55 protein-coding genes, 1 tRNA gene and 2 rRNA genes (2 of these 58 only partly in view) are annotated in these 55,535 nt (G+C 62.8%); 38 read left to right on the top strand and 20 right to left on the bottom strand.

What is annotated here, in order from left to right:
- The 6 genes from AC1RZR_RS10065 to AC1RZR_RS10040 form a co-directional block, all read left to right on the top strand.
- On the top strand, window positions 1-1,455 hold the 3' portion of the coding sequence (locus AC1RZR_RS10065; protein ID WP_481828404.1) for a UxaA family hydrolase. 51 nt of this gene lie to the left of the window's left edge; 1,455 of the gene's 1,506 nt are visible here — the last part of the coding sequence; the start codon falls outside the window, past its left edge; it ends in the stop codon at window positions 1,453-1,455.
- A 125-nt stretch (window positions 1,456-1,580) separates the two neighbouring features.
- Entirely contained in the window at window positions 1,581-2,579 is a 999-nt protein-coding gene (locus AC1RZR_RS10060; protein ID WP_481828403.1) for an aldo/keto reductase, read from the top strand.
- Between the two features lie 335 nt (window positions 2,580-2,914).
- Window positions 2,915-3,907 (top strand): ABC transporter substrate-binding protein, encoded by a 993-nt coding sequence (locus tag AC1RZR_RS10055; RefSeq protein WP_379103096.1) that lies wholly within the window; start codon window positions 2,915-2,917, stop codon window positions 3,905-3,907.
- Between the two features lie 158 nt (window positions 3,908-4,065).
- On the top strand, window positions 4,066-5,619 hold the full coding sequence (locus tag AC1RZR_RS10050; protein ID WP_477278048.1) for a sugar ABC transporter ATP-binding protein: 1,554 nt from the start codon (window positions 4,066-4,068) through the stop codon (window positions 5,617-5,619).
- Window positions 5,616-6,581, top strand: a complete 966-nt coding sequence (locus AC1RZR_RS10045) for an ABC transporter permease (RefSeq protein WP_481828402.1) — start codon at window positions 5,616-5,618, stop codon at window positions 6,579-6,581. The genes AC1RZR_RS10050 and AC1RZR_RS10045 overlap by 4 nt, the downstream gene beginning before the upstream one ends.
- A 70-nt stretch (window positions 6,582-6,651) precedes the next feature.
- On the top strand, window positions 6,652-7,668 hold the full coding sequence (locus AC1RZR_RS10040; protein ID WP_481828401.1) for a zinc-binding alcohol dehydrogenase family protein: 1,017 nt from the start codon (window positions 6,652-6,654) through the stop codon (window positions 7,666-7,668).
- A gap of 99 nt (window positions 7,669-7,767) precedes the next feature.
- On the opposite strand, the gene phnF is transcribed toward AC1RZR_RS10040, so the two are convergent.
- Window positions 7,768-8,517, bottom strand: coding sequence for a phosphonate metabolism transcriptional regulator PhnF (gene phnF / locus AC1RZR_RS10035; protein ID WP_481829050.1), 750 nt, complete (start codon window positions 8,515-8,517; stop codon window positions 7,768-7,770).
- Between the two features lie 121 nt (window positions 8,518-8,638).
- Between phnF and phnG the strand changes: the two genes are divergently transcribed.
- The 13 genes from phnG to phnE (AC1RZR_RS09970) all read left to right on the top strand — a co-directional run bounded on the left by phnG (window position 8,639) and on the right by phnE (AC1RZR_RS09970) (window position 19,058).
- Window positions 8,639-9,100: a phosphonate C-P lyase system protein PhnG gene (gene phnG, locus AC1RZR_RS10030; protein WP_481828400.1), complete on the top strand. Its 462-nt coding sequence runs from the start codon at window positions 8,639-8,641 to the stop codon at window positions 9,098-9,100.
- Complete coding sequence (gene phnH / locus AC1RZR_RS10025; RefSeq protein ID WP_481828399.1) at window positions 9,100-9,711, top strand: phosphonate C-P lyase system protein PhnH; 612 nt, start codon at window positions 9,100-9,102, stop codon at window positions 9,709-9,711. The genes phnG and phnH overlap by 1 nt, the downstream gene beginning before the upstream one ends.
- A 1-nt stretch (window position 9,712) precedes the next feature.
- Window positions 9,713-10,825, top strand: a complete 1,113-nt coding sequence (locus tag AC1RZR_RS10020) for a carbon-phosphorus lyase complex subunit (RefSeq protein ID WP_481828398.1) — start codon at window positions 9,713-9,715, stop codon at window positions 10,823-10,825.
- The gene (gene fosX, locus AC1RZR_RS10015) at window positions 10,822-11,241 is read left to right on the top strand and encodes a FosX/FosE/FosI family fosfomycin resistance hydrolase (protein ID WP_481828397.1); all 420 of its coding nucleotides are present in this window, start codon (window positions 10,822-10,824) and stop codon (window positions 11,239-11,241) included. Before AC1RZR_RS10020 ends, fosX begins: the two co-directional genes overlap by 4 nt.
- The gene (locus AC1RZR_RS10010) at window positions 11,238-12,137 is read left to right on the top strand and encodes an alpha-D-ribose 1-methylphosphonate 5-phosphate C-P-lyase PhnJ (protein ID WP_481828396.1); all 900 of its coding nucleotides are present in this window, start codon (window positions 11,238-11,240) and stop codon (window positions 12,135-12,137) included. Before fosX ends, AC1RZR_RS10010 begins: the two co-directional genes overlap by 4 nt.
- Window positions 12,134-12,910 carry a phosphonate C-P lyase system protein PhnK gene (phnK, locus tag AC1RZR_RS10005; RefSeq protein WP_023760811.1) on the top strand — a complete coding sequence of 259 codons (777 nt, stop codon included), beginning with the start codon at window positions 12,134-12,136 and terminating at the stop codon, window positions 12,908-12,910. The genes AC1RZR_RS10010 and phnK overlap by 4 nt, the downstream gene beginning before the upstream one ends.
- A gap of 68 nt (window positions 12,911-12,978) precedes the next feature.
- On the top strand, window positions 12,979-13,686 hold the full coding sequence (phnL, locus tag AC1RZR_RS10000) for a phosphonate C-P lyase system protein PhnL (RefSeq protein ID WP_481828395.1): 708 nt from the start codon (window positions 12,979-12,981) through the stop codon (window positions 13,684-13,686).
- The gene (locus AC1RZR_RS09995) at window positions 13,683-14,300 is read left to right on the top strand and encodes a DapH/DapD/GlmU-related protein (protein ID WP_481828394.1); all 618 of its coding nucleotides are present in this window, start codon (window positions 13,683-13,685) and stop codon (window positions 14,298-14,300) included. Before phnL ends, AC1RZR_RS09995 begins: the two co-directional genes overlap by 4 nt.
- A 74-nt stretch (window positions 14,301-14,374) precedes the next feature.
- The gene (locus AC1RZR_RS09990) at window positions 14,375-14,692 is read left to right on the top strand and encodes a hypothetical protein (protein WP_481828393.1); all 318 of its coding nucleotides are present in this window, start codon (window positions 14,375-14,377) and stop codon (window positions 14,690-14,692) included.
- Between the two features lie 133 nt (window positions 14,693-14,825).
- Window positions 14,826-15,674, top strand: a complete 849-nt coding sequence (phnC, locus tag AC1RZR_RS09985) for a phosphonate ABC transporter ATP-binding protein (RefSeq protein ID WP_477278070.1) — start codon at window positions 14,826-14,828, stop codon at window positions 15,672-15,674.
- 91 nt (window positions 15,675-15,765) lie between these two features.
- Window positions 15,766-16,674 (top strand): phosphonate ABC transporter substrate-binding protein, encoded by a 909-nt coding sequence (phnD, locus tag AC1RZR_RS09980; protein ID WP_477278073.1) that lies wholly within the window; start codon window positions 15,766-15,768, stop codon window positions 16,672-16,674.
- 56 nt (window positions 16,675-16,730) lie between these two features.
- A complete protein-coding gene (gene phnE / locus AC1RZR_RS09975; RefSeq protein ID WP_481828392.1) occupies window positions 16,731-17,687 on the top strand; it encodes a phosphonate ABC transporter, permease protein PhnE in 957 nt (318 codons plus the stop codon).
- 3 nt (window positions 17,688-17,690) lie between these two features.
- Window positions 17,691-19,058 carry a phosphonate ABC transporter, permease protein PhnE gene (phnE, locus tag AC1RZR_RS09970; protein WP_481828391.1) on the top strand — a complete coding sequence of 456 codons (1,368 nt, stop codon included), beginning with the start codon at window positions 17,691-17,693 and terminating at the stop codon, window positions 19,056-19,058.
- A gap of 156 nt (window positions 19,059-19,214) precedes the next feature.
- On the opposite strand, the gene AC1RZR_RS09965 is transcribed toward phnE (AC1RZR_RS09970), so the two are convergent.
- The 3 genes from AC1RZR_RS09965 to AC1RZR_RS09955 all read right to left on the bottom strand — a co-directional run bounded on the left by AC1RZR_RS09965 (window position 19,215) and on the right by AC1RZR_RS09955 (window position 22,470).
- Window positions 19,215-20,066, bottom strand: a complete 852-nt coding sequence (locus tag AC1RZR_RS09965; protein WP_477278079.1) for a sugar phosphate isomerase/epimerase family protein — start codon at window positions 20,064-20,066, stop codon at window positions 19,215-19,217.
- 37 nt (window positions 20,067-20,103) lie between these two features.
- On the bottom strand, window positions 20,104-21,291 hold the full coding sequence (locus tag AC1RZR_RS09960) for a Gfo/Idh/MocA family protein (protein ID WP_477278080.1): 1,188 nt from the start codon (window positions 21,289-21,291) through the stop codon (window positions 20,104-20,106).
- Between the two features lie 123 nt (window positions 21,292-21,414).
- On the bottom strand, window positions 21,415-22,470 hold the full coding sequence (locus tag AC1RZR_RS09955; RefSeq protein WP_379103138.1) for a sugar phosphate isomerase/epimerase family protein: 1,056 nt from the start codon (window positions 22,468-22,470) through the stop codon (window positions 21,415-21,417).
- A gap of 402 nt (window positions 22,471-22,872) precedes the next feature.
- Between AC1RZR_RS09955 and AC1RZR_RS09950 the strand changes: the two genes are divergently transcribed.
- Genes AC1RZR_RS09950 through AC1RZR_RS09930 form a run of 5 tightly spaced genes read left to right on the top strand, consistent with a single transcriptional unit; the run spans window position 22,873 to window position 27,112 of the window.
- Entirely contained in the window at window positions 22,873-23,760 is an 888-nt protein-coding gene (locus tag AC1RZR_RS09950) for a sugar phosphate isomerase/epimerase family protein (protein ID WP_095084784.1), read from the top strand.
- A gap of 60 nt (window positions 23,761-23,820) precedes the next feature.
- Complete coding sequence (locus tag AC1RZR_RS09945; RefSeq protein WP_477278083.1) at window positions 23,821-24,990, top strand: mandelate racemase/muconate lactonizing enzyme family protein; 1,170 nt, start codon at window positions 23,821-23,823, stop codon at window positions 24,988-24,990.
- A 2-nt stretch (window positions 24,991-24,992) separates the two neighbouring features.
- On the top strand, window positions 24,993-25,709 hold the full coding sequence (locus AC1RZR_RS09940) for a FadR/GntR family transcriptional regulator (protein ID WP_477278085.1): 717 nt from the start codon (window positions 24,993-24,995) through the stop codon (window positions 25,707-25,709).
- A gap of 5 nt (window positions 25,710-25,714) precedes the next feature.
- Window positions 25,715-26,695 (top strand): hydroxyacid dehydrogenase, encoded by a 981-nt coding sequence (locus AC1RZR_RS09935; protein ID WP_477278154.1) that lies wholly within the window; start codon window positions 25,715-25,717, stop codon window positions 26,693-26,695.
- Window positions 26,696-26,734: 39 nt separating this feature from the next.
- The gene (locus tag AC1RZR_RS09930; protein WP_477278087.1) at window positions 26,735-27,112 is read left to right on the top strand and encodes a hypothetical protein; all 378 of its coding nucleotides are present in this window, start codon (window positions 26,735-26,737) and stop codon (window positions 27,110-27,112) included.
- A 23-nt stretch (window positions 27,113-27,135) separates the two neighbouring features.
- Here the strand turns inward: AC1RZR_RS09930 and AC1RZR_RS09925 are convergent, their stop codons facing one another.
- Window positions 27,136-28,428: an amidase gene (locus AC1RZR_RS09925; RefSeq protein ID WP_477278089.1), complete on the bottom strand. Its 1,293-nt coding sequence runs from the start codon at window positions 28,426-28,428 to the stop codon at window positions 27,136-27,138.
- A 119-nt stretch (window positions 28,429-28,547) separates the two neighbouring features.
- Here AC1RZR_RS09925 and AC1RZR_RS09920 point away from each other — a divergent pair, with 119 nt between their 5' ends.
- On the top strand, window positions 28,548-28,895 hold the full coding sequence (locus AC1RZR_RS09920; RefSeq protein WP_477278091.1) for a GFA family protein: 348 nt from the start codon (window positions 28,548-28,550) through the stop codon (window positions 28,893-28,895).
- Between the two features lie 141 nt (window positions 28,896-29,036).
- Here AC1RZR_RS09920 and AC1RZR_RS09915 read toward each other — a convergent pair whose 3' ends face one another.
- Window positions 29,037-30,251, bottom strand: a complete 1,215-nt coding sequence (locus tag AC1RZR_RS09915; protein WP_477278093.1) for an MFS transporter — start codon at window positions 30,249-30,251, stop codon at window positions 29,037-29,039.
- A 184-nt stretch (window positions 30,252-30,435) separates the two neighbouring features.
- Here AC1RZR_RS09915 and AC1RZR_RS09910 point away from each other — a divergent pair, with 184 nt between their 5' ends.
- Entirely contained in the window at window positions 30,436-31,422 is a 987-nt protein-coding gene (locus tag AC1RZR_RS09910) for an AraC family transcriptional regulator (protein ID WP_379103155.1), read from the top strand.
- 224 nt (window positions 31,423-31,646) lie between these two features.
- Window positions 31,647-32,078: a DUF4437 domain-containing protein gene (locus AC1RZR_RS09905; RefSeq protein ID WP_481828390.1), complete on the top strand. Its 432-nt coding sequence runs from the start codon at window positions 31,647-31,649 to the stop codon at window positions 32,076-32,078.
- 13 nt (window positions 32,079-32,091) lie between these two features.
- Here AC1RZR_RS09905 and AC1RZR_RS09900 read toward each other — a convergent pair whose 3' ends face one another.
- From AC1RZR_RS09900 to AC1RZR_RS09870, 7 genes are all read right to left on the bottom strand, one after another.
- On the bottom strand, window positions 32,092-33,195 hold the full coding sequence (locus AC1RZR_RS09900) for an ABC transporter ATP-binding protein (protein ID WP_481828389.1): 1,104 nt from the start codon (window positions 33,193-33,195) through the stop codon (window positions 32,092-32,094).
- Window positions 33,195-34,298, bottom strand: a complete 1,104-nt coding sequence (locus AC1RZR_RS09895; protein WP_477278099.1) for an ABC transporter ATP-binding protein — start codon at window positions 34,296-34,298, stop codon at window positions 33,195-33,197. Before AC1RZR_RS09895 ends, AC1RZR_RS09900 begins: the two co-directional genes overlap by 1 nt.
- The gene (locus AC1RZR_RS09890; RefSeq protein ID WP_379103164.1) at window positions 34,295-34,516 is read right to left on the bottom strand and encodes a hypothetical protein; all 222 of its coding nucleotides are present in this window, start codon (window positions 34,514-34,516) and stop codon (window positions 34,295-34,297) included. The genes AC1RZR_RS09895 and AC1RZR_RS09890 overlap by 4 nt, the downstream gene beginning before the upstream one ends.
- Window positions 34,513-35,472 (bottom strand): carbohydrate ABC transporter permease, encoded by a 960-nt coding sequence (locus AC1RZR_RS09885; protein ID WP_477278101.1) that lies wholly within the window; start codon window positions 35,470-35,472, stop codon window positions 34,513-34,515. The genes AC1RZR_RS09890 and AC1RZR_RS09885 overlap by 4 nt, the downstream gene beginning before the upstream one ends.
- A 1-nt stretch (window position 35,473) precedes the next feature.
- Complete coding sequence (locus AC1RZR_RS09880) at window positions 35,474-36,379, bottom strand: carbohydrate ABC transporter permease (protein ID WP_027043351.1); 906 nt, start codon at window positions 36,377-36,379, stop codon at window positions 35,474-35,476.
- Between the two features lie 68 nt (window positions 36,380-36,447).
- Window positions 36,448-37,764 carry an ABC transporter substrate-binding protein gene (locus AC1RZR_RS09875; protein ID WP_379103168.1) on the bottom strand — a complete coding sequence of 439 codons (1,317 nt, stop codon included), beginning with the start codon at window positions 37,762-37,764 and terminating at the stop codon, window positions 36,448-36,450.
- A 359-nt stretch (window positions 37,765-38,123) separates the two neighbouring features.
- Entirely contained in the window at window positions 38,124-38,819 is a 696-nt protein-coding gene (locus AC1RZR_RS09870; protein ID WP_481829049.1) for a TetR/AcrR family transcriptional regulator, read from the bottom strand.
- A gap of 110 nt (window positions 38,820-38,929) precedes the next feature.
- On the opposite strand from AC1RZR_RS09870, the gene AC1RZR_RS09865 reads away from it, so the two are divergent.
- From AC1RZR_RS09865 to AC1RZR_RS09855, 3 genes are read left to right on the top strand one after another with little or no spacing between them, the layout of a single operon-like run.
- Window positions 38,930-40,126, top strand: a complete 1,197-nt coding sequence (locus tag AC1RZR_RS09865) for a Tm-1-like ATP-binding domain-containing protein (RefSeq protein ID WP_481828388.1) — start codon at window positions 38,930-38,932, stop codon at window positions 40,124-40,126.
- An 11-nt stretch (window positions 40,127-40,137) separates the two neighbouring features.
- Complete coding sequence (locus AC1RZR_RS09860) at window positions 40,138-41,004, top strand: phosphoenolpyruvate hydrolase family protein (protein WP_477278106.1); 867 nt, start codon at window positions 40,138-40,140, stop codon at window positions 41,002-41,004.
- A 3-nt stretch (window positions 41,005-41,007) separates the two neighbouring features.
- Window positions 41,008-41,427 carry a cupin domain-containing protein gene (locus tag AC1RZR_RS09855; RefSeq protein WP_481828387.1) on the top strand — a complete coding sequence of 140 codons (420 nt, stop codon included), beginning with the start codon at window positions 41,008-41,010 and terminating at the stop codon, window positions 41,425-41,427.
- 27 nt (window positions 41,428-41,454) lie between these two features.
- Here the strand turns inward: AC1RZR_RS09855 and AC1RZR_RS09850 are convergent, their stop codons facing one another.
- Window positions 41,455-42,645, bottom strand: a complete 1,191-nt coding sequence (locus tag AC1RZR_RS09850; RefSeq protein ID WP_481828386.1) for a M24 family metallopeptidase — start codon at window positions 42,643-42,645, stop codon at window positions 41,455-41,457.
- A gap of 380 nt (window positions 42,646-43,025) precedes the next feature.
- On the opposite strand from AC1RZR_RS09850, the gene AC1RZR_RS09845 reads away from it, so the two are divergent.
- From AC1RZR_RS09845 to AC1RZR_RS09825, 5 genes are all read left to right on the top strand, one after another.
- Entirely contained in the window at window positions 43,026-44,636 is a 1,611-nt protein-coding gene (locus AC1RZR_RS09845; RefSeq protein ID WP_481828385.1) for an ABC transporter substrate-binding protein, read from the top strand.
- Between the two features lie 278 nt (window positions 44,637-44,914).
- On the top strand, window positions 44,915-45,901 hold the full coding sequence (locus AC1RZR_RS09840) for an ABC transporter permease (protein WP_481828384.1): 987 nt from the start codon (window positions 44,915-44,917) through the stop codon (window positions 45,899-45,901).
- The gene (locus AC1RZR_RS09835) at window positions 45,898-46,728 is read left to right on the top strand and encodes an ABC transporter permease (RefSeq protein ID WP_481828383.1); all 831 of its coding nucleotides are present in this window, start codon (window positions 45,898-45,900) and stop codon (window positions 46,726-46,728) included. Before AC1RZR_RS09840 ends, AC1RZR_RS09835 begins: the two co-directional genes overlap by 4 nt.
- On the top strand, window positions 46,725-47,564 hold the full coding sequence (locus tag AC1RZR_RS09830; protein ID WP_481828382.1) for an ABC transporter ATP-binding protein: 840 nt from the start codon (window positions 46,725-46,727) through the stop codon (window positions 47,562-47,564). The genes AC1RZR_RS09835 and AC1RZR_RS09830 overlap by 4 nt, the downstream gene beginning before the upstream one ends.
- Window positions 47,561-48,337, top strand: a complete 777-nt coding sequence (locus tag AC1RZR_RS09825) for an ATP-binding cassette domain-containing protein (protein ID WP_481828381.1) — start codon at window positions 47,561-47,563, stop codon at window positions 48,335-48,337. Before AC1RZR_RS09830 ends, AC1RZR_RS09825 begins: the two co-directional genes overlap by 4 nt.
- Window positions 48,338-48,419: 82 nt before the next feature.
- On the opposite strand, the gene AC1RZR_RS09820 is transcribed toward AC1RZR_RS09825, so the two are convergent.
- The gene (locus tag AC1RZR_RS09820) at window positions 48,420-48,560 is read right to left on the bottom strand and encodes a hypothetical protein (protein WP_481828380.1); all 141 of its coding nucleotides are present in this window, start codon (window positions 48,558-48,560) and stop codon (window positions 48,420-48,422) included.
- On the opposite strand from AC1RZR_RS09820, the gene AC1RZR_RS09815 reads away from it, so the two are divergent.
- Window positions 48,559-49,017, top strand: a complete 459-nt coding sequence (locus AC1RZR_RS09815) for an L-2-amino-thiazoline-4-carboxylic acid hydrolase (protein WP_481828379.1) — start codon at window positions 48,559-48,561, stop codon at window positions 49,015-49,017. The two genes, AC1RZR_RS09820 and AC1RZR_RS09815, sit on opposite strands and share 2 nt — an antisense overlap.
- A gap of 71 nt (window positions 49,018-49,088) precedes the next feature.
- Window positions 49,089-49,871, top strand: a complete 783-nt coding sequence (locus AC1RZR_RS09810) for a hypothetical protein (RefSeq protein WP_481828378.1) — start codon at window positions 49,089-49,091, stop codon at window positions 49,869-49,871.
- 24 nt (window positions 49,872-49,895) lie between these two features.
- Here AC1RZR_RS09810 and AC1RZR_RS09805 read toward each other — a convergent pair whose 3' ends face one another.
- Window positions 49,896-50,507, bottom strand: coding sequence for an NAD(P)-dependent oxidoreductase (locus tag AC1RZR_RS09805; protein WP_481828377.1), 612 nt, complete (start codon window positions 50,505-50,507; stop codon window positions 49,896-49,898).
- Window positions 50,508-50,549: 42 nt separating this feature from the next.
- The gene (locus AC1RZR_RS09800; protein WP_481828376.1) at window positions 50,550-51,188 is read right to left on the bottom strand and encodes a DsbA family protein; all 639 of its coding nucleotides are present in this window, start codon (window positions 51,186-51,188) and stop codon (window positions 50,550-50,552) included.
- Window positions 51,189-51,327: 139 nt separating this feature from the next.
- Here AC1RZR_RS09800 and AC1RZR_RS09795 point away from each other — a divergent pair, with 139 nt between their 5' ends.
- Window positions 51,328-52,272, top strand: a complete 945-nt coding sequence (locus AC1RZR_RS09795) for a LysR family transcriptional regulator (protein ID WP_481828375.1) — start codon at window positions 51,328-51,330, stop codon at window positions 52,270-52,272.
- Window positions 52,273-52,379: 107 nt separating this feature from the next.
- On the opposite strand, the gene AC1RZR_RS09790 is transcribed toward AC1RZR_RS09795, so the two are convergent.
- The 3 genes from AC1RZR_RS09790 to AC1RZR_RS09780 all read right to left on the bottom strand — a co-directional run.
- Window positions 52,380-52,456: transfer RNA gene (locus AC1RZR_RS09790), tRNA-Met, on the bottom strand.
- A gap of 185 nt (window positions 52,457-52,641) precedes the next feature.
- Window positions 52,642-52,756: ribosomal RNA gene (gene rrf / locus AC1RZR_RS09785) — 5S ribosomal RNA — on the bottom strand.
- A 173-nt stretch (window positions 52,757-52,929) separates the two neighbouring features.
- Window positions 52,930-55,535, bottom strand: a 23S ribosomal RNA gene (locus AC1RZR_RS09780); it runs 200 nt beyond the window's last position.

The raw sequence follows: 55,535 nt of genomic DNA, 5'->3' as shown, positions 1-55,535 counted from the left end.
GCCAACGGCCGCATCGAGATCGGCACCACACTGCCGGGCGGCGCCGTCGCCACCGCTCTGATCGAGCCTGGCCACAAGGTCGCGATCAAGCCGATCGCCGCCGGCGAGGCCGTGGTGAAATACGCCCAGGCAATCGGTCGCGCGACGCAGGACATCGCACCGGGCGAGCACGTTCATTCGCACAATCTGGTTTTCGAATCCGGCCGCTTGCCGGTCGTGCCGCCGAGCGAGGCCGAGCACGCGACGGAAGCCGACCGCGCCCGCACCTTCATGGGCTATCGCCGCGCCGATGGCCGTGCGGGGACGCGCAATTTCATCGGCATCGTCGCCAGCGTCAACTGCTCGGCCACCGTCTGCCATGCCATTGCCGACCAGGCCAACCGCACGCTGCTGCCCAAATATCCCGGCATCGACGGCTTCGTCCCGATCGTCCACGGCCAGGGCTGCGGCATGAGCGGCACCGGCGACGGCATGATGGTTCTGCACCGCACGCTCGCCGGCTATGCCCGCCATCCGAATTTCGGCGGCGTGCTGATGGTCGGGCTCGGCTGCGAGGTCAACCAGCTCACCCTCTATGGCCAGAAGGGTGTCGCTGCCGGCAAACGTCATTTCAACATCCAGGATGCCGGCGGTTCGCGCAAATCGGTGGAAAAGGCGATGCTGGTGCTGGCGGAAATCGCCGAGGAAGTCGGCCAGCTGCAGCGTGAGCCGATCCCGGTCAGCGAGATCGTCGTCGGCCTGCAATGCGGCGGCTCCGACGGCATGTCGGGCATTACGGCCAATCCGGCGCTCGGCGCCGCCGTCGATATCCTGGCCGGCGTCGGCGGCATCGGCATCCTTTCCGAAACGACGGAAATCTATGGCGCCGAACACCTGCTCGCCTATCGCGCGGCAACGCCGGAGATCGCCCAGAAGCTCGACGGTTTCGTCAAGTGGTGGGAGGATCATGTCGCCAAGCATGGCGCTTCGATCGACAACAACCCGTCGCCCGGCAACAAGCGCGGCGGCCTCACCACCATCCTGGAGAAGTCGCTGGGCGCGGTCGCCAAGGGCGGCCAGACGCCGCTTAACGGCGTCTTCGGCTATGCAGAAAAAGTCACCGGCAGCGGATTGGTGTTCATGGACACCCCCGGCTACGACCCGGTCTCTGCCACCGGCCAGGTGGCGGGCGGCGCCAATGTCATCGTCTTCACAACCGGCCGCGGCTCATGCTTCGGCTGCCGGCCGACGCCGTCAATCAAGGTCGCCAGCAACTCGACCATGTATCACACCATGGAAGAGGATATGGACGTCAACTGCGGCGTCATCGCCTCTGGCGAGAAAACCATCGCCGGCATGGGCCGCGAGATCTTCGAACTGATCGTCGAGACGGCTTCCGGCCGCAAGACCAAGAGCGAGGATTTTGGCTACGGCGACAACGAGTTCGTGCCCTGGCATCTTGGTGCAACGCTCTAACTCTTTGTTTTTACGCAATTCCCGGGGAAAAGCGCTATGCGCTTTCCCTTGGAATTGCTCTAGATTGAACTGATATCTGGTAGACGGCCGGGCCGGACAAGGGTCGGCAACGGGGAGGTTTTCGCATGAACAAGCGCCGCATCGGTCAGACCGCGCTCGAGGTCACCGAGATCAGCTTTGGCGGCGCCGCGATCGGGGGGCTCTATCGCGCCTGTTCGCGCGAGGCGGCGATGGAGACGCTGCAAGGCGCCTGGGAGGCCGGCTTGCGTTATTTCGACACCGCGCCCTTCTACGGCTTCGGCCTGTCGGAACGCCGTTTCGGCGACTTCCTGCGCTACAAGCCGCGCGATTCCTATGTGCTGTCGACCAAGGTCGGCCGCCTGTTCCGCCCGGTGCCGGACGACCAGGTTCCCGATCACTCCTATGTCGATCCGCTGCCCTTCGCGCTGGACTATGATTATTCCTATGACGGGATCATGCGTTCGGTCGAATTCAGCTATGCGCGGCTTGGCCTGAACAAGATCGACATCCTGTTCGTCCATGACATCGGCGCCTACACGCACGGTGTCGAGAGGACCAAGCTGCATTTTCGCGAGTTGATGGATGGCGGCCTCAAGGCACTCGAGGAGCTGAAGCGAGCCGGCGTCATTTCCGCCTACGGACTTGGCGTCAACGAGGTCCAGATCTGCCTCGACGTGATGCGCCGGGCACCACTCGATTGCATCCTTCTCGCCAGCCGCTATTCCTTGCTCGACCGCAGTGCCGAAGCGGAACTGCTGCCGCTGTGCCGGGCGCAACAGACGTCGCTGGTCATCGGCGGCGTGTTCAACTCCGGCATCCTCGCGACCGGCCCGGTGCAAGGCGCGCATTTCGACTACCTGCCCGCCAGCCACGATGTGCTCGACCGCGTCGGTGCGATGGAAAGGATCGCCACTGAGGCCGGCTATCCCCTGGCCGCTGCCGCATTCCAGTTTCCCTTGCATGAGCCGGCGGTCGCCACTGTGCTGACCGGCACCGCCAAGCTGGCAAACCTGACCCGCAATCTCGAACTGCTCGACGTCGACGTGCTGGAGGCGGAATACGCCAGATATCGCCCCTATACGCTGGTGCAGGAGCTGGCGTGAACCCGCAACCACCGGCGGAGTACGGGTGACCCGGGCTTCACATTCTTGCGATCCCATGAAAGAATGAACATTCCATATTGACGAATTAATGGAATTAATATTCCATGCGTTGACGGGACGGAGACGGGAGCGTTTGACGGCGGCAAGGGAAGAGCAGCGCGGTGGATCTGGCTTTGCCAAGCCCGCGAGGACTGGTCAAACACCGCTTGCATCGGCCGGGTCGATGCACTATCAAAACATGGCAACTGTTTTTTATTGATAAAGTTCTGTTTGGGCCACGCCTATCCGGACGGAGCTTCCGTAACGTTCACCGGGCGACTTAGGGAGGATTCCTAATGAAATTCGTGACCAGCATTCTCAACCGCCGCGCCGTCATGGCACTGGCAGCAGCGTCGATGCTCGCCGGCGTCATGCATTCGGCGCCGGTTTCGGCGGCGGACGTGACCATTCCGATCATCGTCAAGGACACCACGTCCTTCTACTGGCAGATCGTTCTGGCCGGCGCCCGCAAGGCCGGCAAGGATCTCGGCGTCAACGTGCCGGAGCTCGGCGCCCAGGCTGAAACCGACGTCAATGGCCAGGTCTCGATCCTCGAGAACGCTGTTGCCAGCAACCCGGCGGCCATCGTGATCGCCCCCACCGAGTTCAAGGCACTTGGCAAGCCGATCGATGAAGCCGCTGCCAAGGTCAAGGTTATCGGCATCGACTCCGGCGCCGACTCCAAGGCCTTCACCTCGTTCCTGACCACCGACAACGTGCAGGGCGGCCGCGTCGCCGCCGACGGTCTCGCAGCCGCCATTGGCGCCGCCAACGGCGGCAAGGTCGAGGGCGACGTCGCCTTGATCACAAACGCACCGGGCGCCGGCTCGCTCGAACAGCGCAAGCAGGGCTTCACCGAACAGCTCAAGGCAAAATATCCGGGCCTCAAGCTGGTCGCCGACAAGTATGCCGACGGCCAGGCCACCACCGGCCTCAACATCGCCACCGACCTGATCACCGCCAACCCGAACCTCAAGGGTATCTTCGCCTCCAACCTGATCATGGCGCAGGGCGTCGGTCAGGCTGTCGCCGAAAACAACCTTGGCGGCAAGCTGGCGCTGGTCGGTTTCGACAGCGACGAGAAGCTGATCAAGTTCCTCAATGACGGCGTCATTTCCGCCCTCGTCGTCCAGGACCCGTACCGGATGGGCTATGACGGCATCAAGACCGCGCTCGCCGCCTCGAAGGGCGAGAAGGTCGAGGCCAATGTCGACACCGGCGCCAATCTGGTGACCAAGGACAACATGAAAGACCCGAAGATCGACGCACTGCTCAACCCGAAGCTCTGAGCCGTCATATTCAAATCGTTTCCGGGGCCTCGCGCCCCGGAAACATCCATTGCCGGCACAAACGGCTTGGCAATCCACAAGCTTAAGCTAGGCTGTTTTCCGGGGCATATCCTTGCCTCGCCGCGTGCCAATCGTGAGACCAATCTGGGAGGATTGTCATGACGTCGACGGCGCAGGAACTGCATCCGGCTCCCGTGCTGGAGCCAGGGCGGACCATCCTCGAATTGCGCGGGCTGGAGAAGCGCTATCCCGGCACCCACGCGCTGAAGCCTGTCAACCTCGCCTTCAAATCCGGCGAGATCCACGCCATCGTCGGCGAGAACGGCGCCGGCAAATCGACACTCATCAAGCTTCTGACCGGCGTCATGCCGCGCACCTCCGGAGAGGTGATCTGGGAGGGCCAGCCGGCAGCCTTGGCAACGCCGCATGAGGCAATGGCGCTCGGCATCAATGCCGTGCACCAGGAGGTCGTGCTCTGCCGTCATCTGACGGTCGCCGCCAATATGTTCCTCGGCGAGGAGAATTCGCGCTTCGGCATCCTGCAGCAGCGGGCCATGGTCAAGGAGGCGCAGAAGATCATCGATGATCTCGGCTTCGACCTGCCGGCGCACGTCACGCTGGGTGATCTCACCATCGGCCAGCAGCAGCTGATTGCAGCGGCCCGCGCCACCGTGCGCGGCACCAAATTCCTGATCTTCGACGAGCCGACCGCCTACCTGACTCGCAAGGAGGCCGACCAGCTTTTCACCCTGATCCGCCGGCTGAAGACCGAGGGCGTGACGATCATCTACATCAGCCACCGCATGGAGGAAGTCTTCGAGCTTGCCGACCGTGTATCCGTGCTGCGCGACGGCACGCTGGTCGGCACCCGCAACATTGCCGAGACCAACGACGCCGAGTTGGTCAAGATGATGATCAACCGCTCCATCGAGCAGGTCTACCACAAGGAGCATTTCACCCCAGGTGCGCCGATCATCGAAGCACGGAACCTGTCCGGCAAGGGGTTTGAAAATGTCTCGATGACGGTTCGCGCCGGCGAGATCGTCGGACTCTACGGCCTCATCGGCGCCGGGCGCAGCGAATTCGTCACCACGCTCTACGGCCGCCACCGCAAATCGGCCGGCCAGGTCCTTTGGGAAGGCAAGGACGTCCAGATCAATTCCGAGCACGACGCGATCAAGCTCGGCATGGCATTGGCGCCGGAAAGCCGCCGCGACCAGGGTCTCTGCCTCAACCTGCCGGTCGGCCTCAATCTCAACCTGCCGATCTACAAGCGCATCTCGAACAATCTGCTGATTTCGAGCGCGCAGGAGAAGACGCAAGCCGACCGCCAGATCGCCGACCTCCGCATCAAGACGCCAACGCGGAACGCACTGGCTTCCAGCCTGTCGGGCGGCAACCAGCAAAAGATCGTCATCGGCAAATGGCTGGCGCACGGCGCCAAGCTATTCATCTTCGACGAGCCGACGGTTGGCGTCGATGTCGGCACCAAGGCCGAGATCTACCGCCTTTTCGGTGCGCTGTTGTCGAAGGGCGCCGGCATCATCCTGATCTCGTCCTATCTGCCGGAAGTCTATGAGCTCGCCGACACGCTGCATGTGTTCCGGCGCGGCAAACTGGTGGCAAGCCATGGCTTTCGCGCCGCCAGCCACGAAGACGTGCTGACGCAGGCGCTCGCCGAGAAACAAGAAAAGCTGGGAGGACAGATATGAGCACCGAGGCGATTGCTGTCGAAAAACCGAAGCGCAACTACAACGTCCTGTTTGGACTGACGCTTCTGGCGCTGCTGGTTCTGCTGTGGATCGTGCTTTCCGTGGCGACGCCGAGTTTCGCCTCGGGCAACAACATCGCCAATCTTTTGCGCCAGGGTTCGATGATCGCCATCATGGCGGTCGGCCAGACATTCGTCATCATCACCGGCGGCATCGACCTGTCGGTCGGCGCCGTGGTCGGCTTCGCCACCGTCGTCGTCGCCATGATGATCAATGCCGGCTTCCCTATCTGGCTCGCGATTCTGGTGACGCTGCTGGTCGGTGTTGCCATCGGCATGTTCCACGGCTTCGGCATCGTCAAGATGGGCTTGCCGCCCTTCATCATCACGCTGGCGACGCTGACCTCGCTGCGCGGCATCGGCCTTTTGATGACCAACGGCAACTCGATCAACATCAACAGCGACACCTTCACGGCGTTCTCACGCAATTCCTTTATCGGCGTGCCCAACCTGTTCTGGATGGTCATCCTGGTCGGTATTCCGGCCTATATTTTCCTGCATCACAGCCGCTGGGGCCGGTATTTGTTCTCGGTCGGCTCCAACGCCGAGGCCTCGCGCCTGTCCGGCGTCAACGTCCAGCGCACCATCTACATGGCCTACACGCTGTCCGGATTGTGCGCGGCTTTCGTCGGCGTGCTGCTCGCCGCCCGCATCGGCATCGGCAACCCGACCCAGGCCGAGGGCTGGGAGCTGCAGGCGATCGCCTCCTCGGTGATCGGCGGCACCTCGCTGTTCGGCGCCGTCGGCTCGGTGCACGGGCCGCTGCTTGGCGCCTTCATCCTGGCCACCATCAACAACGGCGCCAATCTGCTCAACGTCAACTCGTTCTGGCAGCGCATCATCACCGGCGCGCTGATCATCATCATCGTCTACTTCGACGGGCTGCGCCGCCGGGGCAAGTAAGTCGACCTCAACTGACCGCCGGCCCTCCACACATGACGGGCCGGCGATTTCATGACAGATGGATTGAAGCATGAAAGCCGTCGTCTGCCGCTCGCCCGACGATCTTGTCCTGGAAGACCGGCCCGCGCCGGACGCGCCCGCTCCCGGCTGGGCGCTGGTGGCTGTCAGCCATGTCGGCATCTGCGGCACCGACTATCATATCTTCGAAGGCAAGCACCCGTTCCTCGCCTATCCCCGCATCATGGGCCATGAAGTGTCGGGAACCGTGATCGAGACTGGCGACGGCGTCGATCTTGCCATCGGCGAACCGGTCGTCATCAACCCCTATCTGTCTTGCGGCAAATGCATTGCCTGCCGGCACGGCAAACCGAATTGCTGCGTCAGGATCGAGGTGCTCGGCGTCCATCGCGACGGAGCAATGTGCGAACGGATCCTGGTGCCGGCACAGAATCTCTATCCGGCAAACGGCCTGTCGCTGGCTGACGCCGCCGCCGTCGAGTTCCTGGCAATCGGCGCGCACGCCGTGCGGCGCGCGCAGGGTCGGCCCGGCGCCCGCACACTGGTCATCGGCGCCGGCCCGATCGGGCTCGGCACCGCCATCTTCGCCCGCATCGCCGGGCTTGACGTGACGTTGCTCGACATGAGCAGCGAAAGGCTCGACTTTGCCGTGAACGAACTTGGTTTCCAGACCCTCGACGGTTCGCGTGGCGCGGTGCCCGATCTGGTCAAGCAAGCAACCGCCGGCGAAGGCTTCGATGTGGTTTTCGATGCGACCGGCAACACCCAGTCGGTGCAGGCGGCCTTCGCCCATGTCGCGCATGGCGGGACACTGGTGCTGGTCAGCGTCGTCAAGGACGACATCGCTTTTTCCGATCCGGAATTTCACAAGCGCGAGATGACACTGATTGGCAGCCGCAATGCCTTGCGCGCCGACTTCGACCACGTCGCCGCCTCGATCCGCAACGGCGCCGTGCCATTGGCCAAGCTCGTCACCCACCGCACCACGCTGGCCGGCACGCCGCGCGATCTCGCCCGCTGGGCGCACGAGAAATCCGGCCTGATCAAGGCGGTGATTGAGGTCGGATAGGAGCAATTCCAGGAAAAGTGTGAAGCGGTTTTCCCGGGAAAAGCGCGTGGCGCTTTCCCTTGGGGACGTCAGACAATTTAGCCAAGCGGCGGTGTCGGCTCACAGTGCCGATAGTTTGAGCTCGACCCGCTCGGCCGGGAAGCGCGACTCCGAAAACTGGATCGGCTGGCCGTCGGGCGTGACGTTGACGGCGACCGTGACCAGCACGATGGCACCGGGCTGCAGGTCGAGGTCGGCAAGGTCGGCGCCATCGGCATGGCGCGCCGACAGGATGGTCGATTGCCTGAGATAATCGTCGATGCCGAAACGTGCCAGCGATGCGGTGATCGAGCCGGTTTCCACCATGGCGGCATCGATGCCGGCAAAGCGCCTGGCCTCGAACCAGCCGGCAGCCCGCGACACCGGGCGGCCATCGGCTTCGCCGCGCGTTTCCAGCCGGATCACGTCAGTCCCCCTGGCAAGGCCAAGCCCCTCGGCGACGCGCTGGCTGGCCGGCTCGACCGACGAGGCAAGCAGCACTGTATGCCGTTCCGACGCCTGCCCTTGCAGGCCTGCCGAAAAGCGTGTGCGCGCGCCGATCGGATAGGACAGCCGTTTGCGCGACAAGACGAAAGTGCCCCGCCCTTGCTCGGCCCGCAGCACTCCTTCCTGTACGAGGGCTGATATGGCGCTGCGCACTGTATGGCGGTTGACACCATAACGTTCGGCCAGCGCAACCTCCGGCGGCAGCGCTGCGTTCTCGGCGAAATCTCCGATCGCGATCGCATGCAGGATCTTGTCGGCAATCTGCCGCCACACCGAGACACCACTACGCCGCTCGATGCTGTCAGCCGCCCGCTGCCCGACCATCAATTGCCCCCAGCCTTCTATCCCTGTCATCCACACGTCATGGACTCGCGATAGATAAAAGGTATAATTTGTATAGTTGTCTATATCAATAGACAAATTTTAGACAAGTGGAATGTTGCTCATGCGAGGACAGGAAGCTCATGACCAGGCCGAGCGCAAGGCCGCCATGGCAACGCTGGCGCAATCCAGCGGCGATGACATTGTCCGGCTCTGGAATGAAGCCGGATTGCCTTCCGAAGCCGAACTGCTGCGTGGTCCCGAGACCGGCCTGATCACCGTGCGGGGCCGCATCGGCGGTGGCGGCTCGCCCTTCAATGTCGGTGAGGCGACCGTTACCCGCGCCACAGTTCGTTTGCCGTCCGGACAGGTCGGCCATTGCTATGCGCTTGGCCGCGACAAGCAAAAGGCGAGGCTGGCGGCCATCGCCGACGCGCTGTGGCAGGACCCGGCCCGCCGCACCGAGGTCGAGACCGGGATCATAGCGCCGCTGCGGTCGGCCCTGATCGCGGCGCATGAACGGCGCCGCGCCGAGACGGCGGCAACGAAGGTGGATTTCTTCACCATGGTTCGCGGAGAAGACTGATGGACATCGCAGCGCAATCGATCGAGGGCGGCTTTGCCGATCCGGTCTTCAACGCGCAGACCGTGTTCCGCGCGGTCATGGACGCGATGGCGCGGCCGGGCAGCGTGCAGCCCCTGCCCGCCTTCGCCCGCCCGCCGGCGCCGCTCTCGGCAACCGCCGGCGCCGTGGCACTGGCACTTTGCGACAACGACACGCCGCTCTGGCTCGACCCGGCTTTGCAAGCCTCTACCGCGATCAAATCCTGGCTTGGGTTTCACACCGGCGCACCGCTGGCCAACACGCCGGCCGATGCGCATTTCGCTTTGATCGCCACGCCGGCAGAGATGATGGCTCTGGACGGCTTTTCGCAAGGCACGCAGGACTATCCCGACCGCTCCACCACGCTGATCCTGCTGGTGAGTGATCTCGTCTCCGGCGCCCCGCTGCTGCTCGAAGGTCCCGGCATCGAAACCAGTGCCACGATCGCGCCGGCGCAGATGCCGCGTCATTTCGTCGAGCAGTGGAAGCAGAACAACCAGCGCTTTCCGCGCGGCGTCGACATCATCCTCGCCACATCAGACGGCGTCGCCTGCCTGCCGCGCACCACGCGCATCAAGACGATGGAGGCCTAGGATGTATGTCGCGGTAAAAGGTGGCGAGGCGGCCATTGCCAACGCCCACAGCCTGCTTGCCGACCGCCGGCGCGGCGACCGTTCGGTGCCGGCGCTTCGCCTCGACCAGATCGTCGAGCAGCTGGCGCTCGGCGTCGACCGGGTGATGAGCGAAGGTTCGCTCTATGACCGGGAGTTGGCCGCCCTTGCCATCGTCCAGGCGCGCGGCGACCTGATCGAAGCGATCTTCCTGGTGCGCGCCTATCGCACCACGTTGCCGCGCTTCGGCTACTCCAAGGCGATCGACACCGCCACCATGCTGGTCGAGCGGCGCGTTTCAGCGACCTACAAGGACCTGCCCGGCGGCCAGTTGCTCGGCCCGACCTTCGACTACACGCACCGGCTGCTCGATCCCGAGCTTGCCGCTGGCGGCGATGTCGCCGAGCCGCTGCGGCGTGAGACGGAAGCGCAAGCCATGCCGCGCGTCTCCGCCATCCTCTCCCGCGAAGGCCTGATCGAGCCGGATGGGGAGATGCCGCAGGACCATGTCCCCGGCGACATCACCCGCGAGCCGCTGGAATTCCCGATGGCGCGCGACATCCGCCTGCAGGCGCTGTCACGCGGCGACGAGGGTTTTCTGCTGGCGCTCGGCTATTCCACGCAGCGCGGCTATGCCCGCAACCATCCCTTCGTGGGCGAGATCCGCATCGGCGAGGTCGAGTTGGAGCTCGACGTGCCCGAACTACCCTTCGCTGTCCCGCTCGGCAGCGTGCGGGTCACCGAATGCCAGATGGTCAACCAGTTCAAGGGGTCTGCCAAGGCGCCGCCGCAGTTCACCCGCGGCTACGGGCTCGTTTTTGGCCAGAGCGAGCGCAAGGCGATGGCGATGGCGCTCTGCGACCGGGCGCTGCGCGCCAGCGAGTTGGGCGAGGATGTCGTCGCCGCAGCGCAGGACGAGGAGTTCGTCATCTCGCATTCCGACAATGTTCAGGCGACCGGCTTCGTCGAGCATCTGAAGCTGCCGCACTATGTCGACTTCCAGGCCGAACTCGACCTCGTGCGCCGCATGCGCGCCGAGTACGATGCCCGCGAGAATCCCGCGAAGGTCGAAGAGAAGCGGGAGGCCGCGGAATGATTCTAGGCCTGTCCCACATGACCTTCATCGTCCGCGATCTCGACCGGATGACCGCGATCCTGACCGGGATTTTCGACGCGCGCGAGGTCTATGACAGCGGCGCCAGGCGATTGTCGCTGTCGCGTGAAAAATTCTTTCTGATCGGCGACATCTGGATCGCCATCATGGAGGGCGAGAAGCTGCCGGAGCGCAGCTACAATCACATCGCATTCAAAATCGATGACGCCGATTTCGACCGCTACGCCGAGCGCATCGGCAAGCTAGGGCTCGACATGCGTCCGCCGCGCCCACGCGTCGAGGGCGAAGGCCGCTCGATCTATTTCTACGACGACGACAACCACATGTTCGAATTGCACACCGGCACGCTCACTGAGCGGCTGGCACGCTACGCCAAAGAATTGGAAGTCGCGCCATGACCGACATCGCCACCTACAACTTCGCCTATCTCGACGAGCAGACCAAGCGAATGATCCGCCGCGCGATCCTCAAGGGCATCGCCATCCCCGGCTATCAGGTGCCGTTCGCCTCGCGCGAGATGCCGATGCCCTATGGCTGGGGCACTGGCGGCGTCCAGGTCACCGCTTCGATCATCGGCCCCGACGATGTCTTGAAGGTCATCGACCAGGGCGCCGACGACACCACCAACGCGGTCTCGATCCGCGCCTTCTTCAAGAAGGTCGCCAATGTCGCCGTCACCACCGAGACGGCGAAGGCTACCATCATCCAGACCCGCCACCGCATTCCCGAGCATCCGCTGACGGAGGGCCAGGTGCTGGTCTACCAGGTGCCGATACCGGAACCCCTGCGCTTCCTCGAACCGCGCGAGACCGAGACGCGCAAGATGCACGCGCTGGAGGAATACGGCCTGATGCATGTGAAGCTCTATGAGGACATCGCCAGGCACGGCCGCATCGCCACCACCTACGCCTATCCGGTCAAGGTCGAGGGCCACTACGTGATGGACCCGTCGCCGACGCCGAAATTCGACAATCCCAAGATGCACCGCTCGCCGGCCTTGCAGCTGTTCGGCGCCGGCCGCGAAAAGCGCATCTATGCGGTGCCGCCGTTCACCGAAGTCGTCAGCCTCGACTTCGACGATCATCCGTTCGAGGTGCAGACCTTCGACCAGCCTTGCGCGCTCTGCGCGGCCGATAACGTCTATCTCGACGAAGTCATCCTCGACGACCATGGCGGCCACATGTTCGTCTGCTCCGACACCGATCACTGCGAGAATCGGCGTGAAGAGGGTCATCGCGGCCATCTTGCCCCCGATACCCATCTTGCCCGAGGAAACAGGGAGCCGGCGCAATGACCGACGAACCGCTACTGCGCGTTTCGGCGCTGTCCAAATTCTATGGCTCGCGCGTCGGCTGCGACAATGTCTCCTTCGACCTGTGGCCGGGCGAAGTTCTGGCGGTCGTCGGCGAGTCGGGCTCCGGCAAGACGACGCTGCTCAACTGCCTGTCGACCCGGCTGCTGCCGAGCTCCGGCACCGCCAGTTATCGCATGCGCGACGGCCAGTTTCGCGAGCTCTACCGCATGAGCGAGGCCGAGCGCCGCTTCCTCATGCGCACCGACTGGGGTTTTGTTCACCAGAACCCGGCGGATGGGCTGCGCATGACTGTCTCGGCCGGCGCCAATGTCGGCGAGCGGCTGATGGCGGTTGGCGACCGTCACTACGGCAAGATCCGCGCCACGGCCGTCGACTGGCTGTCGCGCGTCGAGATCGACGAGGATCGCATCGACGACGAGCCGCGCGCCTTTTCCGGCGGCATGCGCCAGCGCCTGCAGATCGCCCGCAACCTCGTTACCGGGCCACGGCTGGTGTTCATGGATGAGCCGACAGGCGGCCTCGACGTCTCGGTCCAGGCCCGCCTGCTCGACCTGTTGCGCGGCCTGGTTACGGACCTTGGCCTCGCGGCCATCGTCGTCACCCACGACCTAGCTGTCGCGCGGCTTTTGTCGCAGCGCATGATGGTGATGAAGGACGGCCGCGTCGTCGAAAGCGGTCTCACCGACCGCGTGCTCGACGACCCCCGTGCGCCCTACACGCAGCTCCTCGTTTCCTCGATATTGCAGGTCTAGCTGCATGATCCCGAAAAGTGGAAGCCGGTTTTCGGACCGGATCATGCGGCAAAACAAGGGACACTGACATGCCGACGCCTCTCGTTGTTTCCGACGTCGCCAAGAGCTTCACCATGCATCTGCGCGACGGCATCAAACTGCCTGTCGTCACCGGTGTCTCGTTCTCGATCAGGGCCGGTGAGTGCACCGTGCTCGGCGGCCCGTCCGGTGTCGGCAAGAGCTCGATCCTTAAGATGCTCTACGGCAACTATGCCGTCGACGAAGGCCAGATCATCGTCAAGCACGATGACGAACTGATCGACCTCGCTACCGCCAGCCCGCGCACCGTGCTTGCCATACGCCGCCAGACCATCGGCTATGTCAGCCAGTTCCTGCGCACCGTGCCGCGCGTCTCGGCGCTGGATGTCGTCGCCGAACCGCTGGTCGAGCGCGGCGAGGACCGCGAGAGCGCGCGCGGCAAGGCACGCGCCTTGCTGGCGCAACTCAACCTGCCGGAAAAACTCTGGGCATTGCCGCCGGCAACCTTCTCTGGTGGCGAGCAACAGCGCGTCAACATCGCGCGCGGCTTCATCACCGAGCACCCGATCCTTCTGCTCGACGAGCCGACCGCATCGCTCGATGCCAGAAACCGCGACGTGGTGATCGACCTCATCGCTGCCAAGAAGGCGGCGGGCGTCGCCCTGCTCGGCATCTTCCACGACCACGATGTGCGCGAGGCGGTCGCCGACCGCATCATCGACGTCACCGCTTTCGCTCCCGGAAAAATCGCCGCATGACCAGGAAATTGTCGGAGACGCCGCTGGTCCACCAGACGGCGGACGTGCAGAACTCGACGCTCGGCCGCTGGACCGAGATCGCCGACCGCAGCCGGGTTTCCGAAAGCACCCTCGGTGACTATTCCTACATGATGCAGGACTGCGCCGTCTGGTGCGCGACGATCGGCAAGTTTTCCAACATTGCAGCAAGCGTGCGCATCAACGCCACCAACCACCCGACATGGCGGCCGACGCTGCACCATTTCACCTATCGCGCTTCAGACTATTGGGACGACGCCGAGCACGAGAGCGAGTTCTTCGCCCAGCGCCGCGCCAAGCGCGTCACCATCGGCCACGACACCTGGCTCGGCCACGGCTCGACCATCCTGCCCGGCGTCACCGTCGGCGATGGTGCCGCGGTCGGTGCCGGGGCCGTCGTGTCGAAGGATGTTGCGCCCTACACCGTCGTCGGCGGCGTGCCGGCCAGACCGATCCGCGAGCGCTTCGACCGCCGCACCGCGGAACGCTACCAGGCGCTCGCCTGGTGGGACTGGGACCATGCCAAGCTGCGGACAGCGCTAGATGATTTCCGGGAACTGTCGGCCGAGGCCTTTCTGGAAAAATATGGCGGATAAGCCATCACATCATTGTCATGGGTGAGCCTGTTTCATATCCCTGACACATCGCCGGGGCAGGACGCGCCATCAAGGTGATCGAGATCGTGCCGACCGGCCTCACCGTTGCCGGCGCAACGGACGACGACGTGCGCATCATGCGCGCCTGGCGCGATGCACTGGCAGTGCCGTTGGGTTGCCGCCACCCCGACCACGACAGCTATGTCTTCCACATCACCTTCGCCTATCAGATCCAGCGTCTTGCGGATGACAGGGCAGCAGCATGGCAGGACCTGTTCGATGACTCTCTCGCGCTTTTCGAGCAGCAGGCCTCCGTGATCGAGATCCGGGCTCCGGCCTTCTGCAGCTTCAAGGACATGGAGCATTTCGAGGAATTGCTGGTGCTCGGCTGATCGACGGCAACAGGCGCCTGACGCAGCGCCTGTAGGCGGTAACAAAACTGACATCAATCCGACACCGCAGGTTCATGGCGCTGCGCTAGCCAAGGCTGACAGACCTTCAACCGCGACTGGACTGGAAACCATCATGTCAGCCACGCTCGAAATCCGCGGCGTCACCCGACGATTTGGCAAGAACACTGCCGTAAGCGACATCAACATCTCGATCCCGCAGGGTGAGATGGTCGGCATTATCGGCCGTTCGGGTGCTGGCAAGTCGACCCTTCTACGCATGATCAACCGTCTCATCGATCCCAGCCAGGGGTCGATTTTTTTTGACGGCGCCGAGGTCTCCCAATTGCGCGGTTCACCGCTGCGGCGCTGGCAGCGCGATTGCGCCATGATCTTCCAACAGTTCAACCTGGTGCCGCGCCTCGACGTGCTGACCAATGTGCTGCTCGGCAAGCTGAACCACCGTTCGACCCTCACCAATATGTTCGGAATGTTCTCCCGCGCCGAATGCGCCGAGGCAGTCGCCGCACTGGAGCGGCTCGACATCGCCCGCACCGCATTGCAGCCCGCCGGCACCTTGTCGGGTGGCCAGCAACAGCGCGTCGCCATTGCTCGCGCCATGATGCAGCAGCCCAAGGTGATCCTCGCCGACGAGCCGATCGCCTCGCTCGACCCGCTCAATGCCAAGGTGGTGATGGATTCACTGCAGGACATCAATCTGCGCGAAGGCATCACCGTCGTCACCAATCTTCACACGCTGGACACCGCCCGCACCTACTGCAACCGCATTATTGGCATGGCTGCCGGCAAGGTCGTCTTCGACGGCACGCCGGAAGAGCTCAACCGCGAGGCCGTGCGTCTCGTCTATGGCGCCGACAGCAATGGCGGCGAAATCTCCGAGGCCATCACCTCGACCAGCGTTGCCTTCAAGCAAAAGATCGCCGCATCCGCCGGACCGCTCGAGCCCGCTTTCCCGGGATATTGAGAGCGGCCTGGATCGCCAGCCCGCGTCAAGGGCACCTGTCAAAATTACGAACGCTGCCGGCGCGGGGCTGGAACCTACAGGAGAGATATCCATGTTCAGGAAGAAGGTTTTCAGCGCCGTTTCGGTGCTCGCCATGGCGACCAGCATGGCTCACGCCGCCGATATGAAGGAATTCCGCGTCGGCATTCTCGGCGGTGAAAACGAGACCGACCGGCTGCGCAACTACCAGTGCCTCGCCGACCATCTGAAGGCCGAATTCGGCTTCGAAAAGGTCTCGCTGTTCCCCGCCGCCGACTATGACGGCGTCATCCAGGGCCTGCTCGGCGGTACGCTCGACTTCGCCGAACTCGGCGCTTCCGGCTACGCCAGCGTCGTTCTCAAGGACCCGAAGGCGGTCACCCCGATCCTCACCACCCAGCAGACCGACGGCGCGACCGGCTACTATTCGATCGGCCTGGCGCTGAAGTCCTCCGGCATCACCGACATCAAGTCGGCCAAGGGCAAGAAACTCGGCTACGCCGATCCGGATTCGACCTCCGGCTATCTGATCCCGCTGACCCAGATCCCGAAGGACACCGGCGCTTCGAACGAAAAATTCTTCGCTTCGACCCAGTTCAACGGCGGCCACGAGAACAATGTTCTGGCCGTGCGTGACGGCAAGGTTGACGTGGCGGTGGACGATTCCTCCGGCATCGGCGACTTCAAGGACGGCTACACCTCCGGCACCTTCCACAAGGAAGTCGCCAAGGGCGCCGTCGACGCCAACGACTTCATCGAAGTCTGGCGCTCGGGCCTGATCCCGAACGGCCCGCTGGTCGTGCGCACCGCGCTCGGCGACGAAATGACTGCCAAGCTTGCCGACTTCTTCACGCAACTGCCCAAGAAGGACAAGGCTTGCTTCGAAGGCGTCGAAGGCGGCGATTTTACCGGCTACGTCCCGGTGAAGCCGGACTTCTACAACGTCATCGTCGAAGCCCGTAAGGCAGCCATCGGCGGCTAACGGCAAATCAGCAAGGGCGGCGTTGAGAAAACGCCGCCCTTTCTGCATGCCCGATCATGACCCTTTCCGTGACAGTCCATTCAGACGCGACGCACCGGGCAGCCGACGCCTGGCGTCGCCAGACGTCCTTGCGCCGGCTCTACACCGCCATCGGTGTCGGCCTGCTGCTTGTCGCGCTCGGCAGCACCATGTGGTTCGCCGACGAGGCCAATGCCGGGCATTTCTTCGACCGCCTGCCGCACATACTGGATTTCCTGAGCTGGCTCGTCCCCAAGGACTGGAACGATGTCTGGCGGGCGATGTTCGACATCGCCTCCCCCCATGACACCGGCACCCAGGAATTCAACTTTCCGCTCGGCCGGTCCTACATCTGGGGCAGCTTCTACATTCCCGAGTATTTCGAACTGATGCTGACCACGCTGAACGTGGCGCTGGTCTCGACCTTCATCGGCTTCGTCTTTGCCGTACCGTTTTCCTTCATCGCGGCGCGCAATCTGACGCCGCATCCGGTGTTGAGGCTTGTCGTCAAGCGCTTCATGGAACTGCTGCGCGCCTTTCCCGAGATCGTCATCGCCGGGCTGTTCGCGGCCATCGTCTCGATCGGCCCGATTGCCGCCATCATCGCCATCGGCCTGCATTCGATCGGCGCATTGGGCAAGCTCTTCTACGAGATCAACGAGAACATCGACATGCGCGCCGAGGAAGGCCTGAGGGCCGTCGGCGCCAACTGGTTCGAGCGGGTGCGCTTTGCCGGCCTGCCGCAGGTGCTGCCCAATTTCATGTCCTACACGCTGCTCCGCGTCGAGATAAACGTCCGCATCTCCACCATCATGGGCGCGGTCGGCGGCGGCGGCATAGGCGAGGAGTTGAAGCTGTCCATTTCGCGCGGCTTCGGCGCCAAGACGCTGGCGCTGGTGCTGCTCCTGTTCACGACGATCTTCATCGTCGATCAGTTCTCCGCCTGGCTGCGCCGCAAGCTGGTCGGCGAGCAGGCATTCGTGATGGGAGCTTAACCAATGGCTGCCATGACTGCCGATGAAATCCAGTCGATCGAGGAGCGCTTCCCGCAAGTGTTCCGGCGACCGTTCTACAAGCGCTTCGGGCCGCTGCTGCTGCTTGGCGGCACCTTTCTCTACCTGCTCTATGCCCTGTGGTTCTTCAATCTGCCGCAGGTGATGCGGGAATCGCACTGGGAGCGCCTGCCGCTGTTCCTGACCCAGTGGATCAGTTACGACGTACAGCCGATCTTCCGCCTCGACGAGCCGCAGATCACCGCCAAATATCCGCGCTTCTCCGCGCTTGGCGACAATCCGCATCCGGACTGGGAGAAGACCAATGCCGACGGTTCCGTGACGATCTTGATCGACGGTGCCGCCAATTCGGTCACCTTCGACAAGATGCAAGCCACTGTCATTGCCAATGGTGAGACCTTGGCGGTCTCGCTGGGTACCGGCAAGCCGCTGATCTCGGGCCCGGTTCCCGACTGGATCACCGCGCATGAGGACGAGGTCGTCGCCGACATGGGCTTTGCCGGCGAGGTCCGCGTCGCCGTCGACCGCGTCAAGATACGCAAGCGCTTTCTCGGCTGGGCGAATTTCGTCTTCGACACGCGCTCGCCCTTCTTCGGCAAGTCGGCGAGCGAAGTCGCCTCGCTGATCGTGTCCGGGCCCGAGCTCAAGTCGGGCACATCCAATCTGGCGCTGGCCGGCGACAACATCTGGAACAACGCCCAGTGGCAGCATGGCGACGTCTGGACCAAGCTTTTGCAGACCATCGTCATGGCCTTTCTCGGTACCATGCTCGGCGGCATCGTCGCCTTCCCGCTGGCCTTCTTCGCCGCCCGCAACATCACGCCGAGCCGCCTGGTCAACCAGGTGCTCAAGCGCTTCTTCGACTTCATGCGCTCCATAGACATGCTGATCTGGGCGCTGTTCTTCACCCGCGCCTTCGGCCCGGGACCGCTGGCGGGCAGTGCCGCTATCTTCTTCACCGAGATCGGCACGCTCGGCAAAACCTATTCCGAGGCGCTGGAGAACATCGACGACAAGCCGCGCGAGGGTGTCATCTCGACCGGTGCCAACGGCCTTCTGGTGCAGCGCTACGGCGTGTTGCCAGAAGTGGTGCCGGTGTTGATCAGCCAGACGCTCTACCAGTGGGAATCCAACACAAGGGGTGCGACCATCATCGGTGCCGTCGGCGCCGGCGGCATCGGCCTGAAATTGTGGGAAGCAATGCGCACCAACTCCAACTGGGCCAATGTCTTCTACATGGTGCTGCTGATCCTGGTCGTGGTCTTCATCTTCGACAGCATTTCCAATTTCCTGCGCCGCCGCCTGAGCCAGACCATCCACGACTACAACAGGATCCAGGCCGAGCAGGGTTAGCCATCCCGGCGCTTCAGGGCGCGTTGAGATTCAGGTCAGGCCGAGTCGAAAATGCTGGTTCCGAGAACCGGAACGGAGCGTACTTTTGGGTACGTAAGTACCGGAAGCGCACGAACCCGGCATTTACAGACCGGCTCACCTGAATATCGACACGCCCTATGCCGCTTTCTTCCACCCGTCCCTGATATGCTTGTAGCCGTCGCGGTAGACGGCTTCGGGACTCTCGGAAAAATCGCGCCACACCTTGGTTGCCGCTGCCAGGTCCTTCAGCGAGCGGCCGAAGGCCTCGATCGTCAGCCAGTCGTCATAGCCGCTCTTGCGGATGGCGGAGAAGGTTTCCTTCCACGGGATGTTGCCGCGCCCCGGCACGCCGCGGTCGTTCTCCGAGATGTGGATATGCACGACATTCCTGCGGTGTTTTGTATAGGCGCCGATCGGGTCGGCCTCCTCGATGTTGGCGTGGAAAGTGTCATACATCGCCTTGATGTGCGGCCGGTCGATGGCATCGATATGCTCCGACAGATCCGCCATCGTGTTGAGAAGATAGCATTCGAAGCGGTTCAGCGCCTCGAGCCCGATGGTGACGTTCCTGTTGCCGGCATGGTCGCCGATGGCACGTTGCGAGGCGACCGAGCGCTTCTTCTCGGCGGCTGTCGGCCCGGAGCCGGAAAAGCCGCCGAGGGTCGAATGCAGCGGCCCGCTCAGCGTCCTGGCGCCGAGCGCATCGGCACAGTCGATTGCCCATTTCATGTAGTCGATGCCGGCCTTGCGCGTCGCAGCGTCGGCCGCGATCAGGTTCATCGCCGGATCGCCCATCGCCGAGACAGCGGTGCGCCCGAGCCCGATGCGATCAAGCAGATCACCCAACTTCTTGTAGTCGTCGGGGGTGCCGGCGAAGATCGGTATCTCGACGCCATCGAAACCGGTAGCCTTGATATCGCGGAGCAACGGCTCGTGTTTCTTCGATACCGCCGTCGTCCACAAGAACATGCACATGCCGATTTTCATCGACGCCCTCCCCTTGATCCCCCCAGATCCATTCAGCCTAAAGCTTCGTCCAGGCTCCATTCTTCTTCGACGACTTCACGCAGGCCTCGATGAAGGCCATGCCCTCGACGCCGTCCTGAATGGTCGGGAAGACGACATCCTTTGCCGGCTTGCCGCCCTTCTTGCGGGCTGCGCGGATGGCACGCGCGGCCTCCTGGTAGATGTTGGCGAAACCTTCGAGATAGCCTTCGGGATGGCCCGACGGCACGCGGCTGACACGCCCCGCCACCGGCAGCGCGCCGGCGCCATTGCGGGTGATCAACTGCTTCGGTTGGCCGAACGGCGTGTACCAGAGATAGTTCGGGTCGGCCTGCACCCATTCCAGCCCGCCCTTCGAGCCATAGATGCGCAGCTTCAGCCCGTTCTCATGGCCCGGCGCCACCTGGCTTGCCCAGATCATGCCCTTGGCCGGGTGCGTCTTGCCGGCTGGCTTGAAGCGCAGCATGACGTTGACATTGTCGTCGAGCAAACGACCCGGCACGAAGGCGTCGAGATCGGCCGACAGGGAGTCGAGCTCCAGACCCGAGACGAAGCGCGCCAGATTGTAGGCATGCGTGCCGATGTCGCCCAGCGCGCCGCCGGCGCCTGCCTGTTTGGGATCGCCGCGCCATGACGCCTGCTTCTGGCCGGTGGCGGCGAGGTCCTCGGTCAGCCAGTCCTGCGGATACTCCGACTGCACGATGCGGATGTCGCCGAGCACGCCCTTGGCCACCATCTCGCGCGCCTGCCGGATCATCGGATAGGCGGTGTAGTTATGGGTGAGCACGAACACCTTGCCGGTCTTCTCGACCACAGCGGCGAGCTTCTTGGCCTCGGCTAGCGTCGTTGCCAGCGGCTTGTCGCAAATGACGTGGATGCCGGCCTCCAGGAAAGCCTTTGCCGCCGGCACATGGACATTGTTGGGGGTGACGATGGCTACTGCCTCGATACCGTCGGGGCGTTTCGCTTCGGCCTTGGCCATCTCCGCGTAGGAAGCGTAGCTGCGGTCCGGGTCGAGGCCGAGTTCGGCGGCCGATGCCTTGGCGCGTGCCGGATCGGAGGACAGCGCACCGGCGACCAGCACGAAGTCATTGTCAATGCGCGCCGCGATCCGGTGCACCGCACCGATGAAGGCGCCTTGCCCGCCGCCTACCATGCCGTAGCGGATCGGGCCGCCTCCCGTTTCCGACTTCGATGCGCCGACCATGTTTCTTCTCCTCGTGTCTGAGATAGCCCTCCGCCTTGAAGGAGGGGCGATCCGCGCAGCGGATCGGGGTGGGTCGTAGAGGTACCCTTCGGGCCAGCCTCCCTCGAGGGGAGGAAAGCTGCATTAAATTCCCATCATGCCGCGCAGCACTTTCTTGTCTGTGGCGCCGCCGGCGAAGTCGTCGAATGCCTTTTCCGTGACCCGGATGATATGATGCTGGATGAACGGCGCGCCCTCTGCCGCACCGTCTTCAGGATGTTTCAGGCAGCATTCCCATTCCAGCACCGCCCAGGAATCATAATCGTACTGCGTCAGCTTGGAAAAGATGCCGCCGAAATCCACCTGTCCGTCGCCGAGCGAGCGGAAGCGGCCGGCCCGGTTGGTCCAGCTCTGATAGCCGGAATAAACGCCCTGTCGGCCGGTTGGATTGAACTCGGCGTCCTTGACGTGGAACGCCTTGATGCGCTCGTGATAGATGTCGATGAATTCGAGATAGTCGAGCTGCTGCAGCAGGAAGTGCGACGGATCGTAGTTGATGTTGCAGCGTCTGTGGCCACCGACCGCGTCGAGGAACATCTCGAAGGTGGCGCCGTCGAACACGTCCTCGCCGGGATGGATTTCGTAGCCGACGTCGACGCCATTGTCCTCATAGACGTCGAGGATCGGCTTCCAGCGCTTGCCGAGCTCGGCGAATGCCTCCTCGATCAGTCCGGCCGGCCGCTGTGGCCAGGGATAGAGGTAAGGGAAGGCCAGCGCTCCGGAGAAGCTCACCGAGGCCTTGAGGCCAAGGTTCTTCGAGGCCTTGGCGCCGAACTTCATCTGTTCGACCGCCCATTTCTGCCGCGCCTTGGGATTGTTGTGCACCGAAGCCGGCGCAAAGCCGTCGAACTGCGCATCATAGGCCGGATGCACCGCCACCAATTGCCCCTGCAGGTGCGTCGACAATTCGGTGATCTCGACACCGGCGTCAGCGCAGATGCCCTTCACCTCGTCGCAATAGGTCTTTGACGACGCCGCCTTCTTGAGATCGAACAGCCGCGCGTCCCAGGTCGGGATCTGCACGCCCTTGTAGCCGAGACCGGCCGCCCATTTGGTGATCGACGCCAGTGAATTGAACGGCGCGGCATCGCCCGCGAACTGCGCCAGAAACAGTCCAGGGCCCTTCATTGTCGTCGGCATCGGCATCCTCCTCATTTTTTCTCGCGACCGAGCATAGCGCCGATTGGAAGCAGGGCCAGCCACTTTGGTCTTTTCGCACCGGACGCTTGTGCGCGTCGCCATTCTGGTATTACCAAATGCGAGGATTTGGTCAAGCCTCGCCATGCACTAGCTGAGCCCTCCAGGTTTGCGAAAGAAGGATATATATCTCAATATAATCAATGGAATGATCCGGGCGAAAAGTAGCATTACCGCACTTCTTGCCGTTCAGAACAAATTGCTGTAGACCTCGCTTCAGGCCCAATTGGTCGAACCAGTTTGCGAGGAAAAGGCTGGGGATGCCTTGGGGAGGAACCCTTGCGTCGCCTTTTGGCGATGCATGTCGCAGGCGAACCATAAAGGCGAATTTGGGAAGGACAGACCATGCATCTTTCGACGCACAACTGGATGCGCGCGGAGCCGTTGGAGACGACGCTCAAGCGCATCAAGAAATTCGGCTATGAGTCGATCGAGATCTCCGGCGAGCCCGAGCAGTACAAGACCAAGGAGACCCGAGCCCTGCTGAAGGAGCATGGCATCCGCTGCTGGGGCGCGGTGACCTTGATGTTGGGCGAGCGCAACCTCGCCGCCAAGGACCAGGGCCAGCGCGAGCGTTCGGTACAGTATGTCAAGGACGTGCTGACCATGATCAGCGAACTCGATGGCGAGATCATCACGCTGGTTCCGGCAACCGTCGGCAAGGTGGTGCCCGATGGCACCGAGGAAGAGGAATGGAAGTGGGTTGTCGACGCAACCCGTGAATGCTTCACCCACGCCAAGAAGGTTGGCGTGAAGATTGCCGTTGAGCCGCTCAATCGCTTCGAAACCTATCTTTTCAATCGCGGCGCCCAGGCCCTGGCGCTGGCTGACGCTGTCAGCCCCGAATGCGGCGTCTGCCTCGACGCCTATCATATCCACATGGAGGAATTTAACGTCCATGACGCGATCCGGCAGGTCGGCAAGCGCCTGTTCGACTTCCATGTCGCCGACAACAACCGCTTCGCCGCCGGCCTCGGCCAGATCGACTGGCCGAAGATCGTCGCCACGCTGAAGGAGGTCGGCTACGACGGCGCGCTGACCAACGAGTTCGTGGCACCCGTCGACCGCACGCCGGCCGCACCCTATCCCGACATGGTCGAGCGCCACCCGGTCGACATCTCGCCCGAACAGCTGAAGTTCATCCAGGATCACGGCTCCAGCGTGCTGACGGAGAAATTCTACACCGACCAGATGCGCATCACCGCCGAAACGTTGCTGCCGCTGATCAAGTAGTCGACCGCCTGTTGGGAATTTGCCCTTCCGCCCTGACCGGCGGCGGGGCTGGGGAAGACCATGCGCATCAAGACCATCCAAGCCTGGTGGGTCCGCATCCCGATCGAAGCCGCTCGGCAACACCGCAGCGACTTTGGTCAGGTGACGACCTTTGACGCCGCCATCCTGCGCATCGAGACGGATGACGGGCTGGTCGGCTGGGGTGAAGGCAAGAACGCCGCCGGCAGCGCCGGCACCTACGGGGCGCTTGTCCACATGCTGAACCACGAGGTCGGGCCGCAACTGATCGGCCGCGATCCGGCCGACATCGGCGTCATCTGGGAGATGCTCTACAACGGCGTGCGCCACGACAGCGCCGCCCGCGCCGGCCACGCCATGCCGCAGCTGGCACGGCGCGGCATGAGCATAGCTGCCATCAGCGCTGTCGACATCGCGCTCTGGGATATTTTGGGCAAATCGCTTGGGGTTCCGGTGTGGCGGCTCCTCGGCGGCCGCAAGCTCGACCGCATGCCGGCCTATGCGTCCGGCGGCTGGGCAGCCGCCGACGCCATCGGCGAGCAGTTGAAGTCCTATATCGCCAAGGGCGGCTTCAAAGCGCTGAAGATGCGGATTGGCGCCATGGATGGCGCCGCGCATGTTTCCGCTGCCCGCGTCCGTGCTGCACGGCAGGCGCTTGGCCCCGATGTCGAATTGATGGTCGACGCCCATGGCACCTACACGGTGGCCGAAGCCAAGCGCTTCATCCACCTCGTCAACGATCTGGACCTCGCCTGGTTCGAGGAGCCGATCGTCGCCGACGACAAGCCGGGCATGGCCGAGGTGCGGGCAAGCGGCGCCGTCCCGATCGCCACCGGCGAAAGCGAGGCGACGCGCTATGCCTTCCGCGACCTCGCCGTGCTCAAGGCCGCCGATATCTTCCAGCCCGATCCGGCCTTCTGCGGCGGTATCAGCGAGGCGATGAAGATCGGCACCATCGCCAGCGCCTTCAACCTGCGCTTTGCGCCCCATCTATGGGCCGGCGCGCCCTGCTTCTTCGCCGGGCTGCATGTCTGCGCTGCTTCGCCGGCTAGTTTCACCGTCGAATATTCGCTCGGCGCCAACCCGATGATCCATGATCTGATCGAAGAGACTGTCGAAGCCGAGGACGGTATGATAGCGATCCCGGAAAAGCCGGGTCTGGGATTCACCATTTCGGAGCGGTTCCTGGAGGCGCACGCGCAACGCGGTTGACGATGAAAGAAAAGAACCTTCTCGCGGAACTCGCCGCCTACCTGTTCTCCCATTCGGACAAGGAGACCGGCCGAACGCCGTCGGAACGCGAGTTGGCCGAGCATTTCGGCGTCAGCCGCGGCCAGATCCGCGAAGCGCTCGCCATCCTCGAAGCCATGCGCATCGTCGAGCGCCGGGCCAAGTCCGGCATCTACATCGACACCAAGCAGGCCAGCGTCGAGGCAATGGCGCTGTTCGCGCGCGCCGGTCTGCCGCTCGACCCGATCCAGATCTACGAGACGGTCGAGTTGCGCAAGATCCACGAGATCAAGGCGGCCGAGCTCGCCTGTTCGCGCGCCACCGAGGAGAATTTCGAGCGGCTGCGCGAAATCCTGAAAGCGTCGGAAGAGCGCATCGCCGCAGGCGAAGGCCTTGCCAGGGAGGATCGCGAATTCCACCTCGAGATCGTACGCGCGACCAAGAACAGCGTCTTCCACAATGTCTGCAGCGTCTACTACATGATGGGCGAGCAGCGCCTGCCGATCTATTTCAACGACCCCGAGCGCAGCGTGCGTTCGCATGCTGAGCACATCCAGATCTATGAGGCGCTGCTGCGCCGCGACGGCAATCTCGCCCAGGCGCTGATGAGCGCTCATCTGCAGGGCGCCGAGAGCTACTGGAAGGGCCTGATCGAGGGCCATGGAGAGGAATCCCAAAGCCCGACGCTCGAAAGAGCATGAACGAGATGGCCCGCATCCTCACCACACACCCGCTGCATCCGCGCGCCTCGGCCATGCTCGCCGGCGCCGGTGAGCTTGTCGTCGCCTCCGCCCTCGATCCGGCAACGCTGACAGCCGAGGCAAAGAACGCCGATGTCGTCATCGTGCGTGCGCCTCTGCCGCCGCAGCTTTTCGAGGGTGCGGCGAAGCTGAGGGCAGCGATCCGCCATGGCGCCGGGCTCGACATGATCCCGATGGAAGCAGCTTTCGACGCCGGTGTGCTGGTGGCGAATGTGCCGGCGGTCAATGCCCGCTCGGTTGCCGAACATGTCATGTTTGCAGCCCTTGCCCTGCTTCGCAGCTTCCGCATCGTCGACCGTGACCTGCGCGCGAAGGGCTGGCTCGCCGGCCGCGAGCACGCCAACTCCAACAGCGAACTGGCCGGCAAGACCATCGGCATCGTCGGCCTCGGTGCCGTTGGCCAGGCCGTCGGCCACATTGCGGCGCATGGCTTCGATCTGAACGTGGTGGCAACGACGCGCAGCATGCAGCCGGCACCGGAGAAGGTCGGTTTCCTGTCGATCGACGCCTTGGTCGAGCAGAGCGACGTCATCGTTCTGTGCTGTCCGTTGACGCCCGAGACGCGCGGCCTGATCAACCGTGAGCGCATCGCCCGCATGAAGCCCAACGCGCTGCTGATCAACGTATCGCGCGGACCGGTCGTCGATGACGACGCGCTGATCGAGGCTTTGCAGAAACGCCGAATCGGCGGAGCAGCGCTCGATGTGTTTTCGACGCAGCCGCTGCCGCCAAATCATCCCTATTTCAGCTTCGACAACGTCATCATCACCCCGCACATGGCCGGCATCACCGAGGAATCGATGATGCGCATGGGCGTCGGCGCGGCGGGGGAAGCCTTGCTGGTTCTGGCCAACAAACTGCCGGTCAACCTGCGCAACCCTGAAGTGGTCGATCACTACCGGCGACGGTTTTCGGGCGATCTCTGACAATCGCGCTTTCGCCCCAATTCGCCGCGAAGTTGAACCATGTCCGGTCTTCGCCTCACCTTCCTCGCTATCGCCACGTCTTCAATCGCGGCATCGCCGTCGCTCGCGGCGGCCGAGAGCAGCAGTTATGTCTACTGCCACAATGGGATAGCCTGCTTTATGCAGCCCTGCCCGTCGGGCGACGTGCTCGACCTCGTTACCGGGAAGGTCGTCGAGGGCGTGGAACTCAACACCACCCCATTGCCGCTGCAAGACAGAGCCTCACCCGATGTCTCGGAAAAACTTGTCACGGGAAAGATCGTCGTCAGAGGGTCGATCCAGCATCGCGGCGACGAACATGATCCGCCCATGCTGGTCGTCACCAGCATCGAACGCGCCGCGAAGCAGAGTGAGCGCAGGCACTGTTCGGCGCACTGATTGCCGATCTGCGATTCTGCCTCTCAGAGCAAGCGCTCGACTTCAGCCGCGATGCGCAGCAGATGGTGGTCATGGCCGTTGCGCGCCACCAGCATCAGCCCGGCAGGCAATTTCATATCAGGCATCGGCAGCGAAATCGCACAGAGGTCGAACTGGTTGGCAACTTGCGTGTTGCGCAGCAGCAGGCCCTCGGTGCGGTCGCGCAACTCGGCATCCTCGATCATCGAAACGATGGTCGGCGCCGTCACCGGTGTGGTTGGCAGGGCCAGCACATCGACCGATGCAAGCCGCTCGTCCATGGCGGCGGCAAGTGCTGCGCGACGACGCATTGCCCTGATGTAGACCGGGGTCGGCAGCATTGCCGCCCGCGACAAAGGCCCGCTGACATGTGGGTCGACCGGCACCGGTGCCCCTGTCGCCAGCCAGTCGGCATGGATTTCCGCCCCTTCCATCGCAGCGATCGAGCCACGCTTGGTGGCCGCGCGCATATCGGCAAGCAGGTCGTCGATCGATATGTCAGCCAGGCGCGCGCCTGTCTGTTCGATCTTGCGGAGGCTGCGATCGAACGCTGCCGCGACCGCATTTTCGGTGTCTTCGAAAAGCAGGCCGCGCGGAATAAAGACGCGAAGCCCGGCAAGCGGGAGCGGCTGGTGCAGTGCCGGCAGCTCCTCGCCGGCCATCGCGGCGTCGGCGACCGCGCAAGCAGCGACGCTCAGCGCCAGCGGTCCGATCGAATCCAGAGTCGCGGACAATGGATAGGCACCCGCCAAGGGCACACGCCGCGCCGTCGGCTTGAAGCCGACGACCCCGTTGAGCGATGCCGGTATGCGCACCGAGCCGCCAGTGTCCGAGCCGATAGCAATGTCGCAGGTGCCTTCACGGACGGAAACGCCGGCACCCGAAGACGAGCCGCCTGGGATGCGGCTGGCATCCGTCGCATTGCCGGGGGTGCCATAGTGTTGGTTGTCGCCGATCGCGGTGAAGGCGAATTCGGTCATGTTGGTCTTGCCGATGATCACCGCACCGGCCTGCCGCAACCGGTAGACAATGGCGGCGTCGCGCAGGGCCGGTGCAGCGGTCTTGAGCATCAGCGAGCCGGCCGTGGTCGCCTCGCCGGCGACATTGAACAGGTCCTTGATCGAGACAATGGTGCCATCGAGCGGCCCAAGGGTCACGCCCGCGCGTTTGCGGGCATCGCTGGCGTCAGCCGCGGCCCGTGCGGCTTCGGCATAGAGCTTCGTAAACACGCGTTCTTCGCCGGCACGGGCGGCAAGCCGCGCGAGGATGGTTTCGAGATGATCGCGGACTGATTGCATTTCGGTGTCGGACTCCGGACGCCTTGAACGTCTTATTGGATAGCGGCCAGCGCATGGCCTGCCGAGACTTAACCCGGCACAGTCGGTTTTGCACCCTGCCGAACACGAGGAAGAACCCGATGCTCTACAAAGGCAGCTGTCACTGCGGCAAGGTCGCCTTCGAGTTCGAAGCCGAACTGACCGGCGCCGTGCGATGCAACTGCTCGATCTGCTCGCGCAAGGGTGCCCTGCTGTGTGCCATCCCGCACGAGACCTTGCAGGTTCTGGCCTGGGGCGATGATCTCGGCACCTACACATTCGGCAACCATGGCATCGCGCACCGCTTTTGCCGAGCCTGCGGGATCCACCCCTTCGCGGAGGATGTCAGCGATGACAGCAAGCGTAGCGCCTACATCAACATGCATTGCGTTGCGGATTTTGACCCATCCACCTTGCCGGTCTTCGAGTTCGACGGGCGCTCGGTCTGAGCCTGTCGGTACCCCACCGTATCAGCTGCGTTGGCAAGGTTTGTTTGTCACCGCCATCACATGGCATCGGCTCGAAAACCATGATGGTTCTCGGGCCGGGCCTGGCGTCAGGAAGCTATCGGGAGATGGTGAGTACGACGACTAATCGGCCTGCTTCGGGCCGCGCAGGAACACCACGATAGCCGCCAGCAATGTCGCCGTGCCGCAATAGGCGAAGGCGCTGGCCACGCCAGCATGGTCGACCAGCAGGCCACCGAAGACGGCACCAAGGGCGATCGCCACCTGGAACGTCGACACCATCAGCCCGCCGGCGCTTTCGGCCTGATCGGGCGCGGCGCGCACCAGCCAGCTCTGCAGCCCAACCGGCACGGCGCCGAAGGCAAAGCCCCAGACCGCAACTGCGGCGGCGGCGATCGTGGGCGAGGCGCCGAAGACCAGCATCGAGGCGGCCGCCGCCGCGATCAGCAAGGGAGCCAGCGCAACGGCTGCCTTGAGGTTGCGTTCGGCCAGGATGCCGCCGGCGACATTGCCGAAGAAGCCGCCTACGCCATAGGCCAACAGCACCAGCGAAATCGTCTCGATGTCGAGCACGGGGACCTTCTCGAGGAAGGGGCGGACATAGGTGAAGCCGGCAAAGTGGCCCGAAGCGACGAGCAGCACGACCAGCAGCGCCACCCTGATAGAGGGACGCTCCAGCACATCGAGCAAGGTGCGGAAGCTTGCCACACCCACCGGAGGCAATTTCGGGATGGTGGCCACCTGCACCAGCAGCGCCAGGGCGCCGACGACGGTGGCGATCATGAAAGCCGTGCGCCAGCCCCAGATGTCGCCGACATAGGCGCCGACCGGTGCGGCGCAGACGGTCGCCAGTGAAACGCCGGTAAGGATGATCGACATGGCGCGCGGCATCAGCCGCATCGGCACCAGCCTCAGCGCCATGGCCGCCGACATCGCCCAGAAGCCGCCGAGCGCGACGCCGAGCACGACGCGGGCAAGCAGAAGCACGGTAAGCGATGAGGCAAACGTGGCCAAAAGGTTGGAGAGGATCAGGAACATTGTCAGCATCCACATCACCAGCCTGCGGTCCATGCGCCTGGTGATGATGGCCATGGTGGGCGCGGCAACGGCGCCGACGATAGCGGTCGCCGTCACCGCTTGTCCGGCCACGCCTTCGGTGACGCCGAGGTCGCGAGCCATCGGCGTCAGCAGGCTGGCAGGAAGGAACTCGGCGGTAACGAGGCCAAAAACACCGAGTGCAAGCGAGACCACGGCACCCCATGCCGGCTCGGTTCGTTCATCGGAGCCTGCAGGGTTCAGAAGAGTGGCGTCGATGACGCCTGTCGCGGGTTCCGCCATGGTCAGTCTCCGATCTGTTTGCAGCGCCACATAGGGAATGACCGACCGGGGCTCCACCCGTTACATGCCTTGCCATCGGGGCTTGACTATGTGGCCGGTCTCCGACTTTGTTTGCAGCGCAGCATTTGCCTGCAACGCAACATAGGCAGTGACCACTTGGAGTTTCCATGCTAGAAACCCCATTATGCTTGACCATTCGTCCAAAATCCCGATTACGGGCGATCCGCTCACCGACATATTGCGCGGGCTGCGCCTTGATGGCGTCGAATACGGCCGCTGCGAAATGAAGGAGCCCTGGGGTGTCCAGTTCCCCGCCCAACCCGGGGCGCGGTTTCATTTCATCGGCCGCAAAGGCTGCTGGCTGAAGCAGCCATCTGGCGAATGGGTGGAACTGAATGCGGGCGATGCGGTGCTGCTGCCGCGCGGTGCCGCCCATGTGCTGGCCAGCGAGCCCGGCGCCCAGGCCTGGCCGATCCACGGCTACGAGCTCGAAGAGGTCTGCAAGGACGTCTACTGCACGTCGAACGAAGAGATGTGCGGCAAAGACTGCCAGCCGGGAACGCTGCTGTTTTGCGCCAGCATGTACTTCAACCTCGATGGCCTGCATCCCTTGCTCGGCATGATGCCGGACGTGATGCGCACGCATGAGCTGGAGGCCTACGAACCGGGCATTCCGCATCTGCTGGACTCGATGGCGCGCGAAGTGACGATGGAACGCGTCGGCTCCGGCGGCATCCTGGCGCGGCTGGCTGACGTGCTGGCCGCCACCGTCATCCGCTCCTGGGTCGAACGCGGCTGCGGTGACTCGTCCGGCTGGATCGCGGCGGTCAGGGACCGCGAGATCGGGCGCGTGCTGGCCGCCATCCATCTCGAGCCGAACCACGACTGGACGGTCGAGTCGCTGGCCAGGATGATGGGCGCCTCGCGGTCAGGATTTGCCGAACGGTTCGCCACCATCGTTGGCGAAACGCCGGCAAAATATGTCACCCAGGTTAGAATGCACCAGGCACGGCAGTGGCTGGTCCGCGACCGGATGAAGATCTCCGTTGTTGCCGCGCGTCTCGGCTATGAATCGGATGCCGCCTTCAGCCGAGCCTTCAAGCGAGTCATCGGCTCGGCGCCCAGCCACCTTCGCGCCGAGGAACAGGCTGATATCCGCCAGGCCGGCTGAGCAATTCCGGGAAAAGCGTGAAACGGTTCCCGGGAAAAGCGCATAGCCCTTTCCCTTGGGAATTGCGTGTGCGTTCCGTGAAACGAAGGTGCCCTGGGCTGCCGGATTTGGATGAATTGCCAAGCCTTCCGGACGCAGCGTCATTGCCGCGCTGACTGCATGCAATAGCTTGCCATTGCACAGCAATTGAGGGTCGGCGGCAAGTCGACGCAGGAGGAGAGCCGATGCCAAATCATCTGAAGGTCCTGGCGCTCGCCGCCATGCTCGTGGCCTCCGGGCACGCCTTTGCCCTTGAAGACAGTTACGTGCCGACCGACAAGATTCCCTATGTCGCCGAGGCACCGGACCAGCCGCAGCGCCTCGGTGCGCTTTGGGGCGAGCGCGCCAAGGGCCCGTCGGGAACCTTGCTGAAAGTCCCGGGCAACTGGCGTGCCCCTGTTCACGCGCACACCGCCGACTATCGCGCGGTGGTGATCCAGGGTCTGTGGGCGCACTGGCAGATGGATGGTGGTGAAGCGACCAAGGTCGAGCTGCCTCCCGGATCCTACTGGACCCAGAAGGCCAATGAGATGCATGACGACGCCTGCCTCTCCGACACAGAATGCGTGATCCTGCTGATCAACGACACGCCCTATGAGACCTACCTGCCTAAATAGACGAGGTTGCGGCCTATGACGCGTGGCGCAAATTGACGCCGCTGCCCTTGTCGAACAGCACCACCTTGTCGGGATTCCAGGCAAAGCGCACCGGCTGCTCGATGGCGACATCGGTCCTCGCAGGCACGGTAGCGCGCAACATGGCGTCGCCGACGCGCAGCGTCAGGATCTTTTCGACGCCATGGTTCTCGACATCGTGGACACGCGCCTCGACCGGCGCGCCGCTCTCCAGATAGACGTCCTCGGGACGAATGCCGAAGACGAGCGGGCGACCATCGGTCGCCGCGCCCGCCTTTAGCACCCCAAAAGCCTTGGCTCCCCCTGAAAAAGGCAATTCGAAGTTCAGCGGCGCCATCACAGCGCGGCCATTCACCAGTTTGCCATCGATGAGGTTCATCGGCGGCGAGCCGACGAAGCTTGCCACATAGGTGTCGCGCGGATTGTTGTAGATCTCGTACGGCGTGCCGGTCTGGACGATGCGGCCGTGGTTGAGCACGCCAACCTTGTCGCCCATCGACATCGCCTCGATCTGGTCGTGGGTGACGAACAGGAAGGTGGCGCCAAGCTGCATCTGCAGGTTCTTGAGTTCGGTGCGTAGCGCCTCGCGCAATTTCGCATCGAGTGCCGACAGCGGTTCGTCCATCAGGAACACGCGCGGCTTGCGCACAATGGCGCGGCCGATCGAAACGCGCTGCATCTCGCCACCTGACAGCTTGTCAGTCTTGCGATCAAGCAGATGCTCAATCCTGAGCGTGCGGGCGGCGCGGTCCACGCGGTCCTTGATCTCGGCGTCAGGCAGCCGGCGGATCTTCGGCTTCAGCGGGAATTCGAGATTCTCCCGCACGGTGTAGCGCGGATAGAGCGAGTATTGCTGCAGCACCAGCGCCACGTCGCGCTCGGCCGCACCCCAGTCGGCAACGTCGACTCCGTCGATGAAAACCTGGCCTTCGCTGGGTTTCTCCAGACCGGCAATCAGCCGCAGCGTCGTCGTCTTGCCGGCGCCCGTCTCGCCGAGCAGCACGAAGAACTCGCCATCGGCGATGTCAAGATCGAGCCCGGTCAACGCAGTATGATTGCCGAATGTCTTCGAGATGTTTTTCAGCTGGATATGGGCCATCAGAGTCTCACCCCCAGCGACTTGCCGCTTGCCGTGTCGAAGAAATGCGCCTGGGCCGGATCGATCCTGGCAAACACCTTCTCGCCGGGACCGGCGACGAAGCCGCTCTTGGTGCGTGCGCGCAGCATTTTCGAGCCGACCTTGAGGTCGACGATGTCGAAGGAACCGAGTGGCTCGACGATCTGCGTCTCGACCGGCAGGAACCCATCCGCCGCATCGCGGCGGATGAGGACGCCTTCCGGCCGGATGCCGAGCACCAGCTGCCCACCTGCATGGCCGTTGAGCTTAGACAGCAGCGCCCGTGGGAATTCAAAACCGGCGGCAGCCCCGCCGACCGTCACCGAGACCGCGGACGCCGTCTCGGTGACCGCCGCGTCGGCGACATTCATCACCGGACTGCCGACGAATTGCGCCACGAACAGATTGGCCGGGTGCGAATAGACCTCGTCCGGCGTTCCCACCTGCTGAAGCACGCCTTCATGCATGATGACGATGCGGTCGGCGAGGCTCATCGCCTCGATCTGATCGTGCGTGACATAGATGGTGGTCGAACCCTGCTTGATGTGCAGCCGCTTGATCTCTGCCCGCATCTCCTCGCGCAGCTTGGCGTCGAGCGCGCCGATCGGCTCGTCCATCAGCATCGCCTTCGGCCGTCGCACCAGCGCCCGGCCGATGGCCACGCGCTGCATGTCGCCGCCCGAAAGTGCCGACGGTTTCTTGTCGAGCAGGTCTGATATCTGCAGCGTCTTGGCGACCGAGCGCACCTCGCCGTCGATCTCGCTCTTGCTCTTGCGCGTGGCGCGCAGGGGAAAGGCGATGTTCTCGTAGACGCTCATATGCGGATAGAGCGAGAACGACTGGAAGACCATGGCGATGTCGCGGTCGGCGGCCTTCAAATGCTGGATGGGTTTGCCGTCGATGAGGATGTCGCCCTCGTCGATGGTTTCCAGCCCGGCGACGGCACGCAAGGTCGTCGTCTTGCCGCAACCCGACTGACCGAGCAGAACGATGAACTCGTTGTCGTTGATCTTCAGGTTCAGGTCCTTGATGACCTGGACGGCGCCGAAGAATTTCTGGACGCCGCGAAGCTCGATCTGGGTCAATGCTGTGCTCCCGGATTTCGCACCTGGCCGGTGCCGGTCTTCTCCTCTGGCGCGATCTTCGAGGTGATGTTGAAGCCGATCAGCCCGATCAGGATGATGGTCAGGCCATATGTGTGCAGCAGCATGTTCCAGGGCTGGCAGAGCGCGACGATGCCGAGCACCATCAGCACCTGGCTGCCCGGCTCCAGATATTTCTGATTGATGGCGCGAAAGCTCATTTGCGGATCGCTCCGAAGGACATGCCACGCAGCAGATGATTGCGGAGCAGGAAGGTGAAGATCGCGACCGGCAGCAGGAACAGGAAGGTCCCCGCGGCGATCACCGACCAGTCCGGCAGGCCGGAGCCGACCTGGCTCGGGATGAAGGGCGGTGCCGTCTGGGCACGGCGGCTGGTCATGATCAGCGCGAAGGCATATTCGTTCCACGCCGTGATGAAGCAGAACACGGCGGTGGCGGCGATGCCGGTTGCGGCCTCGGGCAGCACGATCTTGAAGAAGGCCTCCATGCGCGTGTAGCCGTCGACGAGGGCTGCCTCTTCATACTCTTTCGGGATCTCGTCCATGAAACCCTTCATCAGCCACACCGAGAAGGACAGGTTGAAGGCGGTGTAGAGGATGATTAGGCCGACATGGGAATCGTTGAGCCCGACCGCCCGGTACATCAGGAACATCGGGATGGCGACGACCACCGGCGGCAGCATGCGCGTCGACAGGATGAAGAACAGCAGATCCGCCTCTCCCTTCACCTTGAAACGCGAAAAGCCGTAAGCGGTGAAGGTGCCCATGCCGACCGCCAGTACTGTCGAGGTTATGGCCACGATCAGCGAGTTCAGGAAGCGGCTCGGATATCCCGACCATTGCACCTGGCCCTTGCCGTCACGCACGATCTTTTCGCCGCCGTCGAAGACGACGCGCTCCCACCACGGAGCGGCTGCATACTCCTCCGGCGACGCTGGGTTGCGCATCTGCGAGCGCTTGGCGAACAGCTTGACGAAGGGCGATATTTCCGGCTGGAAGACGATCGTCGGCGGGATGGTGGTGGCGAGATTGCGCGGCTTGAACGCCGTCGAGGCAATCCAGTAGATCGGCGCCAGGAAGATGATCGTCACCAACAGGACGGCGACGATGGCGACACGGTTGAAGCCGATTTCGGAAGAAGTGCGCACGGCAGCCATCTCAGCGCTCCTTCACCTTGTTGAGGTATTTGACGTAGATGTTGGTGATCGCCAGCACCATGATCAGGACGATGTAGGCGAGTGCGCAGGAGCGCCCGGTTTGCCATTCCTGGAACGCCATCTTGTAGAGCCGGATCGAGATCAGTTCGGCCGTCGGCTGGCTGGTCAGGATGTAGGCGAGGTCGAAGGTCTTGAACGCCTCCATGGTGCGGAAAATGACCGCGATCATGAGGATCGGCGCGACCAGCGGCAGCGTGATGCGGAAGAAGGTGTAGAACGGCCCGGCCCGGTCGATCGCCGCCGCCTCATAGAGATGCTTCGGCACCGCCGAGAGGCCGGCCAGCGACAACAGCATGACGAAGGGCGACCACATCCAGATGTCGGTCAGCGCGACGGCATAGAGCGCCATCTTCGGATCCGACAGCCATTCGAAGGTGCCGAGGCCGAGCGCATAGTTGATGATGCCGAAAGACGGATCGTAGAGCAGCTTCCAGAACAGGCCGACGACCGCCATCGACAGCATCATCGGCAAAAGCAGCAGCGTCGTCAGCAACCCCTTCAGCGGGATGTCACGGTTGAGCAGCATCGCCACGCCGAAGCCGACCAGCAACTGGCCGGCGACCGAGATGATAACGTATTTCGCGGTGATGGCGAAGTTGGACCAGACATAGGGGTCGTTGAGCAGGTCGCGATAGTTCTGCAGTCCGACGAAATTCGCCGGCGCGTTGGTCGACGCGCGAAAGTCGGTGAAGGAATAGCCGAGCGAATAGATCAGCGGAAAGATGTTGAAGACGATCAGGAAAAGGACCGTCGGGATGATGAAGAGGTTGCGGATCGAAATGTCGCTGAGGCCGCGCGCGGCCGCTCTTGAAGACCTGTCCAGTGTGGTGATCATCGTGGTCGCCAAGACCCTGCTCCCGTTTGCAGAAAAAGAAACGGAGGAGGCGCCAACGCCCCCTCCGTGAAGCATGAATTTTACTGACCGCGCCCGTACTTCTTGAAGGTCGCGTTCCAGTCAGCCGCCAATGCGTCAAGCGTTTCCTTTGCGGTGCCTTCGCCGCCGATCATGTAGGGGTAGACGCGCTGGTTGAGCTGCTGCAGCAGTTCGGCATATTCCGGCACCGCCCAGAAATCCTTCACCTTGAACATGGTCTCGTAGAAGGCCTTGTTGTACGGCGTTGCGTTCTGGAATTCAGGCGACTTGAGCACGGCGGCACTGCAGGTGTAGCCGCCAAGCGCTGCCCACTTCTTCTGGGTCTCGTCCTTGATGAACCATTCAAGGAACTTGATCGACTCGTCCTGCTTCTGCGAGTAGGACACGATCGAGATGCCTTGCCCACCGAGCGCTGCGAACTGGTCTCCGTTCGGGCCGGGAGGATTGGCGAAGAAGCCGGTGTTCTTGGCGTTCGGGTTCGACGCTTCGTTGATCAGCGACGGGAAGAACGCAAAGTAGTTCATGCTCATCGCGGCCAGGTTCTCGGTGATCGCCTGGTTGTCTTCGACGAAGAACGCCTTGGCCCAGCCTGGAGGCGTGAACTTGTACAGCTCCTTGTAGGCGTCGAGAGCCGCGACCGCCTTGTCGGAGTTGATGAAGCCATCGACCTTGTAGGTCGAATAATCACCCAGTTCGCCACCGTAGGAGAACAGCGCGTTCTCGAAGCCCATCGCCATCGCGTCATAGGAATTGTCTGTGTAGATGGCGATGCCGTATTTTTTCTGGTCCGGACGGTAGAAGAATTCGGCGATGTCGCGCAGCGCCTTGAAATCCTTCGGCACGTCGAGATCGTAACCGTACTTGGCCTTGAAGGCTTCCTTTTCCTTTGGATCCTCGAACCAGTCCTTGCGATAGGACCAGCCGACGGCGTCGCCTTCAAGCGGGATGGCCCAGTACTTGCTGCTGCCGCCCGGATATTCGGCGTAGTACTTCACCGTCGCCGGTGCCATCACGTCGCCGACCTTGTGCTTGTTGAAGAAGTCAGTCAGGTCGACATAGTGGCCACCGGTCGAACCGGCACCGAGCCATTGCGAGTCGCCGACGACCATATCGTAGGCATCGCCATGGGCATTGAACTCGGTGAAGGCCTTGGTCTGGAAGTCGGGCCAGGGCGTGGTCTCCACAGTGATCTTGACGCCGGTTTCCTTCTCGTACTCGTTGCCGAGTTCCTGCAGATAGTTGGCCGGATCCCATTCCGCCCAGAAGATGGTGAGTGACTTTTCCTGCGCGTAGACGGACGTTCCGCAGGCAAGCGTTAAGCCGATACCAGCAAGCACGCTGGTCACAAACTTGCGCATAATGATTTCCTCCCTTGTGCGCATTCTACCTTGTCATGCGAGCCGGCAACGGGGCCGGCCCTGGTAGTTCCTCCCGTGATCGCACTTTTCCGGTTTCGGGCCTCCTCGCCCTGCCGGAAAATGGATCGCAGCCCTCACTTTCGATCCGCTTTTCTGATCCAATCTGGTATTACCAATCCTGGCTGTACGTCAAGCCCTATCTTGGCAGCTCGACTTGGCCATTGCTATCGGATTTCGGCTTTATCTGCCTGTTTTACCAAGATTTTCCTACTCAGTGATACGTGCAGGTGTTGTCCAGCACCCCGCACTGCGGTTAATATCGGTAGTCGGCATGCAAATCTGGTCGAACCAGATGAGCGCTATTTCACCACCGCCGCCGGACTTATGCTGTCTCCTTCACCGATCGATTCCGCGACTGCCGCGCGCACCAGCGCCCCGGCCGCCCACTGCGCGACCGACATCGTCCTGCGGCTGTCCAGCCCCCATATATCCTTGAGCACGATCAGCACCTCGACGCCAAAGATCAGCGACAACGCCTGGGCCAGCCGCTTGAGGTCGCGCGGCCGCAAGCGGCCCTTGAGCGGCGCGATCGCCGCCTGCAGCAAGTCGATGCGGTGGCCGCGCGTGAAGGCCGGCTCGCCGCCCAGCGTGCCGGCCTGACGCCGCGCCCACTGATCGAGCGACAGTTTCAGTGCCGCCTTGAACGTTGCCTCGAAGGCCTCGATGCGCGGCATGGCGGTGCCGATCAATTCGACGACCCGGCGCTCTGCATCGACGGAGGTCGACTGCCAGGTGAGGATTGGTCCGAGCCCCTCGTCGACGACAGCCTGCACCAGCGCGGCCTGGCTCGGGAAATAACGATAGGCGGTGGCACGGGAAACCTGTGCCGCCTCAGCGACCTCACTGACCGACGGCGTGACGCCCGCCTGCATCAGCCTTGTCGCTGTCTCCAGCATCAGCCGTTTCGTGCGCGCGCGCGGCCCACGCTCCAGCGCCGGGCCGCCTCCCCGCTCGGCGTCGTCGCTCGCCGTGGATTGTTGACGTGAGACATTCATGTCAATACGATACGCGCGTCTCAAAAATTTGCAATGACCTTCGCATCGTCGAGCGGCCGGGCAATGAGCGGTGGAGCGCAGCATTGCGCCCACCTGGATTGGGGAACGCAATGAAGCGCATCTATGTGGTGGGCACCGCTGACACCAAGGGCGAGGAACTCGCCTTCCTGGCCGATGCCATCGCCACTGCGGGCGCCGCCGTTTGCCGCGTCGATGTTGGAACGCGCGACGCAACCATCGCCGTGGACATCACCGCGGAGGAAATTGCCGGCCATCACCCCGGCGGCCGTGACGCCGCGCTCGGTGGCAACGACCGCGGCGCCGCGGTCGCCGCCATGGGCGTCGCCTTCACCCGCTTTGCGCAATCGCGAAACGACATCGCCGCCATGATCGGCATTGGTGGCGGCGGTGGCACTTCGATCATCACATCGGCCATGCGTGCGCTGCCGCTGGGCTTGCCCAAGATCATGGTCTCGACGCTCGCCTCCGGTGACACAGCACCCTATGTCGATGTCTCCGACATCGTCATGATGCCATCGGTGACCGACATGGCCGGGCTCAACCGTCTGTCCCGTGTCGTCTTGCACAATGCCGCCCAGGCGATATCAGGCATGGCAGCCAGGCCGGCACCGCCGCCCGACGGCAAGCCGTCAATCGGCCTCACCATGTTCGGCGTCACCACGCCTTGCGTGACCGCCATCGCCGACCAGCTCCGTTCGATCTATGACTGCATGGTCTTCCACGCCACCGGCACCGGCGGCCGCAGCATGGAAAAGCTGGCCGACAGCGGCCTGCTGTCCGGCGTCATCGACATCACCACGACGGAAGTCTGCGACCTCTTGTTCGGCGGCGTGCTGCCGGCGACGGAGGACCGTTTCGGCGCATTCGCCCGCACCAGGCTGCCCTATGTCGGCTCGGTCGGCGCCCTCGACATGGTCAACTTCTGGGCGCCTTCGACCATCCCGGAACATTATCGCGGCCGGCTGTTCTACGAACACAATCCGAACGTCACGCTGATGCGCACCACGGCGCAGGAATGCCGTGCGATCGGCGAATGGATCGGCGCCAGGCTCGCTCTCTGCGAGGGACCGGTGCATGTCCTCATCCCGGAAAAAGGTGTCTCGGCGCTCGACATTGAAGGTGGTGCCTTTTTTGACCCGGAGGCCGATGCCGTTCTGTTCGAAGCCATCGAGCGCACAATCAAGCCGAATGACACGCGCCGCGTGACGCGCCTGCCGCTCCACATCAACGACACCGAATTCGCCAAGGCCGCGGTTGCGGCTTTTCTCGACATCGCCAGACAGTGAGGTCCAAGAACATGCCCGCCATACCGCGCAAGGAGATACTGAAGAAATTCAGGGGAATGATCGACAAGGGCGTGCCGATCGTCGGCGGCGGCGCCGGCACTGGCCTGTCGGCCAAGGCCGAGGAAGCCGGCGGCATCGACCTCATCATCATCTACAATTCCGGCCGCTATCGCATGGCCGGGCGTGGCTCGGCCGCCGGACTGCTCGCCTATGGCAATGCCAACGAGATCGTCAAGGAGATGGCCTACGAGGTGCTGCCTGTGGTCAAGAAGACGCCGGTGCTGGCCGGCGTCAACGGCACCGACCCGTTCGTCATCATGCCGCTGCTTCTGGCCGAGCTGAAGACGATGGGTTTTTCCGGCGTGCAGAACTTTCCCACCATCGGACTGTTCGACGGCAACATGCGGCGCAGTTTCGAGGAGACCGGCATGGGCTTCGGGCTCGAGGTCGACATGATCGCCGAGGCGCACAAGCTCGACCTTTTGACCACGCCCTATGTGTTCAACACCGATGAGGCCCGCGCCATGACAAAAGCCGGCGCCGACATCGTCGTCGCCCATATGGGGGTGACGACCGGCGGCTCGATCGGCGCCACCTCGGCCAAGTCGCTCGACGACTGCGTGCTGGAGATCGACGCCATCGCCGATGCGGCGCGTTCGGTGCGCAAGGATGTCATCCTGCTTTGCCATGGCGGGCCGATCTCGATGCCGGACGACGCCCGCTATATCCTTGACCGCTGCAAGGGTCTGCACGGTTTCTATGGCGCCAGCTCGATGGAGCGACTGCCGGCCGAGGCGGCGATCGCCCGGCAGACGGCGGATTTCAAGGCAGTGACACTTGGTGGCGAGAAGACCACGCCGAAGAAAAAGAAGGGATGAAAGATGACCGACAAGAGCAAGGTGTTTGTCTACCCGAAGGACGTCAGCGCCTTCGGTTTCGACTGGGGCAGGCTGGCGCTGACCGTGGCGCCCGAAGTGAACGGTGCGACGCGCTTTTCCGGCGGCGTCGTCGACCTGCCCTCAGGCAAGGGCCATACGCGCCACAATCATCCCGGTGCCGAGGAAATCATCTTCGTCATCTCGGGCAACGGCGAGCAGATGGTCGAGGACGAGAAGGGCAATCCAGTGGTCGAGAAGGTCGGCCCCGGCTGCACCATCTATGTGCCGGAAAGCCGTTTTCATTCGACGCTCAACACCGGTGATGGGCCAATGCAGCTTTTCGTCGTCTATTCGCCGGCCGGGCCGGAACTGGTGCTGCGCGAACTGCCGGATTTCAGGCTGCTGCCGCCGGGCGACAAATAGCATTTCCGGGGCAGCGCCTGCCATCACTTATGACGCCCCACCCCGGTTCCACCCCCTGCCCCGATCGCCGAACATCACATAACCCGCGTCGGTGACCGCCAGAGTGTCCTCCAGTTTGATAAACCCCCGTGTCGGGTGAAGCATGGTCGTCTCCACCGACAGCACCATGTTCTTTTCCAGCGGCTTGGCCGCATAAGTGCCTTCATAGGTGACCGGATGGTTGGTCATCAGGAACGGCGCCTCATGCGTGATCAGGCCCATGCCGTGGGCGAAGAAATCCGTATAGGCCGCCACCTTCGAGGCCTTCAGTACACCCTCGGCGTGGGAAATCATGTCGCCGCCCAGCGTGCCTGCCTTGACCTTGGAAAACGCCGCCTGCTGCACCGTCTCGACCTCGGCCAGCAGGTCTTCGAGTTCGGCATCCGGCTCGCCAAGAATGCCCATCCGGCACAGGTCGCCAATATAGCCATGATAATTGCCACCGGAATCGATCGACAGCACCTCGCCCTTCTTCCACGCTTGCAGTGAGGCGGCGCGGTTGTGGCTGGAGCCCAGCGTCAGCAGGCAATATTCGAAATGCGCGCCTCGATTGGTTTCCTCGCGCCGAAGCTGCTCGATCATCTCGGTCTTGGTCGTTCCTTCGCCTGCCCAGGCAATGGTTGCCAGCATGGAATCGGTGATCAGTTCGGAGGCGGTGCGCAGCTTCTCCAGTTCGGCATCGGTCTTGATGGCGCGCATGCTCTCCAGCATGGCAGTCGCATCGATGAGCTTGGCATCCGGCAGCGCCTTGCGGATCAGCGTGTAGGCGTCCGACGGCAGGAAGCCGGGCTCGATGCCGATGCGGGCGCCGGCCTTGCCGATTGTCTGCAGATGTTCGACCGCGAGGTTGGCCGCGTCGAGCGTGCCCCAGCAGGCGGCGTGCAGCGTCGGTGTCCAGAACGGGTTGTTCTGATGCTCGCCGCCTTCCATCCGGTTGCAGATATAGGCGGCGTGGTCCGGTCCGCCCTTCTCATAGATGACCACAGGCAGATAGCGGCTGTGGCCGATCGCATCCATGGCGGCGAAGAAGATGAATTTGTAGCCGCCCAGCAAATACTGCGTGTTGTGCTTGGAGGTCGCGAGCAGCACATCGATGCCGGCCTCCTCCATCAGCCGGTCGACCCTTGCCTGGTCGAACGGGATATTGCTGACGGCATTCTTGCCCGGAGCAATGTTCATCTCTCTCTCCCTGAATTGCCTGGCCGGTCTGCCTGATCGCTGTCGGGCCAGGCTCTGATCCGTTGGCGGCGATCAAATCTGCACCATTTTGCCCACTCTGGTCTAGCCAGAAACAGGCGAAATAGCACCACTCGACAGTCACCAAGTCGTCATCCGCCACATACTCATCAATCTGGTCCTACCAGATCGATCAAACTGAACCGCTTCCTCCAAACTGGTCCAGCGGACGAAAATTTCAAAGCCAAGCAAGGATGCGCCAATTCCGTCTCTGGCGAAACCCTCTGCAAAGCTCATAATCGTCTGCGAGGATGTTGGCGGCTCGCCAGCGTTCGAGGGTACTGGCGCACCCGGCCGGGCCGCGGAGAGGACGGAGTTCGATCATGTCAGGTTTCACGATTTCCAGACGCACGATGCTTGCCGGCTCGGCAATGCTGCTCGCTTCCACTGCCATGCCGACATTCGGCTGGGCGCAGACACCGAAGAAGGGCGGGCGCCTGGTGCTGGCTGCCGATTCCGAGCCGCGCAACCTCAACCCGGCGATTGTCGCCTCCAATGGCGTCTTCTTCATCTCCAGCAAGATCGTCGAAACGCTGGCCGAAGCCTCCTTCGACGGCAAGGACGGGCTTGCGCCACGATTGGCTTTGAGCTGGGAAGGCGCTGCCGACGGGCTCTCCGTGACGTTCAAACTGCGCGACGGCGCCAAATGGCATGATGGCAAGCCGTTCACCTCGGCCGATGTCGCCTTCTCGGCGCTGCAGATCTGGAAGCCGTTGCAGAATCTCGGCCGCACCGTGTTCAAGGATCTCGCCGCCGTCGACACCCCCGACGATCTCACTGCCGTGTTCAAATTCGCCAAGCCGACCCCATTCCAGCTGATCCGCAACGCGCTACCGGCGCTAAGCAGCGTGGTGCCGAAGCACATCTACGAGGTGGGCAAGATCGAGGACAATCCGGCCAACAACGCGCCCATCGGCACCGGGCCGTTCAAGTTCGGCGAGTACAAGGCCGGCCAATATTACCGGCTGACGAAGAACACGGATTACTGGGGCAAGGACCAGCCCTATCTCGACGAGATCATCTACCAGGTGCTGCCGGACCGCACATCGGCCGCGAGCGCGCTCGAAGCCGAGGAGATCCAGCTCGCCGCCTTCTCCGCCGTGCCGCTGGCCGACCTCGACCGCATTTCCAAGGTGCCGGGCCTGAAAGTGATCTCCAAGGGCTATGAAGGGCTGACATATCAACTCGTCGTCGAGATCAACCATCGCCGCAAGGAGCTTGCGGACCTCAAGGTGCGCCAAGCGATCGCGCATGCCATCGACAAGGATTTCGTCGTCAAGACGGTGTTCCTCGGCTATGCCGCGACCGCCACCGGTCCGGTGCCGAAGAATGATCCGCAGTTCTACACCGCCGACGTGCCGACCTATGCCTTCGACGTCGCCAAGGCCAATGCACTGCTCGACGAGGCCGGCTACAGACGAGGCGCCGACGGCAACCGCTTCTCGCTGAAGCTGTTGCCGGCGCCCTATTTCAACGAGACCAAGCAGTTCGGCGACTATCTGCGCCAGGCGCTCGCCGCCATCGGCATCGACGCCCAACTGGTCAACAACGACTCGGCCGCGCACATCAAGGCGGTCTACACCGATCACGCCTTCGACCTCGCCGTCGGCCCGCCGGTGTTCCGCGGCGACCCGGCGATCTCCACCACCATCCTGGTGCAGAGCGGCATTCCCGACGGCGTACCGTTCTCCAACCAGGGCGGCTACAAGAACGACGCGCTCGACGCGCTGATCGCCAAAGCCTCCGAGACACTCGACACCGCTGCCCGCACCGACCTCTACAAGGAATTCCAGAAACAGGTGGCCGCCGACCTGCCGCTGATCAACGTCGCCGAATGGAGCTTCATCAGCGTCGCCCGCGACACTGTCGGCAACATCGCCAACAATCCGCGCTGGGCGGTATCGAACTGGGCGGACACTTATTTGGCGGGTTAGCAAGATCCACACGGGATGCTTGCGCATCGTTTGGGCGAATGCTCATCATCGGCCATGAGCGTTCTTTCACGCCTCCCTCTGTCTTGCCGGACATCTCCCCCACGAGGGGGGAGATTGGCTGTCATCGCGGCTTTCGCCAATCTCCAACACCGCGGGAGCGATCGAAGTGTCGAAGCTGCCAATCTCGTCCGTCGTGGGGGAGATGTCCGGCAGGACAGCGAGGGGCGCCGTAGAACGCCACGCCGGGAGCGTGGCCTTCCCGGCGATGCCGCCCGCACATGATCCGCGCCGTCATCCTCCTCCGTCGTCGCCTCGTCGGCAGCATCTTCGTGCTGCTGATCGTTGTCATCGGCACCTTCCTGCTGCTCGAAGCAGCACCCGGCGATGCGGTCGACGCCTACATCGTCTCGACCGGCGGCGACGCCGGCATGATCGAGCTGTTGCGCCATCGCTGGGGCCTCGACCAGTCGGAGCTGACGCGGCTGGCCAACTATCTCTGGGCGCTGCTGCATCTCGATCTCGGCCAGTCGGTGACATTCTCCAGGCCGATCCGCGACGTGATCCTCGAGCGGCTGCCCAACACGCTGCTGTTGATGGTCAGCGCCACCGCGCTCTCCTTCGGACTGGGCTCGGCTCTCGGCATCTATGCCGGCGCCAGACCCGGCAGCGTCCGCGACCGCTTCCTGTCGATCGGCTCGCTGGCGCTCTATGCCGTGCCGGGTTTCTGGCTTGGCCTGGTGCTGATCGTCCTCTTTGCCGTCGACCTGCGCTGGTTGCCGATTGGCGGCATCGAGACCCTGGCCTCCAACAAGACCGGCTTCGATCGCGCCGCCGACATCGCCATCCACCTCGTCCTGCCGGTTTCTGCCCTCGGCTTCATCTATCTGGCGCTTTATCTGCGCATGATGCGCGCCGGCATGGCCGAGGTCTGGCGGCTGGATTTTGTCCTTGCCGCCCGCGCCAAGGGGCTGTCGCGCCGTCGCATCGTGCTCGCCCATGTCGCCCGCAACGCGCTGCTGCCTCTGGTCACCATGCTCGGGCTGCAGTCGGCGCAGATGCTCGGCGGCAGCGTCGTCATCGAGAGCGTCTTTTCGGTTCCAGGTCTCGGCCGGCTGGCGCAGGAGGCGGTGGCCGCGCGGGATACTCCATTGCTGCTCGGCATCATCCTCGTCAGCGCCGTGCTGGTGATCGTCATCAACCTGCTCGTCGACATCGCCTATGCCTTTCTGGATCCGCGCGTCGGTGCCAGCGAGGCGGGCGCATGAGCCCCGTCAGACGTTTCCTGCGCACCCCCGAGGCAGTTGCCGGCGCCATTCTCCTGGCGGCGCTGTTTGCCATGGCGCTGTCGGCGCCGCTGCTGTTTCCCGGCGACCCGCAAGCCATTGCCGGGCCAGCGCTGCTGCCGCCATTTCAGGACTGGTCGCTGCCGCTCGGCACCGACCGGCTCGGCCGCAACGTGCTGGCCGAGCTTTTCCACGGCGCCCGCACATCGCTGGCCGTCGGACTGGCGGCAGCGGCGGCGGCGCTCGCCATCGGCGCGGTGGTCGGCACGCTCGCCGGCTTTGCAGGCGGCCTCATCGACGAGGTGCTGATGCGCATCACCGACGCCTTCCAAACCGTACCGAGCTTCCTGCTGGCGCTGGCCTTCGTCAGCGTCGTCGGGCCGTCGCTTGGCATCGTCGTCATTGCCATCGCGCTCGGCACCTGGACCGGCCCTGCACGTGTGGCGCGCGCCGAAGTTCTCTCCATCCGCGAACGCGATTATGTTGCCGGGGCCAGGGTCATCGGCATGCATCCGCTGGCGATTGCCTTTCGCGAAGTGCTACCCAACGCCTTGCCGCCGGTGCTGGCGATGTCATCGGTCATCGTCGCCGCCGCGATCCTCACCGAAGCGGCCTTGTCCTTCCTCGGCCTCGGAGACCCGAACCGGGTGACCTGGGGCGGTATGATCGCCGAAGGCCGCGCCGTGCTGCGCACCGCACCCTTCCTGTCGATCGTCCCGGGCATTGCACTGGTGCTGACCGTGCTCGGTGTCTATCTCGCCGGCGAAGGCATCGCCGAAACGACAGCCGTAAGAAGAGGCCTGTCGTGACCGCCCTGGCTTCGATCCGCGACCTGACGGTGACCTACCGCCGCAATGGCAGTGAGGTGGCGGCGCTGAAACATGTCAGCCTAGACATCGTCGCCGGCGAACGCCTGGCTATCATCGGCGAAAGCGGTTCTGGCAAGAGCACGCTGGCATTGGCGACTGCCGGGCTGTTGCCGGCATCGTCCAGGGTTGAAGGCCGCATCGATTGGTTTTTGCCCTCGTTGCGCGCGAGGGATCGCCAACCATCCACCATTGCTGGAGACTACAAGCCACTAGGCGGCCGTGACATCGGCTTCGTCTTCCAGGATCCGTCCGCCAGCCTCGATCCGGTGATGGCGGTCGGCAAACAGATCGCCGAAGTGGCATACACCCATCTCGGCCTCACTTGGCCGCAGGCGTATGCGAAGGCGAAAACCCTGCTCGAACGCGTTCGCCTGCCAGACCCAGACTCGGCACTGCGGGCTTTCCCGCATCAACTCTCCGGCGGCCAGAAGCAGCGCGTGGCGATCGCCGCCGCGATTGCGGCCGGTCCGAAATTGCTGATCGCCGACGAGGCCACCAGCGCGCTCGACACCATCGTGCAGGCCGATATCGTCGCCTTGATCCGTCGGTTGGTGGCCGAGGACGGTATGGCGCTGCTGTTCATCAGCCACGACATCGCGCTGGCGGCCGCGCTTGCCGAGCGCATCGCCGTGTTCCGGCACGGCAAGTTGGTCGAGCTTGGCAAGACGGCCCAGATTGTCGGCGCGCCAGCCCAGGCCTATACGCGCGCGCTGCTCGACGCCCATATCGGCCTCGACGCCGCGCCGCTGCTCAGCCGACCCAGGCTCAACGCATGAGCTTGCTCACCGTTTCCAACCTCACCAAACGCTACCGTCGCGGCGGCAAGACCATCGCCGCCGTCGACGATGTCTCCTTTCACATCGACCCCGGCGAGACGTTGGCGCTGGCCGGTCCCTCCGGCAGCGGCAAGTCGACGATCGCGCGGCTGGTGCTACGGCTGATCGAGCCGGACGCTGGGCACATCGAATTCGAAGGCAATGATTTCCTGGCTTTGAGTGGTGCCGCCCTGCGTACGCGCCGCGCACGCCTGCAGATGGTGTTCCAGGACCCGCTTGCCGCCTTCAATCCGCGCGCTACGGTGGCGCGTGTGCTCGACGACCCCTTGCGCATCCATGGCATCGCCTCCCGCCCCGAGCGCCCGCGCCGGATCGCCGCCTTGCTGGAGCGCGTCGGGCTGACGGCCGATCTCGCCCCGCGCGCCATTCATGAAATCTCCGGCGGCCAGCGCCAGCGCGTCGCCATCGCTCGCGCCATCGCGACAAAACCGTCGCTGATTGTGCTCGACGAGGCGGTGTCGGCGCTCGATGTCTCGGTGCGCGGGCAGATCCTTGAACTGTTGCTTGACCTGCAACGCCAGGAAGGGATCGCCTATCTCTTCATTTCACATGATCTCGGCGTGGTCCGGGCGATTGCACACCGTGTCGTCCTTCTCGATGCCGGCCAGGTTGCCGAAAGCGGTGATGCCCGCGCCGTCGTCGACGCGCCTCAATCGGCCATGGGCAAGGCACTGGTAGCGGCAACACCGAGATTGAACCGGAACAGACCATGATCCCGAACCGAAGGGCCGCGTTAGCGAACGTGGAACCCGGTTTTTCGGACAAGATCATGGTCAAGCAACAAGCCAGGGCGCATCAATGACCGACCCCGAAGCCAGAGCAGAAAAACTGTCGCGCGAACTCGATTCCGCCTTTCGCAACCGTGCCGATCTCTACCGTCTGTTCCTCGACGAACTGACCGGAGCGTTGGGCGCCGACCGGGCGGGAGGCGATCATGATCCGTGCCATCGAGCAGCGCGGCAAGGAAGTGGCAGCAGTCGCCTTCGCCAACTTCGGCGCCAATGACGCACGCGCGATCGGCGAGGCCTTCCTGGCAGTCAGTCCGGACAGCGGCCGCATGTATCCGACCGAAGTCGAACGCAGTGATGACCGTATCGCCTTCAAGGTGAAGCGCTGTCCGCTGAAGGACGCTTGGGTCGAAGCCGGTGTCGGCGGCGAAAAGCTGGCCACGCTCTGCCGCATTGCCGGCGCCTTCGACCGCGCCCTGTTCGAAGCGACCGGCGTGCGTTTCGACAACGTCACCTGGACACCGGGCCACGGCTCCGGCTGCTGCCACATCGCTCTGACAAACAGGACCAGCGGCCAGGAAGCAGACGAGGCCGAACGCGCCTCACCCCAGTTGATGGGCATCAGCGACGCCGCCGCTGTTGGGAGAGAAGCCGGGCAAGGATGACAGTCAGGCCCTTCCTTGCTCTGATCGAGTGCACGAATCGGCCGGCGGCGCCTGATTGAGGGGAGACAACAATGCATGTCGTGACATTGCTGAAAGCTGAGATGTTCGATGTCGAGATCGACGGCAGGCCGGCTTCGATCGCCGAGGCTTTGCCGAACTGGAACTCGCATGACCGGTTCGGCCTGGTGATCGACGACGCGCTTGGCGGTATCGGCGCGACCCATCTGCTGCAGATCGCGATCACCTCGTTCTATGACGTCAAGCCGAGCCGCCGCACTGAACTGGCGGTCTACCCGGAAATCTATGCCTTCCACATCGGCAAGGGCTACGGCGCCCACGCTCCCTATGATTTCTGGCCGGCCCGGCGGGAGGTCATCACCTCGCGCGATCACCGCGAGGTTCTCGATGCCATCAACGATCGCGGCATCACAAGGCTTGCCGTTCCCGATCGCCAGCCGCGCGAGGTCATGCATCGGCCGAAGGAAGTCGACGCGGCGCTCGACCGCATCGCTTCGGCATTCGTCTATAGCCCGTCCGGCCGTGTGGAGGCCCCGGATCTCATCATCGCTGGCAATGACCGACGAACCGAATTCAATCCCAACAGCGCCTTGCGACCTCGCTACACCGACAGCCGGCCGGCTTCGGTTTCGACAGCGGCCAAACCGGTCAAGGAGGTTGATTCGTCCTACCAGGAATGGCTGCGCGAGCGAGAGCACGACCTGACCAGCGACGAACGCACCTTCGTCGAACGCCGCCGCGAAGCGCTGAGAAAGGACGGTCTCGTCAGTGAGTCGTATCGACGTGTCGGCGTCCGTGAAGCCTTGATGCGCCTGGCATCGGCCGGGCTCGGTTGAGCCTCGGCCGTCCGACACGTTCGATCAATAGCCGACGGTGAAGCGCTGCCTGACATGCGCCGGCTTCTCGATCTCGTCGACCATGACGATGGCGTAGTCCTCGAAGGAAATGCTGCTGCCCTTGTCCGAGGCGAGAAGCGTGTCCTTGCCGAGGCGGAATGTGCCGGTGCGCTCGCCGGGGCTGAACACCGCAGATGGCGACAGGAAGGTCCAGTCGAGATCGCCGACCGTCTTCAACCTGTCCAGGAAGTCGGCACCCTTTTGCGCTTCGGCCTTGTAGACCGCCGGGAATTCCGGCGTGTCGACCAGCCGCTTGCCGGGTGCGACTTCAAGACTGCCGGCGCCACCGACGACGAGATAGCGCTTCACGCCTGAGGCGCGCACCGCGGCGATCAGCGTGTCGGCATCGCTGTCCAGAAAATGCACTGCGCTGATCACCACATCATGGCCGCGGACCAGGTCGGCGAGACCGTCCTTGTCGAAGACATCGCCCTTCCTGGCCGTCACACCCGGCAGCGCAGCGATCTTCTCCAGATTGCGGGCGATACCGGTGACCGTGTGGCCACGATCGGAGAGTTCCCTGAGGATGCGCGAGCCGGCGGCGCCTGATGCGCCGATGAGAGCGACTTTTGCCATGTCTTTTTCCATTTCCTGGTTGGAGGTTGTTGATGGATGGGATCACGCCGCGGCGATGTGGGCGACGAGATTGTCGAAACTGCCGAACAGCGCGTTCGAACCGATAAGCCGGAGCGTATCGTTGCGGACGACCGCCAGCGAAGGCACGCCATCGGCATGCAGGCTCTGGAACAGCGCACGGCCGCGGCCGACCAGCTCGCGATGGGCCGTCATCAGCCCTTCCGTCGGCGCCTTCAGCATGGTGCCGGCATCAGCCATGCCGGCGGCGGCGAGCACGTCGGCAACGCCGTCGATGGTCACCACGTCACGGCCGTCAACATAGCGCGCCCGCTGGATCGCCTTCAGCGCGGTCAGCCTGCGGCTGGGATCTTCCAGGCCGGCAGCACTGATGCCGAGAGCGGCGGCATGGGAGTCCAGCAAGGTGCCGCGGACATTGAGGACATTGTGCTGATAGGCCTGCGTGAACTTCTGTCCGGTGAGCCGCTCGATGCGTTGGTCGTTCGCCCAGGCGTGGGCGGCAAAACCTTCATCCATCGGACGCGCGCCGGCATCCGAGAACAGGCCGGTCGGCAACAGCTCGACACGCAGACCGCTGCCCGACAACCTGTCCAGCATCGGGGTCGCGCCATAGCACCAGCCGCAGAGCGGATCGAAAAGATAGGTCACTTCTGAATTGCTCATGATCGCTGCCATCCTGGTGCGGAAAGACCGGCCGCCGACCGGTCGAATGTGTTGGCGCATCCATGACAGACGGTGGACTTGCGATAAACAGCGCCCAATAATACAAACTGTCTGATCCAATCAGACAAAGGCTGTCGCCTTGGCCGAACTTCTGAACCTCAATCGGCTCGCTTACTTCACCACCGTGATGGAAACCGGCTCGTTCACCGCGGCGGCTGACCGGCTTGGTGTCGCCAAGGCTGTGGTCAGCCACCAGATCGGCAAGCTCGAGGAGGAACTCGGCGCAACGCTGCTGCAGCGCACGACGCGGCGTGTCACACCGACCGAAGAGGGCCGCCTCTTCTATGACCGCGCGATGATCATCCTGCGGGAAGCGGAGGCGGCCTATGGCGAAATCTCGCACGGAGCGGTGGAGCCGAGCGGAACGCTGCGGCTGACCGCGCCGCTCGACTATGGCACCAAGATCGTGGCCCCGGTCATGGCCGCCTATCTGAAGGCCTATCCGCATATGCGCGTCGAGGCGATCTTCGACGACGCGGTGAGCAATCTGGTGGACGAGCAGATCGATCTCGGCATCCGTGTCGGCTGGCTCGCCGATTCGTCCAACCAGGCGCGCCGCCTGGGTACGATACGGCAGATCGTGGTGGCGAGCCCCGCCTTCGCGGCAAGCCTGCTGCCCGACGTCAGCCCGCGCCAGGCAAGATCGCTGGCCTGGGTCGGCAACGCCCAGCTGCGCGGCATTGGCCAATGGCTGTTTACCAGGGAGGGTGAAACAGTGCTGACCGAACTCAATCCGATCATCATGTGCGACAAGAGCCCGGCTGCCCACGCCTGCGTGCTCGCCGGCATCGGACTGGGCGTATTTCCCGATTACAGCGTCAGCGGCGATATCGCCGAGGGACGGCTGGTGCCGGTGTTTGCCGACTGGAGCTTGCCCACCGGCGGCATCCATGCCGTCTTTCCGCCGGCCCGGTTCCGGCCCGCCAAAGTGCGCGCCTTCGTCGAATTGCTCGCGGCTGCCGAGAAAAAGCGATCGCGCGGCCTCGCAAATGGCGTGAGTCTATCCGTCGCGCAGGATCGTTAGTAACGACTTACGCTTAATGAACCGCCAGCCTTTGAGGCCATCGAATCGGTGGCGAGGGTGGCCCGGATACAAAAACAGCCCGGGCTTGGCCGGGCTGTTTTCAGATTTGGTTGCGGGGACAGGATTTGAACCTGTGACCTTCAGGTTATGAGCCTGACGAGCTACCGGGCTGCTCCACCCCGCGTCACCTTTGGATGTAAGCCCAAGCCTACAATAGGATGGCCTACAGATAGGTAGAAGTCTCACCAAATGAAAGGGCCGCTTTCGCGGCCCGTGTTCCCGTTGGCGGGCCTGTTCGTAAGGAGAAGATTTCCTCTCCATCCGGTATCGTTTTCGATACTGGATGTGAGATCAACGTGCGTTTAGCAGACCTGGCAGCGACCTACTCTCCCGCGTCTTGAGACGAAGTACCATCAGCGCTGGAGCGTTTCACGGCCGAGTTCGGAATGGGATCGGGTGCAGCCGCTCCGCCATAACCACCAGGTCGGCAAAACGCACGTTGTTCGAGAAGCTTTTTGAGCGAAGAGCTCTGCGCGAGTAGCCAATAGGGGTTACCCTATCATGCTTTCTCGGAGCTGTTCGCTGGTCTTTGTTGTGCTTTCACATCTTCTGGCGGCAATCCTTCGGATTGCGCCGAGATGGGCATAAGGAATGAGAACGATCAAGCCGATCGAACTATTAGTACCGGTAAGCTTCAAGCGTTGCCGCTCTTCCACACCCGGCCTATCAACGTGGTCGTCTTCCACGGTTCTCAGGGAATACTCGTTTTAAGGTGGGTTTCCCGCTTAGATGCCTTCAGCGGTTATCCCGTCCGGATATAGCTACCCTGCTATGCGGCTGGCGCCACAACAGGTCCACCAGAGATCCGTCCATCCCGGTCCTCTCGTACTAGGGACAGATCCTTTCAATATTCCTACACCCACGGCAGATAGGGACCGAACTGTCTCACGACGTTCTGAACCCAACTCACGTACCGCTTTAAATGGCGAACAGCCATACCCTTGGGACCTGCTCCAGCCCCAGGATGCGATGAGTCGACATCGAGGTGCCAAACAACCCCGTCGATATGGACTCTTGGGGGTCATCAGCCTGTTATCCCCGGCGTACCTTTTATTCGTTGAGCGATGGCCCTTCCACGCGGGACCACCGGATCACTATGACCGACTTTCGTCTCTGCTCGACTTGTCAGTCTCGCAGTCAGGCAGGCTTATGCCATTGCACTCAGCGAACGATTTCCGACCGTTCTGAGCCCACCATCGCGCGCCTCCGTTACTCTTTAGGAGGCGACCGCCCCAGTCAAACTACCCACCATACATTGTCCCGGACCCGGATAACGGGCCGCGGTTAGACATCCATAGTAATAAGGGTGGTATTTCAAGGGTGGCTCCACCTGAGCTGGCGCCCAGGTTTCAAAGCCTACCACCTATCCTACACATGCCACTACGAATGCCAATGTAAAGCTATAGTAAAGGTGCACGGGGTCTTTCCGTCTAACCGCAGGAACCCCGCATCTTCACGGGGAATTCAATTTCACTGAGTCTATGCTGGAGACAGCGGGGAAGTCGTTACGCCATTCGTGCAGGTCGGAACTTACCCGACAAGGAATTTCGCTACCTTAGGACCGTTATAGTTACGGCCGCCGTTTACTGGGGCTTCGATTCAGAGCTTGCACCCCTCCTCTTAACCTTCCAGCACCGGGCAGGCGTCAGACCCTATACGTCGTCTTGCGACTTCGCAGAGCCCTGTGTTTTTGATAAACAGTCGCTACCCCCTGGTCTGTGCCACCCTCCTCTACTTGCGTAGAAAAGGGTCACGCTTCTTCCGAAGTTACGCGTGCAATTTGCCGAGTTCCTTCAGCATAGTTCTCTCAAGCGCCTTGGTATACTCTACCAGACCACCAGTGTCGGTTTCGGGTACGGTTTATAAGGAGGAGCTATTTCCTGGAACCACGCAGCAGCCCGTTCAATCCGATAAGATTGGACTACCTCAATGATCCGTCACTACCTCCAAGCCCACGAATATTAACGTGGTTCCCATCGACTACGCGTTTCCGCCTCGTCTTAGGGGCCGGCTAACCCTGCTCAGATTAGCTTTAAGCAGGAACCCTTGGTCTTTCGGCGGGGGAGTCTCTCACTCCCCTTACGTTACTCATGTCAGCATTCGCACTTCTGATACCTCCACCACCCCTCACGGGTATGGCTTCATCAGCTTACAGAACGCTCCGCTACCGCTCGTATTGCTACGAACCCTAAGCTTCGGTGTATGGCTTTAGCCCCGTTACATTTTCGGCGCAAAGACCCTTATTTAGACCAGTGAGCTGTTACGCTTTCTTTAAATGATGGCTGCTTCTAAGCCAACATCCTGGTTGTTTTGGGATCCTCACATCCTTTCCCACTTAGCCATAACTTGGGGACCTTAGCTGTAGGTCAGGGTTGTTTCCCTTTTCACGACGGACGTTAGCACCCGCCGTGTGTCTGCCGACTAGTACTCCCAGGTATTCGGAGTTTGGTTAGGTTTGGTAATCCGGTGAGGACCCCTAGCCCATCCAGTGCTCTACCCCCTGGGGTATTCGGTCGACGCTCTACCTAAATAGATTTCGCGGAGAACCAGCTATTTCCGAGTTTGATTGGCCTTTCACCCCTAGCCACAAGTCATCCCGAACTATTGCAACAGTTATGGGTTCGGTCCTCCAGTAAGTGTTACCTTACCTTCAACCTGCTCATGGCTAGATCACTCGGTTTCGGGTCTAATGCGACGAACTGAACGCCCTGTTCAGACTCGCTTTCGCTGCGCCTACACCTAGCGGTTTAAGCTTGCTCGTCACACTAAGTCGCTGACCCATTATACAAAAGGTACGTGGTCACCCAGGACGAACCTTGGGCTTCCACTGTTTGTAGGCAATCGGTTTCAGGTACTCTTTCACTCCCCTTGTCGGGGTGCTTTTCACCTTTCCCTCACGGTACTAGTTCGCTATCGGTCATGCACGAGTACTTAGGCTTGGAGGGTGGTCCCCCCAATTTCAGACAGGATTTCACGTGTCCCGCCTTACTCGAGGACGATGATTTGCATTACGCGTACGGGGCTGTCACCCACTATGGCCCTACTTTCCAGAAGGTTCCGCTTGTCTCATCATCGCCACTGGCCTGGTCCGGGTTCGCTCGCCGCTACTTCCGGAGTCTCGGTTGATGTCCTTTCCTACGGGTACTTAGATGTTTCAGTTCCCCGCGTTCGCCACTTTACCCCTATGTATTCAGGGTAAGTTA

Source organism: Mesorhizobium bavaricum (genome assembly GCF_056781655.1).
The sequence above is the reverse complement of the archived record's forward strand: the minus strand, read 5'-3'. Positions and strand labels throughout refer to the sequence as shown.

Bases quoted from the DNA above. Each gene is read 5' to 3' on its own strand.
- AC1RZR_RS10060 (WP_481828403.1), top strand. From the start codon at position 1,581: ATGAACAAGCGCCGCATCGGTCAGACCGCGCTCGAGGTCACCGAGATC.
- AC1RZR_RS10055 (WP_379103096.1), top strand. From the start codon at position 2,915: ATGAAATTCGTGACCAGCATTCTCAACCGCCGCGCCGTCATGGCACTG.
- AC1RZR_RS10050 (WP_477278048.1), top strand. From the start codon at position 4,066: ATGACGTCGACGGCGCAGGAACTGCATCCGGCTCCCGTGCTGGAGCCA.
- AC1RZR_RS10045 (WP_481828402.1), top strand. From the start codon at position 5,616: ATGAGCACCGAGGCGATTGCTGTCGAAAAACCGAAGCGCAACTACAAC.
- AC1RZR_RS10040 (WP_481828401.1), top strand. From the start codon at position 6,652: ATGAAAGCCGTCGTCTGCCGCTCGCCCGACGATCTTGTCCTGGAAGAC.
- phnF (WP_481829050.1), bottom strand. From the start codon at position 8,517: ATGGTCGGGCAGCGGGCGGCTGACAGCATCGAGCGGCGTAGTGGTGTC.
- phnG (WP_481828400.1), top strand. From the start codon at position 8,639: ATGCGAGGACAGGAAGCTCATGACCAGGCCGAGCGCAAGGCCGCCATG.
- phnH (WP_481828399.1), top strand. From the start codon at position 9,100: ATGGACATCGCAGCGCAATCGATCGAGGGCGGCTTTGCCGATCCGGTC.
- AC1RZR_RS10020 (WP_481828398.1), top strand. From the start codon at position 9,713: ATGTATGTCGCGGTAAAAGGTGGCGAGGCGGCCATTGCCAACGCCCAC.
- fosX (WP_481828397.1), top strand. From the start codon at position 10,822: ATGATTCTAGGCCTGTCCCACATGACCTTCATCGTCCGCGATCTCGAC.
- AC1RZR_RS10010 (WP_481828396.1), top strand. From the start codon at position 11,238: ATGACCGACATCGCCACCTACAACTTCGCCTATCTCGACGAGCAGACC.
- phnK (WP_023760811.1), top strand. From the start codon at position 12,134: ATGACCGACGAACCGCTACTGCGCGTTTCGGCGCTGTCCAAATTCTAT.
- phnL (WP_481828395.1), top strand. From the start codon at position 12,979: ATGCCGACGCCTCTCGTTGTTTCCGACGTCGCCAAGAGCTTCACCATG.
- AC1RZR_RS09995 (WP_481828394.1), top strand. From the start codon at position 13,683: ATGACCAGGAAATTGTCGGAGACGCCGCTGGTCCACCAGACGGCGGAC.
- phnC (WP_477278070.1), top strand. From the start codon at position 14,826: ATGTCAGCCACGCTCGAAATCCGCGGCGTCACCCGACGATTTGGCAAG.
- phnD (WP_477278073.1), top strand. From the start codon at position 15,766: ATGTTCAGGAAGAAGGTTTTCAGCGCCGTTTCGGTGCTCGCCATGGCG.
- phnE (WP_481828392.1), top strand. From the start codon at position 16,731: ATGACCCTTTCCGTGACAGTCCATTCAGACGCGACGCACCGGGCAGCC.
- phnE (WP_481828391.1), top strand. From the start codon at position 17,691: ATGGCTGCCATGACTGCCGATGAAATCCAGTCGATCGAGGAGCGCTTC.
- AC1RZR_RS09965 (WP_477278079.1), bottom strand. From the start codon at position 20,066: ATGAAAATCGGCATGTGCATGTTCTTGTGGACGACGGCGGTATCGAAG.
- AC1RZR_RS09960 (WP_477278080.1), bottom strand. From the start codon at position 21,291: ATGGTCGGCGCATCGAAGTCGGAAACGGGAGGCGGCCCGATCCGCTAC.
- AC1RZR_RS09955 (WP_379103138.1), bottom strand. From the start codon at position 22,470: ATGCCGACGACAATGAAGGGCCCTGGACTGTTTCTGGCGCAGTTCGCG.
- AC1RZR_RS09950 (WP_095084784.1), top strand. From the start codon at position 22,873: ATGCATCTTTCGACGCACAACTGGATGCGCGCGGAGCCGTTGGAGACG.
- AC1RZR_RS09945 (WP_477278083.1), top strand. From the start codon at position 23,821: ATGCGCATCAAGACCATCCAAGCCTGGTGGGTCCGCATCCCGATCGAA.
- AC1RZR_RS09940 (WP_477278085.1), top strand. From the start codon at position 24,993: ATGAAAGAAAAGAACCTTCTCGCGGAACTCGCCGCCTACCTGTTCTCC.
- AC1RZR_RS09935 (WP_477278154.1), top strand. From the start codon at position 25,715: ATGGCCCGCATCCTCACCACACACCCGCTGCATCCGCGCGCCTCGGCC.
- AC1RZR_RS09930 (WP_477278087.1), top strand. From the start codon at position 26,735: ATGTCCGGTCTTCGCCTCACCTTCCTCGCTATCGCCACGTCTTCAATC.
- AC1RZR_RS09925 (WP_477278089.1), bottom strand. From the start codon at position 28,428: ATGCAATCAGTCCGCGATCATCTCGAAACCATCCTCGCGCGGCTTGCC.
- AC1RZR_RS09920 (WP_477278091.1), top strand. From the start codon at position 28,548: ATGCTCTACAAAGGCAGCTGTCACTGCGGCAAGGTCGCCTTCGAGTTC.
- AC1RZR_RS09915 (WP_477278093.1), bottom strand. From the start codon at position 30,251: ATGGCGGAACCCGCGACAGGCGTCATCGACGCCACTCTTCTGAACCCT.
- AC1RZR_RS09910 (WP_379103155.1), top strand. From the start codon at position 30,436: ATGCTTGACCATTCGTCCAAAATCCCGATTACGGGCGATCCGCTCACC.
- AC1RZR_RS09905 (WP_481828390.1), top strand. From the start codon at position 31,647: ATGCCAAATCATCTGAAGGTCCTGGCGCTCGCCGCCATGCTCGTGGCC.
- AC1RZR_RS09900 (WP_481828389.1), bottom strand. From the start codon at position 33,195: ATGGCCCATATCCAGCTGAAAAACATCTCGAAGACATTCGGCAATCAT.
- AC1RZR_RS09890 (WP_379103164.1), bottom strand. From the start codon at position 34,516: ATGAGCTTTCGCGCCATCAATCAGAAATATCTGGAGCCGGGCAGCCAG.
- AC1RZR_RS09885 (WP_477278101.1), bottom strand. From the start codon at position 35,472: ATGGCTGCCGTGCGCACTTCTTCCGAAATCGGCTTCAACCGTGTCGCC.
- AC1RZR_RS09875 (WP_379103168.1), bottom strand. From the start codon at position 37,764: ATGCGCAAGTTTGTGACCAGCGTGCTTGCTGGTATCGGCTTAACGCTT.
- AC1RZR_RS09870 (WP_481829049.1), bottom strand. From the start codon at position 38,819: ATGAATGTCTCACGTCAACAATCCACGGCGAGCGACGACGCCGAGCGG.
- AC1RZR_RS09865 (WP_481828388.1), top strand. From the start codon at position 38,930: ATGAAGCGCATCTATGTGGTGGGCACCGCTGACACCAAGGGCGAGGAA.
- AC1RZR_RS09860 (WP_477278106.1), top strand. From the start codon at position 40,138: ATGCCCGCCATACCGCGCAAGGAGATACTGAAGAAATTCAGGGGAATG.
- AC1RZR_RS09855 (WP_481828387.1), top strand. From the start codon at position 41,008: ATGACCGACAAGAGCAAGGTGTTTGTCTACCCGAAGGACGTCAGCGCC.
- AC1RZR_RS09850 (WP_481828386.1), bottom strand. From the start codon at position 42,645: ATGAACATTGCTCCGGGCAAGAATGCCGTCAGCAATATCCCGTTCGAC.
- AC1RZR_RS09845 (WP_481828385.1), top strand. From the start codon at position 43,026: ATGTCAGGTTTCACGATTTCCAGACGCACGATGCTTGCCGGCTCGGCA.
- AC1RZR_RS09840 (WP_481828384.1), top strand. From the start codon at position 44,915: ATGATCCGCGCCGTCATCCTCCTCCGTCGTCGCCTCGTCGGCAGCATC.
- AC1RZR_RS09835 (WP_481828383.1), top strand. From the start codon at position 45,898: ATGAGCCCCGTCAGACGTTTCCTGCGCACCCCCGAGGCAGTTGCCGGC.
- AC1RZR_RS09825 (WP_481828381.1), top strand. From the start codon at position 47,561: ATGAGCTTGCTCACCGTTTCCAACCTCACCAAACGCTACCGTCGCGGC.
- AC1RZR_RS09815 (WP_481828379.1), top strand. From the start codon at position 48,559: ATGATCCGTGCCATCGAGCAGCGCGGCAAGGAAGTGGCAGCAGTCGCC.
- AC1RZR_RS09820 (WP_481828380.1), bottom strand. From the start codon at position 48,560: ATGATCGCCTCCCGCCCGGTCGGCGCCCAACGCTCCGGTCAGTTCGTC.
- AC1RZR_RS09810 (WP_481828378.1), top strand. From the start codon at position 49,089: ATGCATGTCGTGACATTGCTGAAAGCTGAGATGTTCGATGTCGAGATC.
- AC1RZR_RS09805 (WP_481828377.1), bottom strand. From the start codon at position 50,507: ATGGCAAAAGTCGCTCTCATCGGCGCATCAGGCGCCGCCGGCTCGCGC.
- AC1RZR_RS09800 (WP_481828376.1), bottom strand. From the start codon at position 51,188: ATGAGCAATTCAGAAGTGACCTATCTTTTCGATCCGCTCTGCGGCTGG.